Below are 56,907 nucleotides of genomic sequence, written 5' to 3'. Positions count from 1 at the left end.
CGCGCCGACCCACGCTTCCGAATAAGTGCGGCTGGCATCCACGGCCGTCAGCCAAAGAACGCGATTGTCGGCCAGTTCGACTTTAACTTCCTGCTGCAAGGGGCTTGCCTGCACGGTCTGTTGATAGTGGCGTTTGATCCTGACATTGCTGGCCGGGAACTCAGCCTCGTTGCTGCCGTAGTTCAGCACAAATCCAGTGTGGTCCTCTGTCACTGAGCAACTGCCACCACGCTCACACATAATTTTGGCAGCGGTCTTGCAGTCCCATTTCAGTGAAGCGGGCCACATAGGATTGTCCACGCTTGATCGCGGCTTGTCGCTCTGACCAGCCGCCGTCACCACTGCGCCTGTGTTCATAATCATAGTGGACAGCAGAAGCGCCTTGAACACTACAAACCTCCCTGAATTGTGGCCCTCATAGTCCTCGTCCTACGTGATGGCCTGGCTTATGGCATGTTGAGATTGAACCAGCTTTTCTGGTGTATGCCGTTCGCGTCGTCATACTCGATGAACCAGGGCTTTTCGCGCATCGGCCGAGAGATGGTATAGTATGTGGAGCCGTCACCCGCGAAAGACCTTCTATCGCTACTGGTAGTCTGGATTTTTGCCCGCACAAGTTTACCCTCGATCTCGATCTGGGCCTGTCGAGATCCGTTATCATGGTCTCGGCCGAAGCGGCTGTTCGTAAAAGTGACGGGCAGCGAGAGCCTGTCGGCGCTGATGCGGCAGATGTCCCGTTCTTGCCCCATTCCTGGCCGATCGGAATCGTAGCTGCCGACTGCTTGCCAGCCAGATGGACAATCCTCATACTTCTCGAATCTAGCGGCGCTGGAGTTGGCTTGCGGACAGGTCGGCCAGTTGAAACCCGGAGCTTTCATCGCCGCAATCAACTTGTAGATTGGCGGGTGGCAAGAAGGAGTGCCCTGCCACTCACCGGACAGACAGAGGAGCACCTGACAGCCCCATTCCGATGCCTGTGATTGGGATGGGAGAGCCCCGCCCGCGACGGCGGCGGCACTCACCAAAAAATATTTCAGCATGGTCATAGCCTTTTCCTCGTTGCGATTTTGACACTTTACTATGGATCACTCGCTCGAAAAAGGACAGATCAAGAAGGCAAGTTTGTGCGATTACATCGATTTATGAAACGAGACGATACGGGCGTAGTCGACAACCCATTGCGCGCCAACATTGCGACCGTGCTGGAGCGGGAGAGAGCCAAGCGAGGCCTATCCCATATGCACATGGCCGAGCTGTTCCGCAGCCTTGAAGGCGAAGGGCTCGCTTACCGAACCTACATCCAGACAGTGCGGCAGAAAAATAATGTCACATTGACGACGCTGCAGATCATGGCAAACGGCCTGCAAGTGTCTGTCGCGGAACTGCTCTCCGGCGGGAAAAAACTTCCCGAATGGGCGCATCAGCTGGACGAAACTGCTTTCCGCAAGCGCCTTGCGCACATCATCGACATGGAGCGGCAACGACGTACTTTGCACCGCTATGAGATGGCGAAGCTGATCGGAGTGGCGGAGGCGACATTCATGAAACTGGAGCGCGCGAGCGGCAACATCAGCGTGGACACAATTGCCGCGATCGCCAAGGCGTTGAAACTTGACCCACAGACGTTCCTATTTTGGGATAAGGTCCCGCCAACCTGATCTACGTGGAATTGATGCAGCCGGACGCGCAGGCACGCCTAACAGAGAATTTGCTGGTGAACTGATCGGCCAACGCCACATTCATGCTCGCCGGACCGACTTTTCAGCACACGACAGAAACCGCTTCAAGCTCAAACCGGCCCACAAAATGTAAGGCGGCATGGCGAGCGAATAGTGACCACAGTTTAATTCCAAAATATTTGGCCTAGCCCCGGCGTCCTTCAGCCTCTGCATGAACCTCTCCGATAGCTCTGGCAACACCACTTTGTCTCTCTTAGCCAACACAACATGGAGATCGAGATCAGGCCGTGCCAAACTATGCGCGTAATTCTCCAAGTTAAGTGGACCCCAGGCCCTTCTGAGATCGGTCAGCTCAATCTCAGGCTCAAGGCTATCGCGTATCGATCGTGTCGCGCGGCCCGTCCAAACCATATCCGCTAAACTCCCCGCCGTCAGAAACAACGAGGCTTTTGACACAGCCAAGTCGTGTGCCGCGACTATGGCCGCAACCCAGGAACCTAAGCTCATTCCGAGAACCGAAATCTCTCGATAGCCTTCGCTTTTCAACCAACGTATGAGTTTTCGCCCATCCAACACTGCCTGCCTTACAGATTGGATCGTCCGACCGAGATTAGGGCTAAGCATATAGTCGGCGTGCACGGAGCCGGGACGGCTGCGTTCGAAGTGATAAGGCATAGCAATCTCGACAACCGTGATGCCACGCTGCGAGAAAAAGTTGGCAATCTGACGATTCCGAGCGCTTGCGTTCCAATGGTGAAAAATCACCATCGCCTGATCGAACGGCCCGCTTTCTGTGATTTTCGCCGAGACGACATTGTTCTGTTCGATATCAGTAGAAATGTCCGATGGAAATTTGAGCCACCCATCTAGCCTTTCAAAACCCTGATCACTCACACTCGGCTCATCGAAAAAGGCTGGATCACCCTCGGCTTGGTCCGCAAGGACACAGAATTCCTCGATACTTGTTATCTTCTTCGCACCTGGAAAGGCGCGTTCCGCGTCAAGGACGAAATCCGTTGGTTTCTTCCCTTCCTCACCGCGAAGGGCCCGGCGTTCGTCCCAACGATCGAGCCAACTATGAAACACTCTGATTGTTTCCTAACTCGCTCGCTCGCCAGCGGCCTAATCCTGGATCGAACAGGCCGTATAGTGCGACTAGCACTGAAATGGCCAGAAGGATCGAAAAGCCGGCAAACGCGTCGATCAACAGGTAGCTGACAACAAGTAACGCCACGACCGCCGACATCTTCCACAAAGGCGCATGAAATCGACCTCCGACACCTAATCTTATGGAGCCATATAGAAATACAAAACAGGTCGCAATAACGATAAGAAGGCTGCTGTAATGCGTCGGCATACGATAGCGGAACCCGGTGCTCACATCATCGCGACCTTGGAACATCGAAGACATATCGCCGACCAACCACGACACAATATTCTCACCACTGGATGCCAGATAAGAGCTTTGGACCTTCATCCATATGGCGACCAGAACCCCCAAAACAGTGCACCGAAAAACCCCACGCATCACTGTGAGGCCGGCTTCATTGAGCTCTTGCTGATGATCAACATGCGACAGCTTCTTCAATCCGTCTCCAATTCTCCAAAGATCATGAACAACCGTATAGAGCAAAATGAGACCTGCGAAGAAAAGATAAAACACCAGGCACATGTATAGGTAAGCGATCCCCGTAAAAACGATTGTTTCGGGGACAGATATGACCTCAGGACGCACCAGAGCTATTTTTCCCCAATCCACAGCATAGTTGCCACCGCCCTTCATCAACGGGATCAAGGACACGCCGATCCATTGAAAAAGACCCGCAAACAGCAAGCAAATCAAAAAAACTGACCAATATGTGTAGGAGGAAGCGTCAACGTTGCGCAACCAGGCGTCTTCGCTGTCCACCTGATCGCCCTGCACTGCAAGCTTTCTGCGCCCCTCACTTTTCCAGAAGACCAGCAACTCTATAACGAAGAAGAAAAACAGCGGTAAGAACACCATGAAGTCGAGTGTCCAATTTGCGGCCCAAAGGAATCCAACCTGCTTAACGAGCCCGTCCGCTCGCTCGTAGGTGACGTTGTGGATACCAATGATGTACGACAAAAAGCCGAGGGCGGTCATGCCGGCAAACACCGACGCCGGTAAATTCAGGGGAGATCCGTGACTAAAAAACGCCTCCGATTTCCTCGCCAAATTAAAACGTCGCCTCGGCCCCTTGGCGTCAGTATCCCGTGTCAGCTCTGCCGGGAAGTCCGTCTCGAAGGTCGCAGTCAGTGCCGTATCTGGAATCTCCTGTGCAACGCTGCTTCCGGCTCTCTTCCATTCTCGTCTCTTGGCCGATAATCGCGATTGCGCCGCACTAAGCTCCATCTGCCATTCGCTAGTTGCGACCGGATCATCACATCCAAAAATCCTCGCCAGCCAACGAATGTTGGCAGTGCTAATTCCCTTCTCGTTCTCTTGAAACCAAAGCTGCACCGTCCGCAGATCGACCCCAACCTGGTTGGAATGAATCTGTGAAATCGCCTCTGCGAGAAGCTCGGGCGTCCATGGGCCTGCAGGAAACCCGTCTTTGCCCAAAGGCCGACCCGCACCCGCCGCCGCCAGTCGTTTGAATAATTCTTTGAAATCACTCCCGTCTCTCGGCGGAGGGAGAAATATTTTTCCGTTCCTAAACAATGACTTACAGGCTCTATTTTCGTCCCATTTCGCTAGGCTTCGTATTCTATCGTGCCTTCGTCTTCAATCAACGTTTTTGTCAACCCGATTTTGGTCGGTACGGGAGAAGATCGAATGACGGGCGACCCGCTGGAGAGGCTGAACACGGTTGTTGCGTGGGAGATGTTTCGCAAACCGCCGGCCAAGGCACTGAACTGCCCGGGTCGGGCGCAGGGCGGGCGCCCACGGCGCACCTTCGGGCAGTTCCATGGTCTTCTGGATGCCGGCGACAGGGTCGACGCGGGTTGCTGGCAAGCACCATGCCGAAGGCAGTAGCACGGCAACCGGACATGCTCCCGAACCCGCGCCCGTGTCGAGCATCCTTTCGCCGAGCAGAATGACCGCATGGGACTGTTCATCCGCACCATCGGCCGGTCGCGCCCGCGCCAGGGCCAAAATCGGCATGGGCAAATCTCGCCTACAATCTGAAACGTTTTGTCTGGAGGCAGGGGCGGAGTGTGCCCGCATGAGCGAAAAGCAGAGGAAGCCAGGGCTTCGGGAGCCTGAGAAGCAGAGGGATGAACCCATCCCCTATTTTTCTCGCCTCCCCAGGTATCATTTACGAATTGTCATGCGCGTGGAGCCGGTCGATGCCCATTCAAGTGGTCTGTAACAACGGAGTGATGGAAGAGCCCGATGCGGTCGCGAATCTGCTCGCGGCGCATCGTCATGCAGTCGCCATGGTTGAACGTCTCGGCAAGCGATGGCTGAGGGCCGAAGGGCCGGACGCGACTCTGATCGGCCGGCGATTGGATTCGGTCATGGCGGAGGAGGCTATCGCGCGTCGGCGCGCGGCCGCTGCGCCGGTGGCCGATGTCGTTGAGATGAAAATGAAGGCAGCTTATTTCCGGCGGTTGTTGGGGAACGACTGGTGCGAGGTTGATGTCGACGATTTTCGCGCGTTGCTCGGTTCTTTTGCGAAACTGCAGTCCTAGGAGAAGAGCGCTGAAATCCATGAGGCCACGGTATTCCAGGCCGCATAGATTCCTGCCGGCACCAAGATGATCGCGATGAGAGCGACAGCATCGCCGATGGCGCCGTCAGTGCGTCCTTCCACGGGATAGTAATATCTGTGCGCATCATCGTCGTGCTTCATTGTTGTCTCTCCGAACGCTTGTTTAGCAGCAGCTGCACAGGATGCTGAAACGTCGTGCCCCACAAACCCGCACGTTTCATCTTAGCGTTGATTTCCGCGACGAGGTAGTTCTCATTGACGGCTTTGCCCTTTGCTGTCGTTGCGGCAAACGCGTATCCGGTCGCTATGAGCGCTGTGCCGACGTCGATTGTTTCGCCATTCAGCTGCGCACCGCACACGACAAAAACCGCCTTGTCCAGCGCGTAGCCGATTGGCTGGCATGTAACCGCCGCGCTATCGAACAGCGCAGCAAGGTGCGCCAGCGAGGTGTTCCCGCAATCGATTTTGTTCCCATTTGGCTCTTCAGCTGACGTGCCTCGAAGACATGACTGGACGCCATAGAGGCGGAAAAGGTGATCTCCGTCACGCCAGGTATCTCCGGTCAGCAGTTGAGCCGATTTCGATACTACGAAGGGCGTTGGCACGGCAGACTCGGATGCATCCTGGGCCTGTGCCGATGCGCACAAACCAAATGCGGCCAGCACTGCGAAGCTCGCCTGTTTCATTCCTGGAACTGTCCACCGAGGTCGGCGGAATGCTCGAGATCGGGGCGCAGCGACTTGCCGTCCTTGTTACGTCCGATCGCCGCCATGTCGAAAAAAACCATTTCGTCATCGTCGTAGGCGACGTTGTACGGGTCGTTTGCGTTGCCCGCACCCACGAGAGAGAAACACGACACGGCGTCGGGTTCACCCTTCTTGCTTTGCAGCACAAGCGTTTTGCAAAGCACGACAGATGCACGATCGTTGTAGATTCGTTCTTCATAGTCCTGCGCGGCCTTCGTGCAGTCCCATTGCTGCGTCTTGTACGCAATCTTCGGTTTTGGGCAGGCCGCAAGGCCGCGCAGTCGATACGTCACGTCGTTAATGACGCGCTCGGTCGCCGACGGCACCTTGACCGGCAAGACGAGGGTCGCCGCATCGCGCTGAAAGAGCGCGCCTTTCGCATCGTAGCGCTCATAGACGAACACCTTTTCGCCCGGCTTCGCAAACTGGAGCAGGTAGTGCTCCGAGGGTTGCGCGAAGGCGCTCGGGGCGTCGGCGCCGGAAGCATAAGCCGCGGTGCCCTGGAGCAGCAATACCGTGCAAAGGGCCGTCTGTTTCATCGAAATCCGTCCTCGCGGTGCATATCGTGTTGACACTTTACTAGGGATACGTGTAGCCATAGTAAAGTGTCAAATTTTGGCGACAGTATGAACACTCGATTCGCTCTCCTGCTAACCCTGTGTGGCGCCACGATCCCGTTCAATGCCCTCGGCCAGGACATGGCATCAGACCGCGTGGCAGTCGCCTTTGCAACGCCGGCGCAAGCCCTTGCCGCGGTCGGGGCGCAAACGCCGGGAGCGTGTAAGACCGTAAATCGTGCTGAGGTCTCTCAACTTGTGCGTTCAATCGCGCAAGAGGAAGGGTTCGACGCCGATCTGGCCGAGGCAATTGCATGGGCCGAAAGCGATCTCGGCGCCAGTCAGGGTCCCTCGAAGGCCGGAGCCCTGGGGATCATGCAGTTGATGCCGGGCACGGCGGCCGATCTCGGCGTGAGCGACCGTTGCGATACAAAGGCAAATGTCCGTGCTGGCTTGCGCTATCTGAAGTCACTCTATGGCGAGTTCCGGGATCCGCTCCTGATGCTGGCGGCTTATAACGCCGGGCCAAACAGCGTCTACAAGGCGCAGGGCATTCCGGTGAATCCGGAGACGGCCGAATACATCGTGAAAATACTCAACCGCTGGAAGTTCGGCGGTGTCCTGAAGAAGTCCGCCCTGACCAAATCCGAAACGCTCGCGGCCGCAACGGCAGCAAACGAGGAAGCTTGGCAGGATGGTCATGTCATGGATTTCGGCAACTGAAGGGAGCCAAGGGTGGAATACAGGAAAGCGGGCAAATTTGCCCTGAAACTGGCCTTGGCCTCGGCGGTCGGAATAGCTCTCGCGCCAGCCACTGCATATGCGCAGTCGGCGGCACCAGTCGAAAATGTGCTGGAGTGGTTCGTCGGAGTTCTGCAGGGTAACATAGCGCGCTCATTCGCCATCATCGCGGTCTGTTTTCTCGGCTTCCTCGCTATGACGGGCCGGCTGGCGTGGATGATGGCTTTCTCCATCATCATCGGCATCGCTCTGATCTTCGGCGCAGCCCAGCTTGTGGATGCCGTTCGCGCGACCGCCGGAGGCAGCTGAGACATGGACGACGAGGAGGTCTATGTCGAGCCGGTCAGCCTGCCACTGACACGCCCCCCGATGAAATGGGGGGTGCGCTATGAAGTTTTTGCCCTGAACGGCATCCTGGCGGTGATCGGTTTTATCGCCACTAGCAGCTTCATGCTCGGTCTTGGCGTGTTCGGGGTGGTGCATCTGGTCAGCGCATATCTGTGCCAGCGCGACCCCTACATGTTTCATATTTTCGAGCGGCGCGTCTCCAAGCGCGGAGCGGTGGCGAACCTTACTTTCTGGGGGGCGAGGAGCTATTCGCCATGAGCCTCGATGCCGACCTGAAATTTGGCCGTGAGCGCCGGCGTGAAAAGCCCGCCGCGATGCACATCCCTTACCTTCGCCATGTCGATGACAATCTGATCGTGACGAAGAGCGGCTTTCTTGTCGGCGTCATCCAGCTCAGTGGCCTGCCGTTCCAGACGATGGACCAGGCCGAGCTGAACAGCCGCATGTTCAACCGCAACACGACGTTCCGCAATCTCTCGACCTCTCGCTTTGCGGTCTACACAACGATCATCCGCCGCCATGTGACGCCGGAGATCGAAGGCGACTTTGACAATCCTTTCGTGGCCGAGCTCGACGCCCGCTACATGGATGAGCTTGGGGCGAAAAACCTTTTCGTCAACGAGGCGTATCTGGCGGTCATACGCCGACCGATGGTCGGCCGCGTCGGCTGGGTGGACAAGGCGCTCAATGCGTTCCGCATCAGTACCGCGGGCGAAGAAACCCGCGAAGAGGCGATGGCCGAACTGCGTGACGTTCTCGACGGCGTCGTCAAGGATTTCACGGCTTATGGAGCGCGGCTCCTCGGTGTCGTGAAGCGCCGCGACAGCTTCTTTTCCGAGCCCGCGGAGTTTCTGGCGAAGATCCTCGCCGGCGGCGTCGACGTGGAAATGCCTTTGCCGCGCATGAGCCTTGGCGATGTGCTGGCGACACGACAGCTATTTTTCGGCAAATCCGCGCTGGAACTTCGCGGACCGGACGCTGGCAAGCTCGGCGCCATGGTGTCGATCAAGGAATACCCACCGTTCACCGCTCCGGGCTCATTGGATGGTCTCTTGCGCCTGCCACATGAGTTTGTCCTGACGCAGAGTTTCGCGATCGAAGACCGGGTAACCGCGATGCGCAGGATCAACACCATCGCGAACCAGGTTGAGGGTTCCGACGAGGCGGGCACGACGGTCGAGGAGTCAGTCCACGATGGCGCCGACAAGCTGGCCGGCGGCGAAGTCGTCTTCGGACAACATCACATGAGCGTCATGGCCTTGGCACCGGACATGACTGGGCTCAACCGTGCGCTATCCGACATCACGGCCGAGCTTTCGCGCATGTCGATCGTGCCGGTTCGCGAGACACTGAACACGGAACTGGCCTTCTGGGCGCAATTGCCGGGAAATTTCAGCTACATCGCGCGACGCGCGTTGATCTCGTCGCTTAACTTCGCCGGTCTTTTCTCGGGACACAATTTCCCGTCCGGCCAACGTGAGCGGCTGCATTGGAGCCGGCCCATCGCCTTGCTCGAAACGACCAGCCAGACGGCCTACTATTTCAATTTCCACGTTCACGATGTCGGGCACTTCACTGTGTTCGGCCCGACCGGCTCGGGCAAGACCGTGGTGCTGTCATTCCTGATGGCGCAGGCCATGCGCATCATGCCGCGTCCCCGATGTGTTTATTTCGACTACATGCGCGGTGCTGAAATTTTTGTTCGGGCGCTCGGCGGTCGATACGAGGTGATGGAGCCTGCTCAGCCGACCGGCTTAGCGCCATTGCAGCTGGAGGACACGGCAGAAAACCGTTCTTTCCTGGAAGATCTGCTCATCTATATCTTGACGCCGGAAGGTGGCGCGCTGGACGTCGCGGAGATGCGCGTCATCAACGCCGCCGTCGACATGATCTACAAGATTCCGCGCGAGCAGCGGACCTTCGACCTGCTGCCGGAAGTGCTGCGGGGCTCGCTCATGCCCGGCATGAACGATCTGGCCGCGCGGATACAGCCTTGGCTCGACCCGAAGGACAAGGGCTGGCTTTTCAACAATCCCGTCGATCTCGTGGATCTCTCGAAACCCGTTGTCGGCTTCGACATGACCAAGATCCTGGGTGACAGAAAGCTGCGCTCGGCGGCCTTGCTCTACATCTTCCATCGTCTTGAGGACGTCATCGACGGCTCGCCGATCATGCTCTTCCTCGATGAAGGCTGGAAGCTGCTGGATGACGAGGTTTTCGCCGCTTTCATCAACGAGACGCTGAAGACCATTCGTCGCCGCAACGGCGTTGTCGGTTTCGGCACGCAGACAGCGGAAGACGTCGTCAATTCCTCCATCTCGTCGTCGCTGATCGAGCAAACGAAGACCAACATTTTCTTCCCCAACCCGAAGGCGAGCAAGGAGTCCTACATGGAGCGCTTCTCGCTGACAGCGAAGGAATTCGAGTTCGTACGCCGGACCGCCAAGGAAACACGCACCTTCCTCGTCAAGCACGACAGCGACTCGATCGTAGCCAAGCTCGATTTGTCGGCGATGCCCGATCTCATCAAGGTCTTGTCCTCGAACGAAGCCAACAGCAAGGAATGCGCACAGCTCCGGGAGACCTTCGGCGACGAGCCGGAGATGTGGCTGCCATACTTCTGCGGATGGGAGAACGAGCATGACGAAGCGGCTTAGCAGCGCTTGTCTCGCCGTGGCTCTCGCGACGGCGGAAAGCATGAGCGTGGCTATCGCTCAGATCGCGGTGATCGACGATTCTAACCTCGACAAGCGGCAAGAGGACGAGCAGCACAGCAAGACGTCGGATGAAGCGAAGAAGGACGAAACCGACAAGAAGAAAAGCGTCGTCTGCACCTATTCGAACAAATACCGCTCACAGATGTTTCGCCGGTCGCCGGCCGACGCGATGCAGCGCGACGCGGGCAACGTAAAGCTAATCCGCTACTATGCGCAAAAGTACGGCGTGCCCGAAGGCCTGGCGCTCTCCGTCGCCTATCAGGAATCGCGCTTCGACACATGCGCCGGGAGCCACACCGGCGTCAAAGGCGTCATGCAGCTGACCAAAGGCACCGGCAAGTCCATGGGACTGGACCGGGACGTGAACGAGCAGAATGTCGAAGGCGGCGTCAAATATCTCGGAATGGGCGTGAAGCAATGCGGGGCGACGAATTATGGCTGTCTCGCCTCCTTCTACAACGGATCGAACGCAGGCGAGCAAAACCAGTGGGCCGGCGGCGTCGGCCGTTGGAACAACTACTTCAACGAATACGTGTCGAGCGGCCAGGCTCCGGCCGCGGCGCCGCCACCATTCTCGATCGTAACGGCCGACGGCGCAGGCGGCACGGCCCAGAACGCGGCCATGGGCACGGTCAGGAAGGCGGCTGGCGGCCTTGATGCAAGCTCATCGCAGATGGGCGCCAACGATGCGGCGATCGACGCGCTGGCGGGCAACGTTGGCCAAGTCACCGAATACAAGGACGCTTGGGAGCTGAACTCGTCGGCTCGTGGGATCAACGCCGATGTCACCAACCAGTACCTCGCCCAGGCGGGCGACTTCACGGCGTTGCTGGCTCAACTTCTGTCGATGCAGAACGTTCAGGCATCGCAGTCGGCCAATCTGGTGCAACAACCGAAGAGCGGTTCTCCAAACCCGTTCCCTTGTGATCCCGCGGAACTGGAACGGCTTAAGATTGATCGCGGCCAGTGGCTACCATGCGCACTTGAGAACGCGGGGGCAAGCTCGGCCGACAGCCGCTCGATGATCATTACCACCGACCCTGCTGGCGCTGCCGGCGTCATCGATTCTCTACAGCAATAGGAGGCTCACATGAAGAAATTCGCGATTGCGGCCAGTCTGGCGCTTTGGGCAAGCACGGCCCATGCACAGATTGCCGTCATTGATGGCGCCAATCTCGATGTAGCCCGCAAGAATGCGGACAACACCAACTCCATCATGGACTCCAACAAGGATATTCTGAAAAAGAGCGAGGAGATCCTGCAGGCTCTCAGCGGCAGTCGTGACGGTTCGCTCGGCATCGGACAGATGGGCCTGGGCGGCAACATGTCGATTGCCCAGGCTCCGTCGTTCGGATCGATCCTGAACGGCGGTGCTCTCTCGTTTGGTGGCCTGTCACCCGAAATCCAGAAAATCGCCGGCGCCGTCATCAACGGGCTTCAGCTGGTGAAGCAGCTCCAGCAGATTGCCGGCAAAGAGACGAGCGCCGTCAACACAGCCTATGGCGGCAGCGTCAACGTGGCGTCACTGCTAAGCGCGTTGACTTCGCAGGCCTCGCAGGGCGTCACCCAGCGCCAACAGTCATTGCAGTCCGCGAGCGGGCAGATCGGGCAGTCGCAGGACGTCAAGGGTTCCGTGGACCAGAACACACGAATGCAGCTGGAAAACGCGCGCGCGGTCAACGAACTGATCGGCGTCCAGAACGGTGCGGTAGCGGCCCTGAATGAGAAGCTGAAGGGAGATCTTCTTCGCCAGAGCCAGGTGCAGAAGATGATGACACCGCGCAACGTCAATCCGTTGGCGGAATTTGGCAAGAGCGGAGGCTAAAACTTGTCGAGGCGGATGGTGCGCATGTGCCTTGTGGTTGGGCTCAGCGCAGGGCTTTTCGGTTGCGCAAAACGTGAACTGAAAGCGCCGTGCGGGCCTTTGGCGTATGCCCACGCCGACGAATGCGGCGCGCTAAAGCCGGTCAATTCAACGCCGTTCGCCAGCATCATTGATGAGGATCCATGAACGGTCTCGCCGCAAGCATCCTCGGTGGCATTGACAACATCGGCGAGGACTTCGTCCGCACCGTCTATATGCAGTTGGGCAATGCGATGGGCAACGTCTTCACCCTCATGCTCACCCTCTATATCGTGTGGTGGGGCTATTCGATTTTGAGCGGGCGAGAGTCGATTTCGCCGCTCGAAGCGGCCTATCGCCTCGGCCGCGCCGTCATCATCTATCTGCTGCTGACCGGATGGGGCACATTTTCCGCAACGATTTACCAGCTTGTTCAAAGCATTCCAGATGAGGTCGGTAAGGTGATCGTTGGCGCCGTGTCGCGAGCCACCGGCAATCAGCTTAGCGACCAGGCGGCAATTCCAGCGCTGATCGACAACCTCTACCAAGGGGCCCAGGACGTCGCCAATCAGGTCTACAGCGGATCCTTCTATGACATTTTTGGTGCGCTCTTGTCGCTGCTCGTCCTGCTGTCTGCCATCATCTTCGCAGCGCTTGCCATTGCCGCGATCATCGCCGCCAAAGTGATGTTGTTCATCACGCTGGCCTTGGCGCCGATTTGGGTCGTTCTCTGGCTTTACCGATGGTCATCGCGGATGAGCGAAGGCTTCCTTTCGCTGACCACCTTCCTGATGATCCAGCAAGTCCTAATCTACGGCTTTCTCGGTTTCTACTTCTCGCTCGTCAATGCGGCGCTGAACACCGCGACGTCCAGCGGAGCGACCATGGACAGCAAAATGTCGCTGGTGTTGCCCTTGGTGCTGGTGACGATCATCGGCATCTACGTTCTCATGCAGATACCCTCGATTGCTTCGATCCTGAATGGCGGCGGGTATCTCAGCACCATGGGCGCTCGCTACTCATATGGGACGTTCGGCAGGAATGCCGTGCGCTACTCCGGCGCGCGATGGGCCGCAGGCCGCGCCGCTCGGGGCGCCCGGCAGCTCGCGACAAACAGTTTTCGATCTTCGCGAGCAGCCAGGGCGGATGCCGCAACCCGGACCGCTATCCAGCAAGGTGCGCGCGATAACTCCAGGCCTCTGGCCTAGACCACACAATGATCACCGATCGCGGTGCTGGATCAGATGCGTCGCGAAAACGAGGCAATAGTAAAGTGGCAATTCCAATGGAAACAGCTGCTAACAGCAGCAGCGAACTCGTCGACAAGCGCTATTACAGGGCGGGCGCGACCTGGGAAGACGACACGCACAGGTCAATGCGTCGATCGCGTACATTGGCCTGGATCGTCAGCGGCGTTTCCGGACTGGTGGCGGTGCTGTCGCTGCTGGCGCTCGTGCTGATCCTGCCGCTCCGGCAGTTCGAACCATATGTTGTGGAGGTCGACAAATCGACGGGCTACCTCGAGATCATGCGCGCGCTGAAGCCTGGAGATTTGTCCCAGAACGAGGCCGTCACGGCCGCCAATCTGGTGCGCTACATTCGTGCCCGGGAAACCTATGATTCGCGTGAACTGAAACAGAATTACGACCTGGCGCAGCTCTACTCCATCGACGCCGCGTCCAAGGATTTGACATGGCTGTACACGCCTGCAAATCCGCAATCGCTGGACAAGACCTATGGCCGCAATGTCACCATCGCGGTCGAGATCAAGTCGGTTTCCCTGCTCAATCGCAACACAGCCTCGGTGCGCTTTGCCACGACGACGCGACGGGACAATTCGTCCACGGTCGACAATTGGGTGGCGGTGATAAAATTCCGCTACACCTCAACGCCGCTCAAGAACGAATGGCGTTTCGACAACCCGTTGGGTTTTCAGGTTACGGATTACCGCCGCGACCAGGAATCGGCGCCGGCGGCGGGGAGCCTGCAATGAGATGGCGCGCGGGCCTCGCCCTGTCAGCCGCCCTTCTGCTCGGCGCGATGCACAGCGCGGCCGCACGCGACGGCCGCATCCGATATGTCACCTTCAACAATGACGACGTGACGTCGGTGCGCGCCGCTCTTGGGATTTCCACGATGGTCGAACTCAGTCCGACCGAAGTCATCGAAACCGTGTCGGCTGGCGACACGAAAGGCTGGTCAATCATCCCCAAGCGCGGATCGCGGTTTCTGTTCGTCAAGCCCCTGGAACGCGATGCGTGGACCAACGTCAACGTCGTCACCAACCGGCGCGTCTATTCCTTGTTGCTGCAGGCGACCGACAATAGCCGTGACCGGGCATCCTTCCAGGTCCGGTTCAAATACCCGGACGAGGATATCAACGCGCGCCTGCTCTCACAGGCCAAGGAGAGCGCGGCCGATCCGGATTTGAAAGATCTGAATTATGCCGATCTCAATTATGACTACGCTTACAAGGGCGACGACAGCCTGAAGCCGCGCACCGTGTTCGACGACGGCACCAAGGTGTTTCTGGAGTTCAAGGGCGACATTCCGGCGATCTTCGTTGTCGACGGCAAGCGTCAGGAGTCGCTGGTCAACGTTCGCACGCAGGGCAAATACGCCGTCATCGACAAGGTCGCACGGCAATTCACCTTGCGGGCCGATGGCAAGACGCTCTGCCTCTACAACCGGGCGCTACCCAACGCCATCGATCCCGTCGAGCAAGTCTACGGTCCAACGAAACTGACAGGCGGTTCCACCCTGTTCGGATCCAGCGGAGGGCGGTGATGACCCAGATCGATTATAACCAACTGGACGGCAGCCCGACGGTCGCGCGCCGTGGTGCGGGCGTGGGTACCAGGATCGCCCTGGTCAGCCTCGGCGTAGTGCTGGTAGGCGCGCTGATATGGCTCAACTGGCCTCGAGAGCCAGTATCGCGCGATGTTCGCAGCGATGGCGAGGAAAACTTCAACCCGCCCGAGTTCCGCCCGCCGGCGTTGAACGAACCGCCGCAACCTGCCGACGGCACGATCGACCAGATCGTGGTGCCGCCACCGGCTGACGACCAAAAGGGCACGCAACAAGCCGATAATGTCGATCAGACCGTGCAGGAGGGCGCGGATCTCGATGCGCAGCGACGCGCGCTGGAGGCGCAAATGGCGGCCGAGGAGGCTCGCCGCAAGGCCGAGGAGGACGAAGTCCGCCGCAAGGCCGCGGCTGAGGAAGAGGCTCGTCGTAAGGCGGAGGCCGCCGAGCGCGAAAAGGCGGTGTGGGAACGCCTGCGGTCGAACCAGATGGTGACGAATGATCAAACCGGCTCGACGGATAGCGGCGCCCAGACGGCACAGGTCGAAATCGCGCCCGACGGTCAGATCATCCCGGTCCCCGGCGCCGACAGTGATCCCAACAAGGCCTTCCTGGCGCAGTCTGAGGCAAGTTCTTCCGGCATCGTCAAAGCCAGGGTCTTCCGGCGTACGGATGCGTTGATCGCCGAAGGAACGATCATTCGCGGCTATTTGGAAACCGGGATCAACACCGACCTTCCCGGCGCCGTGCGCGCAGTCGTGCGTGAGGATGTCTTCTCGCTCGACGGCAGGCGAATCCTCATTCCGAAGGGCTCGCGCCTGACCGGAGAATACCGCTCGGGGCTTGCGCGCGGTCAAAAGCGTGTTTTCATCGTCTGGAGCAGGGTCATTCGCTCGGACGGCATTTCCGTTGATATCAAGTCGCCTGGGGCAGACGCGCTCGGCCGCGGCGGCATGGGCGGCCGTGTCGATACGCACTGGGTTGAACGCTACGGCAACGCCATCATGCTTTCCGTCGTTGGCGGTGTCTCTGAATATCTGTCCTCGCTTTCCGATAGCAGCCAGAATGGACAACAGCGCCAGGTGTCGACGGTCGATCCCGTGACCGGCGAGACCACGACCGTAACTTATGGCGGCAATGGCTCGCAGCGCGACGCGCGTAGCATCGCCTTCGACAAATCATCGACCGCCCTGCAGCAACTCGCGCAAGAGGCGTTTCGTGATACGCAGAACATTGGCCCGACGGTCTACGTCGACCAGGGCACATCGGTCGTCGTGCTGGTGCGGCGAGATCTCGATTTCTCGGATTTGTACGCCGATCCCGTTCAGGAAGAAGTTGCACGCCTGAAGGCAGGCGGGCGGCCGAAGACGGCGATCGATCCGACGCCTCTCTACGGCACGCCGAAGGATCATTTCTATCCCGGCTATGGGAGCCCGGTGAAATGAATGCCGTGCATCCCCTTCCCGACCCTTGGACGAGAGCCCCGGTCCTGCGCGCTCATCTGGAACCGATATGGTCCTATTTGAACGAAGATGCAGTATCCGAGATTGCGATCAACAGGCCGGGTGAATTGTTCATCGAACGCCTCGGCGCGAAGGAAATGGAGCACGTCGTCAAGCGCGAGGTCACACCCGGCTGGATCCGCAATATCTCGACGGGCGTCGCCTCGGCGACCAATCAGGTTATCAACGAAGAAAAACCGGTCCTATCGGCCGCGCTACCTTCGGGTGAGCGAATCCAATGCATCTTGCCGCCGGCGGCTCCCGAAGGCGGGGCGATCTCGATCCGTAAACAGGTCATCATGGACATGAGCCTTGCTGCCTACAAGGATCTCGGCGCATTCGAAAACACGGCAATGGGCAGCGGCCTGGCGCTTTCAAACGAAGAAAAGCGACTTGTCGAGATGTTGCACGACACATCGCCGATGGAGTTCCTGCAATACGCGGTGCGCAACCGCGTTTCGATCGTCGTTTCTGGCGGCACGTCGACCGGCAAGACGACGTTCTTGAATGCACTCTTGAAGGAGATCCCGGCCCATGAACGGATCATCACGATCGAAGACACCCGCGAACTGAGGCTGCCGGCTTCCAACAACGTCACCCTGATAGCCTCGAAGGGCGACCAGGGCCTTGCAAAGGTCTCCGCGCAACAGCTGCTCGAGGCCTCGCTTCGCATGCGACCCGACCGTCTGTTGCTGGGCGAGTTGCGCGGCGCTGAAACCTTCGCGTTCCTCCAGGCGATCAACACCGGCCATCCGGGTTCGCTCACCACCGTTCACGCCAATTCCGCCCGGTCCGCCTATGAGCGCCTGGCGCTCATGGTCCTGCAGGGCAGTACCGGCCTCTCACGAAGCGAAATCCTCGACTACTTGCGCGAGGTCATTCCGGTGGTCGTCCAGATGGTCCGCGCCGAAGGCGGACGACGCGGCATCAGCGAGATCAAGTTCACCAAGGCGGAGACGATCTAGCGAGGCCCATCCATGCAGAAAATCGCAACAGCAATTTTCATGGTGCTCATGGCGATGGCCCTGGGCGCCCTCGTCTTCACCGTCGCCTATGCCGCGACGGATTGGTACCGGACTGGCTCCCACGTCCTGTTCGACCAGCTGAACGCCAATCCGTTGCCGGTCGTTCGTCAGGCCTGGGCGGACACGATGGCGAGGAATTTTGGCCGGATACAATACGCCGTTGCGGCAGGAGCATTGGGGTTTCTCTTGCCACTAGTCAGCCTGTTTCTCATGCGTCCGAGAAAGCGCCATGACTCTCGCTTCATGACGATCAGCGACGTGTCGAAAACCGGCCTGACGAAAGTGGGCGGCGTCTTCGTCGGCCGAGCTGGCGGCAGGCTTGCCGAAATTCTGTCGCCCGGCCGCGATCAGCGCACCGGCAAGATCCGCTTGACGCAGCGCAAGCTGATCGGCGGCAAGAAACTGTGGATTGATGGCGATGATGTCGGCGGCTTCGTCATAGGGCCGCCGCGCTCCGGTAAAGGCACGTCTCTCATCATACCGAACGCCTTGACCTGGCCGCATTCGCTCGTGGTTCTCGACCTGCGCGGCGAGACCTATGCGGCGACCGCAGGCTACCGCTCGACCATGAGCCGCGTGGTGCGTTTTGCGCCGGCTGATCCGGACGGCAATACCGCATGCTACAATCCCATGGACTTCATCTCGCTGGATTCGGCCCAGCGCGACATCGACCTTCGCAATATCGCTGCGGCGCTGTTTCCGCGTCCGCCCTCAAATGCAGACCCTTATTGGGTCAACGATGCCCGCCTCCTTTTTACCGGCATTGCGTCCTTCGTCATGGAATCGCCTGCAATCCCAAACGAGAAGAAAACCTTCGCCACAATCCTCGAGATCATGAACGGTGCCGAGCAGCCGCTCCTCGAATTCATCGCCTCGCTGCGAGAGGAACGCCGCCGCGAATGTTCGCATTTCACGCTGCAAACCCTGTTGCCGTATTTTGAGATGTCTGAGCGGCAGTTTTCCGGGATATACGCCGGCGTACGCACCGGCATGGCCCCTTTCCTCAACGAGCGCCTGATGCGAGCTACGTCGCGTAGCACGTTCGATATTCGCAGGCTCAAGTGCGACCGGATTTCTCTTTATCTCGACCTGCGGCGCGAGCAGATTACGTCCCTCGGGCCTTTGTTCAACGTCCTGATTACGCAAATGATGAACTTCATGTCGGAAAGTATGCCGCGTCCGGACGAGCATCCTGTGCTTGTGCTGCTCGACGAGTTCCAGAACCTCGGCAAGCTCGAGAACGTCACCGAAATGGCGAGCGTGCTCGGCGGTAACGGCGTTTCGATGTGGTTTTTCGTACAGTCGCTGAAGGCGGTGGACGAGATTTATCGCCAGGAGGGGCGCAAGACCCTCATTAACGCTGCTCGCGTACAGATCTTTTTCGGTGCGCAGGACGCTGACGATCTGCGCTACGTCTCCGAGCAGCTCGGCGAAACGTCGGACGTGCAAAAGGACGTGACGCGCACCAAGGCAACGTTGTTCGACACTTATTACACGCGCTCGGAGCACCGCAAGGAAGTGCGGCGGCCCCTCATGCGGCCGGATGAAATTCGAACGCTCGACAAGAACAAGGTCATCATATTGCCGCGTGGCGAGTTGCCGATCCTTGGCACGCGCAATTTCTATTTCGCCGACGGCCAACTCGCCAAACGCGCGTTCATGCCCCTGCCCCCCTCTACCGACGCTTCGCGCACGAAAAGCCCTGCATTGGAGGCTTCCGCGGTCGTTCCATCTCCTGCGCTCCCGACGATTGTGCCGACAGCACCGGCGTACCGCTCAGGCCTCTTGCAGACCCGCCTGCGGCGCGGCGCGACATTTGCCGCAAAAGCAGGCCGTATAGCACCGCCTCCAAGCCGGCGCGCAATCGTGAAAGACCGGCTGAAAGTAACAGACGCTGCAGCCGCACCAGCTTATGCCGCTATAGATTTTTCCGCTTTGGCGGCCAAAGCGGTGACAACAAGCATAGCGCCCGACAAGGAAGCGGCGGTTGCGGCGATCCTGAACAAGGTGCGGTCTCTCCGAGCCAACGCGTCCGACACCGAGACTTTCGATCGAAATCTGAGCATCGTCGAAGATACTTTGCCTGATCTAGTCGATTAGCCGAGCAATCTACGGCGCCGACAACGAGCTTAGCGGGCAGCTATTCGCGTATTTCGAAAATGAGACTAGCAAGTATTTCGGTGTGCCTGCCGCAGAAGCACGCCGATGCCCAGCCCCCAAATACAGCGAACGACACGAGGTTATTTCCGGAAAGCGAGTTGAGATGGTAGAGGCCTGCGGCGAATGTGCCGTTCTGCCAGACCATGACCGCTCTCGACTGACATGACGCCGGGCCACCCACCAGCGTTGCGCGACCCCGGCCAGCGCCGCACCTTTTGGGGCAGATCAAATACGATCGAGGCTAGCCAGGCATTGCCCGACACACATGGGACAAAAACAAGCGCGGTGCCGAGCGTCAGCGCTTCGGACGGCCCTCTACCTTACAGAGTGGGGGAATATTTCGGCGGCCTTTTGTTGCGACCGACGCGGTGGTTCCGCCCGACGTCTAAACCGATGATTTCTTCAGGATGGAGCCGATGGCCAATGATATGATCCGCCCCGCAGTCAATGCGGAATTGCCGTCCGGATCTTTCGACGGAACAAATTCCACGGCCGCGATGCTGCATATCGTTGCTTTCGCCGCGACACCTTTTACGAGATCCACGACCTCCCAGTACAACAGCCCGCCCGGCGCCGGAAAAAATACAGCAGGCATGATTGTCGGGTCGAGCCCGTCGAAGTCGAGGTTTATGTGGACATTAGACTCGGAAGGAATGGCATCCAGGATCGGCTGAATGCCTTTTTGACGGACGGCCTGTGCCGGAAAGAACCTGACGCCCCAAGCTTTTGCATCGGCGACTTCCTGGGGGCCGGCCGAACTTAAGCCGCGCGCGCCAACCTGCACCATATTGGTGACATGGGGTTCTTCAGACGCGCGCCGCATTACGCTGGAGAGGCCATGGCGCTCCCCTGCGACCTCATCGCGCCAGTCGATGTGGGCATCGATCTGTAGAATGGTCACGTTGGCTTTAGCCGACAGCGCCTTGATGACGGGAACCGGAACCGAATCATCGCCGCCCAGCACGATCGGTATGGCGCCCTTTTCGACGATCCTGGCTATAGTGTCGTGGATGAGCTTCCGATTTTCCTCAGGCATGTCAACGCGGGTTGGCAGATCGCCGTAGTCACACACACGATCTTCCTCACTGCAAAACGGCAGTCCCTCCAGATCCCAGTCGTATCGATCTTTTGTTGCCGACCAGATAGCCAGCCCGTCTCGTATTGCGCGCGGTGCATCCAGATTTGCCTGGGTGTATTCGACGGCGCCCGGATACGGCGTAGCGCATGGGATTCCGAGAACAACAATCGCGGCATCAAGGTCGTCGAGATTGTTACACGCCGCGACGCCCATGAAAGTATCGGAACTGGCGGTCCCCAACATCGGCATGACGCTACGGGGCTTCAGTGCATTGTCCATCTCGGCAAATCTCTCTGGCCCTCTGAAGGGCTGCCTGGCTACTGTGCGCTGTTGAGTTTTGCAGCGACGGTTTTCTGGAAGTTGTGGAGGGCGACTTCCCAGTGCGGAGAGAAACGGCTCGGCAGGTTGAGTTCCTCGCGGATGGGCGCCATGGCCTGGACCTGGGTCCAGGGGCCGTCGTCCTCGTCGAGAACCTGCTTCCAGTAGATGGTGTTCTCGTCGCGCAACTTCTTGTATTCCGGTGCGGTGGCCGCATCGCCGATGAAGTAGGTGCGGGAAGTGTAGTGGGTCAAAGTGGGCCCGCGCGGCAGTTGTAGAGACGCGGAGACGTAGCTCGGCGTGCAGGTCAGGATCGTGGCCGGGAAGATGAACAGGATGACCGCGTGCGCGACCCCGGTCTCCTCCATGACAGGGAAGAAGGGCAGCGCATTGCCGTCCGAGGCCTTGGTTGCGTAGCGCTTCTGGGCGTCGGCAAGCGAGCGCCGCGACGAGAAGCCCGAATAGACCTCGCCGCCGATTTCGGAAGTGTAGTCCTTGCTGTGGTCGAAGGCCTTGTGGACGAACGGCAGATGGTAGTCTTCGATTCCTCCCTCCAGGACGATCTTCCAGTTGACCGCGAAGTCTCGGCTGCCACGGCCCGCCGCCGGATCCGCTGGCCTGACGATGGATAAATCGAAGATCCCTTCGACGCGGTCACGTACCGGCTTCAGGAAGGTCTCGAGCTCGACCGCCTTGCCGTCGATGTTGGCGAAGATGATGTCGAAGTACTGGCCGCTGCGCACCTCGATCAGGGACAGTTCGGAAAGGTCGAAGTTCTCGGCGTTGTTCTGATTGACGCCGGCGATGGCGGGCGTGGCCAGAAGATTGCCTTCCAGGCCGTAGGTCCAGCAATGATAGGAGCAGCGGATCGTCCTGACGTTACCCTTGTCCTTGACGAGCTTCATGCCGCGGTGACGGCAGATGTTATGATAGCATTTGATGCTGCCGTCCTTCAGCCGCACCAGGATAAGCTCGTACCCGGCCACGCTGACGGGAACGACGTCGCCAGGATTGGGGATGTCGCTGGCGAAACCGATGCCCACCCAGCCGGCGGCGAAGACATGCTTCCGCTCGGCCTCGTAGAAGGACGGATCATAGTAGGCCCGCCCCGGCAGGCCCTCGGCAAGGTTGGTGCTGCGGTCGAGCCTCTCGAGCTCGTGGCTGGAGAGTGGGTTCTTATTCAAACCCGACCTGTCATGAGCATTCATCGTCGCAGCCTCCATTCAACTTCGTGACGAGCGAGCTTGCCAACCAGGCCGGCTCGCGCAATCCACAGTCCGACCCGCCATCATCTCCGCCTGCCGATACTGCGCTCCACCCAACTGCCTGACTATTGTCGATTAGCGAACCAAACTTCGGCTCCAAATCAGAGCGGCGGATCATGCGGTTTACACTGTTCAAGTAGCGCCGTCGGACCACCTACATTTAACTTCCGGCCGCCGTCGCAAGCTCTTGGACGACGCGTTGCGCCTCAGTCCATCACCTGCCGCAAACGGACCTTCCTCACCACGCCAGAAGAGCCTCTCTCGACAGCTCAGTTGAGGCGCCCTTCAAGGGCGCGATCGAATATCTCCAGTGCCAGCTCCCGTGTCAGTTCAACGGGGTTTTCAGGCGCGCACGAATCGATGATCGCCATCTCTGCAATTTCGTCGCGGCGCTCGCCGTTCACGTTCAATCCGACCAGCGTGTGCGGTACGCCGAGCCGCGTTCGAAGCGAAATAAGAGCTTCAAGGAACGCATCAAAGGTTCTTGGAAGACCGAGATACGAGGCCAAGCGTGCGATCTTGTCTTCAATCGCTGAGCGGTTTGCGATCATCACATAGGGCAGGAAAACGCCATTGGTCATACCGTGATGTGTGTCGTAGAGCGCACCGACCGGATGCGAGAGTGCGTGGACGGCGCCCATCCCTTTCTGAAAGGCGACAGCACCCATCGCAGCAGCGCTCATCAGATGACCACGGGCCTCGACGTCATTCGGATTCGAATACGCCTTCGGAAGGTTTTCGAAGATCAAGCGCACACCTTCGATGGCGATCGCGTCGCACATCGGATGATAGTAGGCGCTTGACAACGACTCGATGCAGTGCGCGAGCGCGTCCATCCCAGTTCCGACAGTGACGAGCCGAGGCATGCCTACGGTCAGTTCGGGGTCCGCGATGACAACCTTGGCCCTCATCAGCGGATGGAACACCACCTTCTTGGTGTGCGTGGCCTCATCGGTGATCATCGCACCGCGTCCCACATCGGAGCCCGTTCCGGCCGTGGTCGGGACAGTGACGAACGGCGCCATCGCGGATGGATCGGCGCGATCCCAATATCCGTTGAGGAAGTCGTAATCCCACAATGTGCCCTTCTGATGCGCCATGAAGGCGATCGTCTTGCCGGTGTCCAGCGCCGACCCGCCGCCGAACGCGACTACACCGTCATGCTTCCCATCTCGAAACATGCGCACACCGTCCTCCACGCCCTTCTGGACCGGGTTGGCTCGTACGTCGGAAAACACCGCCGCCTCCATGCCTGCATCCCGGAGGATATCGAGCGTGGATGTTGTAATCGGCAGTGACGCGAGGCCCCGGTCGGTCACGAACAGCGGATTTCGGATGCCCGCGTCGCGAAGGGCCTGCGGCAGCTCGCGAATTCTGCCTGCACCAAATCGAACGTCAGTGGGGAAACTCCAATTGGATTGCATGGACATGAAACTCTCTCCCAGCTAGACGCGTTCGTGTTTCAGGTCGGCTAGCCGAACGACGGACGCCAACAGAATGTTGGCGCCCTGGATCATATCCGGCGCGCTGGCATGTTCCCGATCGCTATGGCTGATGCCATCCCGGCAGGGAATGAATATCATGCCTGACGGGCAAAGTTCCGCCATATGCTTGGCATCGTGGGTTGCTCCAGATGGCAGCGTCATCGTCTCGATGCCGGCTTTTGCGCACGAATCCGCTATGAGCGCCGTCACCGCCGCGTCGAACTGGACAGGTGGAGAATTAAGGACCTGCCTGCATTGTACGCCACAGATGCGCCGCGGACTGGAACACATTGCCAAGACGACTTGGATCAGGCGTGCAAGTTCTTCACTGTTGGGATGTCGAAGATCCAGTGTGAAGACCACCTTGGCGGGGACGGTGTTTATCGCCCCCGGCGCGACCTCGAACTTCCCGACCGTAAAGCGCACATCATCGTCGTGCTCGATTGCCGAGGCCAACTCTTCGACGAGATTGATCGCCTCGCGCAGCGCATCCTTGCGCTTGTCCCGGGGGGTCGTCCCTGCATGCGCCTCCTCGCCCTCAACTTCGAATACGAATTGCGCGATGCCCTGGATACCGCTGACAACACCGACCGAAAGACCGAGTGCCTCAAGTACTGGGCCCTGCTCAATGTGCGCTTCGATATAGCCGCTGCAGGGTGATCCGAGGTCGACTGGCGTCAGCGATCCAAGAGCCGGAAGGCTTCGTTCCAAAGCCTGGCCAACGTTGATGCCCTCTCTGTCGACGGCAGACAGCGCCTGGTCCAGGGACAGGGAGCCACCATGAACCGCCGATCCCATGGTCGTAGGGGGAAAGCGACACCCCTCTTCGTTGTTCCAGATGACCAACTCTAGCGGGGCATCGACTGCGAATGCGTTGTCCTCCAGCGTCTCAAGCACCTCGAAGGCGGCGAGAACCCCGTACACCCCGTCATAGTTGCCGCCAGGCATCTGGCTGTCCAGATGAGAGCCCATTCGAATGGGCAGGGCATTCGCCGAGCTCCCTTGGCGCCGGACAAAAAGGTTGCCGATCGGGTCCACGCAGCACACAAAGTCGCGTTTCCTTGCCCAGTCGAGAAGTTCTCGTCTTGCCCCCGTCTCATCGGCACTCAGGGCCGGACGATTGACGCCTCCTTTGCCAGTCGCCCCCCACTTTGCCAGCGACTCGTGCCGCGCCATGAATCGCTGCGCATCGATAGTAAGCATTCGTGACAATCCCTCAATTCGGAGCTAGATCTTGATAACGATCTTTCCGACATGCTTCTTTGAAACGAATTCGGTGTGCGCCTCTCTGAGTTCGCTCAGGGCAAACGTCTTTGCGACGAGCGGCTTGATCTCACCGCGCTCGATATAGCCGACCAGCGCAGCGAAGGTGCTCGCCTGCGGATTTCCCACCCCCCACATCTGTAGATCCTTGTAGATGAGGTCACGCAGGTCGATCTCGGGGCATGGGCCCGCAATCGCGCCCGCCGACACGTACCGGCCAGCGCGGCGAAGAACGCGCAACATCTGCGAGAAGGTGGGGCCGCCGGTCACATCGGCAACGGCATCGATCTCACGCAACCCCACAATCTCAGTGACCGCTTCAAACAGATCGCCTCGTTCTCGGGGAATGAAGTCGTCAGCACCGAGGGCTCGAATGGACTGTTCCTTGGATTTTCCGCCGACGGCGATAACCCGCGCGCCACGACGTTTGGCCAGCTGCACGAGTGCTGATCCAACGCCTCCCGACGCCCCGGTTATCAGCACCGTTTCCCCGGCCTGAAGGTTGACGCGCACCAGCATTTCCTCGCCCGTGGAGTAAGAGCAGGCAAAGCTCGCAAGATCCTCATCAGAAAGCGTGCTGGTGATTTTTACGGCATTGCCACTGGGGATTTTGGTATACTCGGCGTAGCCCCCGTCACATTCGCTTCCGAAATACAGGACGCCTTGGGACAAAGGCGGAAGGCGCGCGTCCCGAATGCAGGGATCGGTTATGACCCGCTCGCCGATCCGGGATCTCGGAACGTCGGTGCCAACCTCCACGATCGTTCCTGTCGCATCTGCCCCTTGTATGCGGGGAAACTGCAGCGACGCGCGATCCCAACTCCCAAGATCTTGCGCCTCGGCGGAAACGCCTCGCAGGCCGATTTCTTCCGTCAAGGCAGTCTTCACGCTGGGAGCATACCAGCCCGTTCGCGTATTGATGTCCGTGTTGTTTACGCCGCAGGCCGCGACTTTTATCAGGACGTCTCCAGCGGCCACAACGGGCACGGGAACGTCCCTGTACTCAAGCTTTTCCAGCCCGCCATGTCCTGTCAGGACCATCGCTTTCATTTGCATGGGAAGGTGCATTCCGCTCTCCTGTTGGGAAGCGCTCATGGCGGCCCGACACGTTGAAATCAGTTTTCCCGGCGGCATCGTCATGCGCGCCACGGGTTAGGCGGGGACCAATCAGATCTTCCGGGCTTGGTCCTTCCAGTGGCTGGACCGGAGTTCACGCTTGAGGACTTTTCCGAAGGCGCTCTTGGGCAGTCCGTCCACGAAATCGATGGATTTGGGCTTCTTGTATGAGGCGATCCGCGCGCGGCAGAATTCGATAAGTTCCGGGCCTGTCGCTGTCCGACCCTCCCGCAAGACGACCAGAGCCTTGACCGACTCTCCCCATTGGTCGTCGGGAACGCCGATAACCGCGACCTCTCCGACCGCATCGTGCTGCAGCAAGATTTCCTCGATTTCGCGAGGAAAGATGTTGGCTCCTCCCGAAATGATCATGTCCTTGATACGGTCGGTCACAAACAAAAACCCGTCCTTGTCGAGATAGCCGATATCCCCGGTATGGAGCCATCCGTTGCGAAGGGTTTCCGCGGTCGCATCGGGACGGTTCCAATAGCCTTTCATGACCAGATCCGACCGGACGGTGATCTCGCCGTGGACGTCCGCACCTAGCGGGTTGCCGTCGGCGTCGACAATGCGGATCATCACGCCCGGCATTTCGCGACCTGCCGATCCTAGCCGGGCAGCCGATTCGGTAGCCACATGCTCGGATTTGTGAAGTCCCGCGCAGGTCATCGGTGCCTCGCCCTGGCCATAGATTTGGCTGAACACGCAGCCGAACGTTTCGATCGCCTGCTTGAGCACTTCGACGTACATCGGTCCGCCGCCGTAGATCACATTCTTGAGGCTGCGAAGGTTGTAGTTTCCGGCGTTGGGAGACTTTAGAAGCAGCTGCACCATGGTGGGGGCGAGAAAACTTGCGGTAACACCGTAGCGCTCGATAGCTTCGAAGACCTTGTCCGGTTCGAAGCTGCGGGAGAGCGGGAAGGCCTGCGCGGCGCCGACGGCAAGGTGAGCCAGCCCGACGCTCGCCGTGCCGTGCGCGATTGGCGCAAGGTGAAGCATGACGTCGTGTTCGTCGGCATCGGCGAGCAGGACCTGCCTGAACTGCTGAACCATCGTGACGAGGTTGCGATGGGTCTCCATCGCTCCCTTGGGCACGCCAGTGGTTCCCGAAGTATAAAACAACCAGGCCAGGTCATCGGGCTCGATTGTTACGGCGGGTGGTGAACAGTCGGCATATTCGCTCAGGGTGAGATAGGGGATGATTTCGGGCTCGGTTCCATCGATCCCGATCCAATGCTCGACCTGTTGCACCCCCTGCCGAATGGACGCGGCCACGGGTGCAAACTCGGGAGAAAAGACCATGAAGCGGGCCTGGGAATCGGACACCGCAAACAGTTGTTCACTCGGGTGCTGCTTGGGGTTCAGCGGCACCGCCGCCATGCCTGCATTCATCGCCGCGAGGTAGACTTCAAAGGCCTCGAAGCGATTGGAGGACAGGATGGCGACCCTGTCGCCCTGTTTTCCCCGCGCAAGCAGCGCGTTGGAAACGCGATTGAGCCGCGCAGAGCCTTCGGCATAGCTGATCGTGAAATCATCGCCCAACCACAATGGTCTCTGCGGGTAGCGAACCGCTGATCGATGGACGAAATGAGCGACATGCATCGAGTTTCACCGCGTCGAGGGAAAATTTGGTTGACGTTTCTGCAGGAAAGCTTCCAGCCCTTCCTTTGCGTCGGGCTCCATGAAATTGAGGCCCTCATAAGCAACCGACAGGTCGAGTATCGGCGCTGCCTGGCGCAGCCAGTGGTTGAGGCAACGCTTTGTCCATTGCACGGCCCTCTGCGGCTTGCGCGCAATTCGGTCGGCAAGGTCCATGGCCGTGTCCATGAGCTCGCTCAGCGGCTTGCACATCGAGACCAGGCCAATGCGCTCAGCTTCGCGACCGTCCAGAAGGTCTGCTGTCAAAAGGTATAGCTTCGCCTTGGGAAGACCGCAGTAGAGCGGCCAGTGCATGACGGCGTGGTCGCCGGAGGCGACGCCAATGTTCACATGTGCATCCGTGATCCGGGCATCTTCAGCGATGATGGAGATATCAGCAGTTAGCGCCACCGCGAGCCCGGCTCCAGCAGCAGGGCCGTTGATGGCTGAAATGATCGGCTTATCGAGATGAAGCATGTTGTAGACGATGCGCAGCGCCAGTTCTCCCATCTCGATGACAGGATCAATGTTGCCGAGTTTGGCCACTTCGTCGTTCAGATCGCCGCCTACGCAGAAGGCTCGACCCGCGCCGGTGATGACGATGACCCGAACCTCCGGGTCGGTCTTTACCGTCAGCCAAACCTCTGCAAGCTCGTGATGCAGCACGTTGTTGGCGGCATTCAGCTTTTCGGGGCGATTTATGGTTACCAGAAGGACCCCGTTCGGCCGGCGATCGAATTTCAGAAACTGGTATTCCTCGTACCGCATCACAGCACACCCGCCCTTGTCATTTCGTCGGCAAAGACTTCAAGCGTGCGTTCCAGGCGGTCCGCCAGATCGTCTATCTGCTCTTCGGTAATGATCAGTGGCGGGCAGACGACAGACCACTCACCATAGCGGCCGCCATTTTGCCGGCGCGAATAGAGCATCAGGCCGTGATCGACGCCGATCTGGCGAATGCGGTCGCTCGCATAAATTTCCTCGGAGAAGACCTCTTTGGTCTGTTTGTCGCGAACATATTCGATGGCCAGCATCAGGCCTTGGCCGCGAACGTCGCCCACCACCGGTGAGTTTTCCTTGATGCTCTCCAACCGGGCGCGCAACTTCGCACCCAGATGGGATGCGTTGGCAATCAGATTGCGTTCCGTCATTTCATCCAGCACGGCGGCCGCGCCTGCACAGGTGATGGGATTGGCATTGTATGTGTGCGAGAGATTGAAGCCTGTGAGAGCGGCAAGCTCGTCTACCATCTCCGCCGACGCCATCATCGCGCCGATCGGCGTATAGGTTGCGCCAAGTCCCTTTGCCGTAATGACGACGTCCGGTTTGAAAGCCGGATAGTGATGTGCCGCGAGGAATTTTCCTGAGCGACAAGCGCTGACGATCTCGTCAAAAACCAGGAACACGCCGTATTTCCGGCAGATCCGGTGGACCTCTGAGAAGAAGATCGGATGGGGTACATTGGCGCCCGTCGATTGACCGCCGATCGGCTCCATCATGAATGCGAGCACGTTTTCCGCGCCGAGTTCCACGATCTTGGCTTCAAGTGCGGCCGAAACGCCAAGCGCCCCCTCTTCGGAAGTGAACCCGAACGGCGGGCGATAAGAAAGCGGAGCGGGGATTTTCTCGCCGAACACGGCCATCGGCCCCCAGACGGCTGCGGCATCCTCGTCCCCGGTCCAGCCGATCGTCGCCAGCGTGCCGCCATGGTAGGAGGGCATGAGGGTTATGACTTTCGTCTTCGACCTATCGCCCTTGGCGTAGCTGTACTGGCGAAGGAACTTTATCGCCATCTCAACCGATTCCGACCCTCCCGACGACAGATGGACGCGCTCGAAACCCGGTCCGGCGAGCGCGGCCACCTTCTCGGTAAGGACGGCATTCGGCAAATGTCGGCTGACCCTGACGTAGGAGAAGGTGTGCTTCATCCCCTGGTCGTACATTGCCTTGAGAACGCGTTCGTTGCCTTGCCCCAAGGAAGCGGCCATGGCTCCCGAAATTACGTCCAGGAACCGGTTTCCCTTGTCGTCGAAGATGTAGACTCCATCGCCACGGACGATGGTGGGAAGCCCCTTGGTGTTGGCTTGCGAGTAGAAGAGGTCCTGCGCGCCGCCTCGTGCCGGGCGCTTCAAATCCGTCGAGAGCATGTAAGATCCTCAGCGCTTGGCTAAACGTTTCGAGACGGCCGGAGCGACTATGCACAACAGCTCGAACAGGATGTTGGCTCCGTTGAGAGCCGTGATGCCTTGTGGATCAAGTGGTGGCGATACCTCGCACATGTCGGCTCCTATGAGATCCAGTCCTTCGAGGCCACGAAGCACCACTTGGGCGTCGCGCATGCTCAGACCGCCCGGCTCGGGCGACCCGGTTCCCGGCACGTGGGCGGAATCGAGTACGTCGATATCGAATGTCAGATAGGTGGGGCCGGTCCCGACGATGCGCTTGATCTCGTTGATGACAGCCGCGCGGCCCATCGCCTCAAACTCATCGAAATCTATGATACGCATGCCGTGCTTTTCATTGAATGCACGGTCCTCACGGCTAAAGCGCGAGCCTCGAAGCCCTACCGTCACGGCGCGCTTCGGGTCTATCAGGCCTTCCTCGACACCTCGCGCCAGCAATGTGCCGTGGTTGTAGCGATCTCCGTAAAGCTCGTCGTTGGTGTCTGGGTGGGCGTCGAACTGGATAAAGCCGACCGGACTCGTCGTGACCGTTCCGCGCAGTACGAAATAGGTCACTCCATGATCGCCACCGCAGACCACAGGGGTAATGCCTTTCTCGGCCAGTACGCTGAAGTATGCTGAAATGCCTTCAACGGCGCTCTGGGCATCCAGAGGATTGAACGGAGCATCGCCGAGATCTGCAATGGTACAAATGTCGTATGGCGACTCCCCGCCTCCCGCTGGAAAGCGTCGTATGAGGCGCGACATTTCGCGAACCTGGGACGGGCCGTGCCTCGTTCCACCGCGGTTCGTCGGAAAATCGAAGGGCACCCCGACGATGCCGATATCCACATCAGCGCCATCTGGCAGGTGCGGTAGCCGCATAAACGTAGATATGCCGGCAAAACGAGGAACTTGGAGTGAATCTAGTGGCCCGACGGAGGGACGTTTCTGGAGCACGGCTGTATCCTCTTCTTTCGAAGGGGAATGATGCGCCGAGAACAGCGCACTCACTATACGCAACGGACGAACTTTGTTTCGCCCTTATGAGGACAGGCCGACCCTATTTCGTCTGCTTGCCGTGAACCCTTTCAAGCACTCGGACCAACTGCTCAATCGGCTTCAAACCAGCGTTTTTGGACCTCACGGCAGCGACTACGTCATTCTCCGAACCCACCTCGCCAATTTGCTTCAACTTCCCCGAAACGACGTATGAAGCAGCGATGTAATCCGGTACATATCCCACGTTGCGCCCGGACAGGATCAGTGCAAGCTGAGCCTGCGCTCCCAATCCGATGTCTTCGGTGTCTCCCGCCTTCAGCGTGCCAGCGAAATTCTCCGGCTCAAGGTGACCTCGACTAGAATAATGATATTCACGAATTTTCTGCTGCGCCAGAGGGCTATTGTCGGAGTACAACTCGTGACCTTCGGCACAGTATAAACGCAGGGTCTCTTTGAAAAGGGGAATTGATTGGATTCCCCGAAGCCGAGTTCTGTCTACCGCGACGGTTATGCCGATCTGTGCGGTGCCGTCGGCAACTTTGCTCAAGACCTGGAAACCGGCCATTATCTCGATTTTGAGCTTTATCCGGCGTCCGTATGAGTTTACGTATTCCTTCAAGGCCTCCGGAATTCGCGATGCCGGATTGACGATAACGTCATCCTCCAGCGCCAGGACTAACTCGCCTGAAAGTCCGTCCCCCACACTCGCCAAGTCGAACTTGAAATCGTCCACAGCCAAAAAGAGGCGTTTTGCTGCGGCATAGACATCCTTGCCTTCCGGCAGGACTCGAAAGCCGCCTGGCCCACGATCGCATAACCGGATGCCCAATCTGATCTCAAGTGACTTGAGATTTTCGCTCAATACCGACTGGGAGATATTGAGTTGCCCTTGAGCCGCGGCAAAGCTGCCCTGTTCAACAATTACGACAAAGACCCGAAGGAGCTTGAGATCAAGGTCGCTCAATTGCTTCAGCTTCGACATGCGGGTGCTCCTTGTCGTCCTTGTCGCCGAAATTAGTGGAAGTCGGAGCAAATGGCTATTGAGACCTAGCCGATCGAGATGAGCGAAGCTCTTTCCGAAATCGATATGCGACATTCCCAATATCGTTTCTCATAGAGACGAAATGGCTTCCTGCGCAACAGGAAGGACCGCCGACTATGGGCTGCACAGGGGCGCAACGGGCCGCTTACGTCGAGTTCCTCGCAGCGGCTTGCGCGTGACGGATGGACGGCATGGATGGGCGCCAAGCTAAAATCGCGCAGCCTAACGATTTCTGCCCGGCCTCCCGCAGTCACCGATTCAAGGATCGCTGTCGCCCTTTCGGGATTCGGGCACTTCCGACACAGGCACATTACGGCTCCCAACAGCTCGACACGACCCGAGTGCCCCAAGTGAGCGTCTGAAGACAATCTGCATCTTACAATCTCGAACCCATCACTCTCACGTGATCCGACGGTCACCCGATGCAATGAGCTGATCTTGCGTAACAACAATCGCTTCCCGCATGAGCCGCGCAAACTCGTCGATTTGGCTGTGGCTAAGCACCAAGGGGGGCGAGATGATGTTCATGCTTCCCAGGGGTCTGACGATGAGGCCAAGTTGTCCGGCATTCCTGGCGATGAGATCGCCTACTCCAACAGAAGGACTGAACGGCTCCTTTGTAGACCGATCTTGCACGCTCTCGACGCAGATCATGAAATGGCTGCCTCTGATATCACCAACCAAGGGCAGGTCTGCGAGCTCGCGCATCTTCTTTTCAAAGTATAAGCCCTCGCTGCGTACGTGAGTGCAAATGTCTTCCCTTTCCATTAAAGCGATATTCGCAAGGGCGGCCGCGCACGCGGCCGGATGGCCGGTGTAGGTGTAGCCGTTCACGAAAGGCGCCTGAGGCTCCGCTTCGACCAGCACCTTGTGGATGCTGTCCGAAAAAACGAACCCGCCAAGGGGCTGGTACCCGGACGTGATGCCCTTGGCAAATGTGATGATATCGGGCTCAATACCGAACATGTCTTTCGATGCGAAGAAATGCCCGAGCCGGCCGAAGGCGGTGATCACCTCGTCGGCAACGTAGAGGATGTCGTATTCCTTGCAGAGCTGCCAAGTTCTGAAATTGTAGCCATCCGGAGGTACGATCACACCTCCCGATCCCAGGATCAGCTCGGCAAACAATGCGGCGACATTCTCGGGGCCTAATTCCAAAATCGTCGCACGCAACTCGTCGACGAGGAAATCGCAAAACTCCGACTCGCTCATTCCGTCGGGACGGCGATATGGATAGGGGCATGAGACCTGCCGGATGATGTCAGTTACGTATCGCAGGTGCGGACTGCGCTCGCGCGGGTTGCCCCCCATCGATGCCGTCATGATGGTGCTGCCGTGGTAGGCTCGCAGGCGCGTGATTATGAATCGCTTATCGGGTTTCCCACGAACGCTCTGATAGAACTGGACCAGCCTGACGGCAGAGTCGTTTGCGGTCGAGCCACCACAGGTGAAGAAAACGTGATTGAGCTCGCCCGGTGCCAGGGATGCTATCTTTTCCGCAAGGCGCACTGCCGGCACATTCGCCAACCCATCGGTGGGATTGTAATAAGGTAGGCGTCGCATCTGCTCGGCCACCGCATCGCAGATCTCATCGCGACCATACCCCATATTCACGCACCAGAGCCCGCCCATGCCGTCCAGATAGCGCCGGCCTGCGGCATCGAACACGTACGCGCCCTCCCCGCCGGTTACCACCAGGGATTCGGTTTGCGCGGCAGAGCGAAAGGACGGCCAAGCATGCGTATAATGATCCCGGTCTGCCCGCGAAACTTCGGCCGTTTCCTCGTCATTGAGCGCGAATCTGTTGTGCGAACGAACGACTGTATCAATCTGCATTTGACTATTCCGTGTATTGAATTTTGCGCACTTGTCTGCCGCGGGTGCGTCCCAGGCGGCAGGTCGGTCGCGCCAAATACCGAAGCAGGGCCTAGAGGGCCCTGCAGTCCTCAGGCTTCCACCCGAAACGCACACGATCGCCGATAGAAAGGTTGGCTGCCCGTCTGTGCGTCAGTTTGATCGAGAGATCGTCGATCCCGCCGAAACCTAGAATGACGCGCACGTGATCTCCGAGATAGACGATCTCGCGCACCTTGCTTTCGTAGCTGTTCGCCAGATCATGCGCATCGGGACCCACGACGATCATTTCGGGCCGCACGGACAAAACGCGAGCCTCTCCTGCCTCAGCTTTGCGAGGCGAGTTTGCCAGCACGATTGCGCCGTCCTTCAGGACAAGCTGGCACTGGTCTCCGCTCACCTGCTTTACGATAGCCTCAACTCGGTTGTTCTCGCCGATGAACTGGGCGACGAAATCCGTTTCCGGGTTTTGATAGATTTCCGCTGGCGCCGCGATCTGCTGAATACGGCCTTCATTGAAGACGGCGATGCGGTCAGACATGACCAAAGCTTCGGTCTGATCGTGGGTTACATAGACCACCGTTACCCCGATACGGTCATGCAGATGCTTGATTTCAAGCTGCATATGGTCCCGCAGCTGTTTGTCCAGCGCGCCAAGTGGTTCGTCCATCAGCACGAGCTCGGGCTCGAACACAAGCGCTCGTGCCAAGGCAACCCGTTGCTGTTGGCCACCAGAAAGCTGACCCGGGCGCCGGTCCGCGAAAGAGCCGAGCTTCACCATGTCGAGCGCGGTTCGGATACGCGTCGTCTGCTCGGCTTTTCCCATGCCGCGCGCCTGCAACGGGAAAGCAAGGTTCTCCCCCACGGTCATATGGGGGAACAGCGAGTAGTTCTGAAACACCATACCCACGCCGCGTTTGTGCGGGGGAATGCCATTCATCGAACGCCCCTGGAGCCTTATTTCACCGCTCGTCGGCTCCTCGAACCCTGCCAGCATCATCAGCGTCGTGGTCTTGCCCGAACCGGAGGGGCCGAGAAGCGTCAGAAATTCGCCATTGGCAACGTTCAGGTTAAGCGATTTCACCACCATGGTGGTGCTGTCGTATGCCTTCTGCACATCGATAAATTGAAGGAAGGGATCGAATTGGCTGCTCATCTATCTGTCCTCGTTATGCGCTGCCAAGAAGCCGTTCGTTTCGCCTGCGGAGATATTCCGTCGCGAAGAGAAGGCCGAGCGTGATGATGAAAAGGATCGTGGAGGCTGCGATGACGACGGGGCTAAGCTGTTCGTTTACACCCGCCCAGAGCCTGCGTGGAACCGTATGCTGTTCCGGATAGGCCAGGAAAAGCGTAACGATGATCTCGTCCCACGAGACCACAAATGCAAAGACTGCGCCTGATGCTACTCCCGGCGCGATCAGCGGCAAGACGACTTTGCGGAAGACCGAAAGCGGTGTCGCGCCAAGGCTGACCCCGGCCCTGTAAAGATTGTTGTCAAAGCCGCTCAGCGCGGCTGTGACCGTGATGACGACATAGGGTACCCCGAGCAGCGCGTGGGCGATGATGAGGCCGGTGTAGGTTCCGACCAGGGACAATCGCGCAAAAAAGTAGACAGAGCCGGTAGCGAACACGACCACTGGAACAACCAGGGGAGACAGCAGCAAGCCCTGAACCAGGCCGCGGAAAGGCACATCCTCGCGATTGAGGCCGAAGCTCGCCATGGTGCCCAACACCGTGGCCACGACACACGCGCACAAGCCGATAAATAGGCTGTTGGCGAACGCCACATGCCATGCGACGCCGTTGGCACTGTTGCCAAATATTTCGGCATACCACCTCAGTGAATAGCCGGGCATTGGGTAGGTGAAATAAGGCTCGAGATTGAACGAGAGCGGGATCGCGACCAACAACGGAACGATCAGGAACAACAACACCAGCAGACTGACGGCGGCCACTGCCAGATTGGATGCCTTTTCCAGGGAGGTATTGGTCATTTCGTTCCTCAACGCGTGAAGGCCGTTGACGAAAACCGTCTAAGAACAAAGAGCGTGACGATGACGATTACGACCAGAATGATGCTCAATGCCGCGGCCATACCCCAGTTCAATTCTCGGCTGATGGCGGCAGCAATGAAATAGCTGAGCATTTGGTCGCGCGGTCCACCAACAAGCGCCGGCGTCACATAGAAGCCAAGCCCCATTATGAAAACGAGGAGAGCGCCTGCCGCCACTCCGGGGAAAACCAGGGGGAGATAGATTTTGAAAAAGACGCGCAGTGGTGAGGCGCCTAGGGATGCTGCGGCACGGGTATAGGACTTAGGAACCGACTTCATAACGCTATAGAGCGGCAGGACCATGAATGGCAGACAGATGTGGACCATCGCCACGTACACGCCGAACCGGTTGTGGATCAACGGAAGACGCGTAGCCGAAAGGCCAAGTTTCACGATGATGTCATTGAGAAGACCCTCGCCCTGGAGTAGGACGACCCACGCCGTGGTTCGAACCAGAATCGACGTCCACAGCGGCACCAGGACCAGAAACATGAATAGGTTGGCTCGGCTCGGAGGCTGAGTGCTGATAAACCGTGCGACGGGAAAGCCAAGCGCAATCGAAATCAGCGTGACGATGGCACTGACAAAGAACGTCCTTCCAATCAGAGTGAGGTAGATCTGGCGGTCTGGAGATGCCCATTCGATGGAGCCGTCGTCAGCCGTGCGCAAATCCAACGCCGCCAGAACATAGAGGGGAGTAACCGCCCACGTGCCACGCTTAAGGGCAGCCCAATAACGCGTCTCCTCCCAGCGGGGGTCAATGGCTATGAGTTGCTGCTTCGGCGTTCCAAGGCTTGCGCCTGCTTGCGAACTGTCTTCCGCGGTAGCGTTGCCGAAGATGGAAAACCCGTCGGGTACGCTCTCCTCTTGTGCTGGCTTGGACGTCGCATCTGCCGCTTGGCGCAACCCGGACGCCGTGGACAATATCAGCGAGCGGAAGCCGATGACATCGAAGTTCAGGCGTGCAGCAGCGATCGTAACTGCTTCCGGCCTCGAGCTGTCACGCAGGTCTTGGGCCAGCGCTTCAAATACCTGTTCAGACGGGGTCCCAATGCCGTCCCAACCTTGGATGGCTTGCGACGTCAATGGGAAGCCCGTCCTCACCTCGTCATTGTGAAAAGCCAACGTCATGAAGGACAGGATCGGGAACATGAAAAAGACGAGAACGAAGGCCAATAACGGGCCGAACAGCGCAAGAGACACTAACCTGCGCTTTCGGCCCGACTTTTTCACCGCGCGATGAAGCTGTGCGGGCTGCAAAACCTGCTCGGCCTCCGCGGGATGAAATGAGGTGACTGACATCGGATCAATCCTCGGCTTTCGCGGCTCAATGATTGCTTCTCGGCGCAACACCATGTGGCGCTACGGCGCCGATAAGCTGCTGGAAGCGTCGCCGACAACCGGCGAGACACCCGAGTGAGGCGGCAATCTCGTGTCAAATCAAAAAGGGCCACGCCCGTTCAGAGGACAGTGGCCCTGGAAGATGGCTATTTCTGGAGCCAATTGGTCAGCCGAACAGTAAGGTCTTCCTGGTTGTCGGCATAGAACTCGGAGTTGAACGCGAAGGCGTTTTTGCTGTTTTTCGGGCTGGTCGGCAAGCTGTCGACATACTCATTGCCGACAAGGGGGATGGCAGCCTTTAGAACAGGCCCGAATGGCGCAACTTCGCTCAGCTTGGCGGCGTTCTTCGGTTCCGTGATGAACTTGAGGAACTTCGAGGCGTTCGCAGCGTCCGGAGACCCCTTGGGCATGATGAACCAGTCGTAGTCAAGCCCCGGAAAGTCCCAGACTATCTGCAGGTTCTTGCCTTCTTTCTGAGCCGCGACGATCCGGTTGCCCCAGACAGTCGACATTGTCACCTCGCCATCGGCCAGAAGCTGTGGCGGTTGCGAGCCCGATTCCCACCAGACGACCTGGTCCTTGATTGTATCCAGCTTTTTAAACGCGCGATCGATCCCTTCACGCGTGCGCATGACTTTGTAAAGATCTTTGAGGGTGACCCCGTCCGCCAGGAGCGCTAGCTCCATTGCATAGACCGGGTCGCGACGGATCCCGCGCTTACCGGGATATTTCTTGAGATCGAAGAAGTCCTTGATTGACGTCGGGGGATTATCCTTCAGCTTATCTGCATTGTAGGCGATATTGGTCGAAAACGTTGCATAGGCCAGACCGCAGGGCTGGAATGCCCCGGGGAGATAGTCCTTGGCGGTTCCGACTAATGCGGGATCGAATTTTTCAAGAATGCCCTGTTCGCAGCCGCGCTTGACGAGCGCCGTCTCTGCCCTGACGAGAGACCATTTGTAGGATTTCGTCTGCACCTGGCTAAGGATCGTCGACAGGTCTCCCTGCCAAACGTCGTCGACGACCTTGATGCCGGAGTCCTTGGTGAACGGCTCGAAGAACGCTGCTCTGTCAGCGGCTTGAGATGCGCCGCCCCATTCCGCAACCGTGATGCTGTCAGCGGCGGCGGCCTGAAACGCCTGACCGGCCAGCGCGATCGCAGCAACGAAACCCAATTTCAACTTGTACGACATTTTATGTTCCCATTGGTTGTTGTTGTTGGGAAAACAATCTGCGCAAGTTCGGGCACATTCAATCGGATTTGGGCGAACCTTGGTTCGGATGTCGTCGGGCGGAACCAAGCTGTCAGCATCCCAGCGCGAGCCTCCGCCATAGATCAAGGCAAGCGCCAAAAGACGAGGCGCCTGCGCCGCATGCTTGCTCTTGCGGCCGGACACCGAAGACCTTCCGCGTCAAAATCCGCCCGTAATGAAATCGCTGCTCCCATCGCAAACCTCCCGTTTGCTATAGAGGTTCCGATCCATCGTCATTTGGGAAGCTCAAGTGTCTCACTCAGCAAAGGGCGTATTAATCCCTGTCAACTTGCCGGATTGCGCGCGGTGACGATCCACGCCGCGCCGTTGATCATCACCGACCGCTCACCGGGGCAGCCCGCAAAGACGGCGCGAACCGCAGCCGAGGCGCGGGCGCGGATATCGTCTGGCTGATCAGCGAGAGAGCGCGCCAGCGGGCCGACCTCGAGTGTCATCTTCACCGCGTCGTCGAGCGCCGCGTCCCGCGTCTCCCCCTTACCGAACGGGATGGAGGCATCGAAGGGCGCGATAGCGACATCGGTGAAGCCAGCCACCGTTAGAATACGCGCCACCCGCCCCTGGTCGCCAAACGAGAACGGGCCGGCTTCGGGACCGGGCGGCGTCATCGGCGGGAGGATGCCCTTCATCGCGCCCATCGGCAAGCGCACCCAATCGTTCTCGGCCATGCCGCGCCAGCAGACGAAAGCGACCCGCGCGCCCGGCTTGAGCGCACGCCGCATATGAGCGAACGCCGCCGTAGGATCGTCAAAGAACATCACCCCGAAGCGCGAAAACAGGATGTCGAACGCGCCCTGGGGCAACTCGGTGCTGCTGGCGTCGGCCACCTGGAACAGGGCCGGCGTATCCTGCGGCGCTAGCGCGCGCGCTCTGCCGATCAGCGGTTCGGATATGTCCACGCCTAGCACATGGCCCCCCACGCCGACGCGGGCGGCCAGATCCAGACTAGACGCCCCCGCGCCGCAGCCGACGTCCAGCACGCGTTCGCCCGTGGCGGGCGCGGCGGCTTCGATCGCGGCCTGGCCGAACACCGCCATCATGGCATCGAGCCGGGCCTGGTAAGCGACCCAGCGTTCCCCGCTTTGGCCATTCCAGCCGGCTACCTGATAAACATCTTTCTCTGTCATGCCATTGTCCTTGTTCTGATCCGTAATTCTTTACCGGCTATCCGCCCGCGTGGTTGTTGCCATCGTGCGCGGCGATGAACATGGCGACCGCCGACCGGCAATAGGATTCGATTTCGTTATCGTCCTCTGCTCTCGCCTCATCGAAGCGTGCGATCATCAGGAGATCGGATCCTTTGAAAAGCGCGGCAAACAAGCGGGCGGACCGGAGAGGATCGGGCACGTTCAGAACCGCCTTCGCGTGCAACTGACGCAACAAGGCCTCGATCTGGGCGATGACATAGGCGGGGCCGGCTTCGTAATGGAGCTTGCTTAACGACTTTGGATTCGTCTTGTCGGCCATTACCATGGCTTCGACACTGCGGACGTCTGATCTCAACAGCGTGCGAAGCAGGGATGATCCCACCGCCATGAGCTGATCTTCGATCGAACCGTCGACGCCTTCAAGAAGAGCCTGTGGTGCAAACTGATGGCAGTGGGCCGCGAGGGCCGCGCTGAACAGCGCCTCCTTGTTCTCGAAGTGCCGATAGATGCTGAGCTTGGATATCTTCGCCCGCTGGGCGACCTTGTCCAAGGTCGTCGCTTGAAAACCCAATTCCACAAAGAGTTCGCCCGCGGCGTCGACTATCGTTTGGCCAAGCGCCTCGTTGGCGGGCCGGCCGCGCCTGCCCTGGCTGGTTTTTTCGGTCACAACAATTGCAGTCCTTGACAGTATCCTTATTCCTGAATTACGATACCATTCAGTGTCGGAAATATGCAAGCCAGAGATTGGATTTTTACCCTGTCCTCCAAACCGAAGCCGCCCGGCGATATCGAATGCGGCATCGTCCGGCCGTTCAACACAGTGATGGGCGACTGTCCGGGCGATGCCGGTGCCCTGCTCTCTGCCCGTCTCGAGCGCGTATCGCTGGACGCTATTTCGCGCCAGGCCCAACCCAAACCCCTCCATCCACAACACGGAGCCCATCACCATGGATGACGTCATCATCATCGGCGGCAGCTTTGCCGGTCTCGCCGCCGCCCTGCAGCTCGGCCGTGCCCGCCGCAAGGTCACCGTTCTCGATACCGGCCTGCCGCGCAATCGCTTCGCCGGCCACTCACATGGTCTGCTTGGCCACGATCACAAGCCACCGCTGGACATCCTGGCCGAGGCGCGGCAGCAACTGGCGCGTTATCCCACGGTCAAGCTGGTCAATTCGCGGGCCGACAGCATCTCCGGCGCCATCGACGATTTCTCCGTCCTCACGGGCGATGGCGAAAGCCTAGGCGCGCGTCGCCTGATCCTGAGCTATGGCGTTGTCGACCAGATGCCTGATGTTCCGGGCTTTGCCGAAAGCTGGGGCACATCCATCGTGCCCTGCCCCTATTGCGATGGCTTTGAGGTCGCTGGCCAGCATTGGGGTCTCGTCTGGTCCGGCCCACAGTCGATGAATCAGGTCAGGCTGTTCCACGATTGGACCGACAGGTTGACGGTCTTGCCCGATGGTCACGACATTGCACCCGATATCCGGGCCGATCTGGCGCGCCGCAACATACCTGTCGTTGATGGCCGGATCACCGTGATCGCCCAACACGGGGCCCATAACGCCACCGTCAAGCTCGATACAGGCCCCAATGTCGCGGTCGACATCCTGTTCGCGCATCCGCGCATCAAGCCATCCGCAAGCCTGCATGAATCATTGGGCCTCGCCACAGTCGATACTCCTCTCGGCATCGTCCTCAAGGTCGACGAGCGTCGCGAAACCAGCATGCCCGGCATCTATGCCGCCGGCGATCTCGCCACCCCCGGAATGCCCTCGGTCACCACGGCATCATGGCAGGGCGCAACGGCCGGCATCTCCGCTCAGCAGTCGATGCTGGCTTGAGAGCAAGCAGCATCGATCACGCCAGTTTCGATTTCACATAGACAGGAGCGCCACCGTGACTGCCGTAAAACCATTTAAACCTCTAGACGAGAAATTTCCGTTTGAGCGCCAACTCGGCATCGCGGCCGCGCCAGTCGTGCTCATCAACCTCTTCATGGTCGATCCCGCCGACGAAGCGGGCTTCCTGGACGCTTTCAAGGCGGCTGGCGAGATCATAACGAAGAAACCGGGCTTCATTTCCCTGCAACTGCACCGAGCGATCGGCGATAGCCCGACTTACCTGAACTATGTGGTGTGGGAATCCACCGAGACGGTCCACGCCGCCTTCACTGATCCCGAGTTCCTCGCGAAACTTCCGGCATATCCGTACATCGGTCGTAGCCAGCCCCCACCTGTTCCAAAAGGTCGCCGTCCCCGGCTTTTGCACGGCCTGACTCCGGAAATATCGCACGGCGCGCTGGCGGGTATCTCTGCCCAACAGTCGATGCTGGTTTGAGAGCACGGACTGGAGGATGAGCATGGCCGACGAACCCGACAGCGCGGGTGTGCGCTTCCCTCCGCCCTTCCTCTATCTGGGAGCGCTGCTGTTGGGGCTGGCGGCGGAGCGGTTCGTCACCCTGCGCTCTTTCGGCATCGACTGGTGGTTGCTGGTCGCGACGGGCGCGCTGCTGTTCATTGCCGGCGCGGCGATGATGCTTGCGGCGGCGGGGCTGTTCCGGCGGCTGGGCACCAACGTTCCCCCGTCGCAGCCAACGACGCTCATCGCAACGACCGGTCCCTATCGGTGGACCCGCAATCCCATGTATCTCGGAATGGCGCTTATCTATGCCGGCCTTGCGATCGGCTTCGACGGTCCGATCGCCTTCGCCTTGCTCCCGTTGGTGCTGGTCGCGATCCAGACGCAGGTGATCGCCCGCGAGGAGCGCTATCTCGAAGCGAAGTTCGGCGACGACTACCGCCGCTACAAGGCCGAGGTTCGCCGATGGCTCTGACCATTCCGCCGCTGCCGCCTGCGGGGGCCCGAAACCAGCATTGGCTGGGAAGAAAAAGGAAGAATCGAATGAAACTCTACGACAGCGACCGGGCGCCCAATCCGCGGCGGGTTCGCGTTTTCCTTGCTGAGAAGGGGATCGCGGTTCCTTTGGTGTCGGTCGACATGGGCGCGCTTGAGCAAAAGAGCCAGACGGTCAGCTCACGCAATCCGTTGCAACGCCTGCCAGTGCTGGAGCTTGACGACGGCACCATCATCACCGAATCCGTCGCCATCTGCCGCTATTTCGAGGGGTTGCACCCCGAGCCCGCCCTGTTCGGGCGTGGCGCGCTCGGCAAGGCGCAGGTCGAGATGTGGCAGAGGCGGATGGAGTTCAACCTGCTCAGTTCCGTCGTGCAGGCCTTTCGCCATATCCATCCGGCCATGAAGGAATTGGAAATTCCGCAGATCCCCGAATGGGGCGAGGCCAACAAACCGAAGGCGGTCGCATTCCTGAAAATCCTCGACGACGAGCTGGCGTGCCGGGAATTCGTCGCCGGCGACAGCTATTCGATTGCCGATATCACCGGTCTGATCGCGGTCGATTTCATGCAGCCGGCGCGCATCAAGGTGCCGGATGAATATAACAATGTGTTGCGCTGGCATCAGGCGGTCTCCAGCCGGCCGAGTGCCGCCGCTTGAGCGTGGAACTGGACGGTTTTGCAGCGACGGTTCGGGCCTGCCGCATCTGCGTCGAAAATCCCGTCGGCAAACCGCTGCCGCATGAGCCGCGGCCAGTGCTGCGGCCATCATCCAGCCCCCCATCCTGATCGCCAGCCAGGCGCCGGGATCCAAGGTGCACCTGTCGGGCATGCCTTTCACCGATGCCTCGGGCGACCGCCTGCGCAGCCGGCTTGAGGTGACCGGCGACGAATTCTACGACATTGAGAAATTCGTCATCGTGCCGATGGGCTTCAGGCAGTCTCGGATTTGGCGAAAATCGCGACCGACGTGGACATCGTTGTCAACAACGCCGGCACCCTGGTGCCGGAGCCCCTGTTGACCGTTGGCTTCGACGGTGTCGCCGAGATGTTCGACGTCAACGTCTATGGCCGGCTTCGCTTCGCGTCGCGAAGGCGTTCGCACCGATCCTGCCGACGCCTACTCCGCTGCAGGGGTCGCGGGGGGCAGCGGCAAGTCCCAGGACGAGGCCAAGCGACGCAAGGGCGACAACTTTCGATCGAAACATGGGTGCACTCCAATTTTGTGAATGGACCCTCAATTGCTCTGGACGCGCTGATCAGTCATCGCATCAATTCCTACGACGCTGGCCGATATTAGGCGCGAAGCTGCCGTTCGCGTCCCGAAAAACCTTCGTCGGTTTCGGTCAGACTTTCGCGTTCCATACCGTTCTTGCAGCACCAAGACAGCTCCGTCACGCCAACATCGCAGAAAATACCGCAAGTCTTTTGAGTGGGAGGAAAGGCGGTAGCGCTCTCCCGCCCCGACGGGGAGAGAGTGTTTCCCATTTTCAGGTCGCAGCCGCAGATTACCGTCTGAGCCGAACGCAGGCCTTCACTGTACCAAGAGAGCCTTGCAGACAGGCGAAGCCGTGAGGCGATACTCGCCCACGCCTCGACCAGTCACAGCACAGCGGATTTGAGCGAGCGCTCGACCGCGTCGCCGAGCTCATCGTGGCGCGAGGCGACCATGGCGAGGCATGGCTCCCGCCATACGACCATTTGGAGCGCGCCCTGCAGGATCATCGAGCAAAGGAGGAACGCCTCGCCGCAGTGCGCCAGCGTGTCATACGATCCCAGGATCGAACGGCAACACGATCTTCCAGGCCGAAGTCAGCGACCGTCCGTGATACGTACTTAGGGGATTTGGGGAATAATAACAGCAGGACCGGATAGCTCGCGCGCTTCGACGGCCCGATGCAGGTCTTGAACCTGGGTCCACTCGAACCGGGAGTAGGAATTGGTATCGAACATTCCGTCCGACATGGCCTTAAATAGGTTGGCGGCGTTCTCCCGAAATTGTGCAGCTGCCGCGTTGTGCGGAAAAATGGAAGGCCTGGTCAGGAAGAGACAGCCTTTGCGGTTCAAGAGTTCCGGATCGATCGCCGGAGCCGGTCCGGATGCCATGCCAAAGACAATGACAGTTCCGAAAGGGGTGGTCAGATCCAGCGAAGACAGGAATGTGTCTTTGCCTATTGAATCGAAAACTGCGTCGACCTTGGTACCTCCGGTCCATTCGAGAATTTCGTCCTCCCAGCCTTTTCTCGAATAGTTGACAGCGAACGCACATCCGTTGGCTTTCGCCAACGAACATTTCTCGTCCGATCCGACCGTCCCAATGACGGTTGCCCCAAGCTTACTTGCCCAACTCGCCAGTATGGAGCCGACACCGCCGGCAGCGGCGTGCAGGAGCACCAGATGCCCATTCCGCACGGGGAACGTTTTTTGTATCAGATACTGCGCCGTCAGACCTTTGAAGAAGTGGGCGGCGATCACCTCGTCCGAAAGGCCATCGGGAACGGCAACCAGCTTCTCGGCGTTGACGGTCCTGAATGTCGCGTAGGCTCCTGGGCCCGCGCCCATATATGCGACCCGATCGCCGATCTTGAACTCCTCTACTGAGGAATCCAGATCCTCAACCACTCCCACTGCCTCATGTCCCAGGCCAGTAGGCAAGAGAAGCGGCGCTATGCCTTTGCGTTGCGATATATCGATAAAATTGAAGCCTATGGCAGTCTGCCGAATGGTCACTTCTCCACGGCCGGGTGGCCCCAACTCCAAGTCAGCAAAGTGCATGACCTCCGGGGGGCCATGGTGCTCTATCTGAACAACTTGAGCGTTGGGCATTTGGAAATTCTCCTGTCGTCATCGACCGAGATGGGCATCCGGCCTTTTGCCGGGTCATCGCGGACGTATACGAATGTCGCGACCTCTTGCCGGCAGGCCATCATGATTGTGCGAACCAATATTTGGTTTCGGCACTGAAGGGCTGGGCCACGTCGCTCCTTGAAAGACCCGAGTACCGGCAGGCCGACAGCTTGATCAAGTTCGGGCAAACAGTCCTGTCACGTGTTGCGACCGCTCAGTCATCTGCTCCGGCGCAAGCCTGCATCGGTTAAAGCGAAACCTTGCTTCGCATTGTTCAAATTGCGTTCAGTCGCGACGTCGGCTCTTGCTCGGCAGGGGCGCAGAGTTTGTTGCGCGTCCCTGCGAATTGAATCTGCCTGCCAATATTGGATCGTGGAGATGTCCTACAAACTGATCGTGCAGCAATTTGCCGACGAGATCGCCGTACTAGACGGCGAAACAATTCTCGAAGCGGCGATGCGCACCGGGCACGACTATCCTTCGGACTGCAGAAACGGAGTTTGCGGCGAGTGCAAATGCGCTCTCATCTCGGGTTCCGTGGACATGAAGCAGTATCTGGATGTCGCCCTCGACGAGGACGAGAAGCAACAGGGTTATATTCTCGGCTGCCGCTCGATGCTGCGAAGCGATTGCGAAATTGCCCTGCTTGAGCGGGAAGAAGCGCCTGCTGCGGCCTTACGTTCGGTGCAGGCAACGGTGCGATCCGTCGAGCGGGTCACCCATGACATTGCTTTAGTGCAAATGGTTACGAAGGACGGCCGGCCCTTCGACTTTGCTCCGGGCCAGTATGCCAATGTGCAATTCTCCCAGCATCCGCCGCGAAGTTATTCCTTCGCCAACACGCCGACCTCAAACCTCTTGGAATTTCACATAAGGGCGGTTCCCGGCGGCAGAGTCAGCCCACACCTCTATGCCGACCTTAAGCGAGGCGACGAAGCCATCATCGCCGGCCCAAAAGGCATGGCATATCTGCGCAAACAGCATGTTGGGCCAATAGTATTCTGTGCTGGAGGTTCAGGGCTGGCACCTATTCTGTCGATGATCCGCTGGCTCAGCCGTGAGCAGGTTGCAAGAACCGCTTATGTCTTTTTCGGCGTTCGGTCAGAAAGAGATGTCTATTGCGAAGCAGAGATAACCCATCTTTGCAAGAATCTGGCGTGGGTTCCGCCACAGATCGTGCTGTCAAGCGCGAGCGGCGAAACAGCTAGCCGCAAAGGTTTTCTCGCGGACGCTATCAGGCAGGATTTGACCAGTTGTGAGGGGATGAAGGCCTATCTCTGCGGTCCACCCATCATGATCGAGACCTGCCGCAAGTCGCTATTGGACCTTGGTCTCGCCCGACAGGACTGCCACGCGGACGTCTTCTGGACGCCGGCGTCCTAGCCGCGTCCAGCAATGATGAAAGCGTTCGTTGTCGAGCATGATCCTTTCCGACAACCGCGTTCCCTGTCGAGATCATACTCCCGATTTGCCAGTTCTCACATGATCACAACAGTCGGACCGAGCTGCTGCTTGGGAATGATTTCGCTGGCGTCTTGCAATATGCTGCAAAACTCCACGACTTTGGCCGGCTTCGGCGCCAGCTTACCCTGTTCGGTCATATGAGCCAGGTGTTCCAAGGTTTCCATGGTGAAGATGTCTGGCTCGTCAAGGGCCGAGATGGCCGGCGCTGAGTTGCGGACAATGTCGCCTTTCGACGAGACGTAGATCCCATCTTCCTCAAGCAAGGCCGAGCAATCCCACCAGGCGCCCTCGGTGCGGAAGTCGGCTATCACGTTGGCCTTGAAGTGCCCCAGTTCAGCCAATGACCTTTCTACCTGTTTCGCACCGAGCGCCGCCAAGGCATTGTGAGCCCAATCCTCAGCTACGGCGTGTACGGTCGCCTGCCTCGCAACTGCGAGTTCGACAGCAGCGGGACCTGCTCCCTCATTTGCGCCGAGTACGAGAATTGTCTCTGCGGAATAGAGACGCGCCCAGGTGAGTACGCGTTCGCCCAGGCTGTAGTGCGACGATAGAAGTGGCAGGATGTTGATCGGCAGTTCGGCCGGCACCGCGCATGCATCGAGCGCAGAGGCGACCAGGTACTCCGCGCCCCCACCGTCGCGGTCGATTCCCAAGAGACCGCCACCTTCGCGGCGACCGAGACCGGGATCGATGATCACTATATCGCCAAGGCGCCAGGCGGGCACATCTTCGCCCACCGCCACAATCCTACCAGCTACTCCGCTGCCGACGATGCGCCCCTTGTCACCCCCGGTGAAATCGCCGCTTAGCTCTTGCCGGCTTAGCGAGAATGCCATCACCTTGACGAGCACCTCGCCAGCACGCGGTCGCGGAACGGTACAGTCTTCGCGCACCTCCAGCGCGTCCGTCATTCTTACAAGTGCCCTCATCGTGATCTCCCGGAGCTCAATAGTTCGTGACCTGACGCAAAGGAACACGCTGGCAGACCTAGAATAGGGCAGCACCCCTCCTTGTAGGGCCTTTTCGACTTTTCTGCGCGGGTTTGGAGCCGAAGTTTGGTTCTTGAAATGGCTATGGTCACGTTGGAGAAGCGGGGTGCAGTATCACGTAGGTGAGATGCTGACGGGCCGAACGATTTTGATTGGCGGGCGGGCTTAGTCGGTGGGAACTATCTCGCGCCGCCAGTCATCTTTCTGGTTCGAGGATCATCAACCGCAGTAGTCGCCGAGGGCGCCGCCATTCACTACGCTGCGATGTCTCAGTCCCGGTTCCTGCGCTCCTGGTCCTGCGCGCCTATGCGTTTCGGCGCTTGCCTTCCAAGAGATCCAAGACGGCGCTCGCGGCGTCCAACACACTAGTGCCGGGACCGAACACCGCCGCCACGCCGTGGTCGATCAGGAACTGGTAGTCCTGGCGCGGAACGACGCCTCCGCAAATGACGATGATGTTTTCCTCGCCTTTAACCTTCAGCGCGTCGATCAATTGCGGCAGCAGCGTCTTATGGCCAGCTGCGAGCGAGGACACGCCCACGACATTGACCTTAGCGGCGATGGCCAGATCGGCCGCCTCGCCCGGCGTCTGAAACAACGGTCCGGCGACGACTTCGAAGCCGATATCGCCAAAGGCAGAAGCGATGATCTTGGCGCCGCGATCATGGCCATCCTGGCCGAGTTTGGCGACCATGATCTTCGGGATGGCCCCGCGCGAAGCCGTGAAGTCTTTGAGGCGCGAGACCAGCGTCTTGAACTCCGGCTCCTGGTCAAAGGCTTTGCCATAGACGTTGCTGACCACCTCGGGTACCGCCGTATGATCGCCGAACGCCTCACGCATGGCATTTGAAATCTCCCCCACGGTCGCGCGGGCCCGTGCCGCCTCGATCGCCGCTGCGAGGATGTTGCCTTCGCCGCTAGCTGCGACCTGGCTAAGTGCGACAAGCGTATCGCCGACGCGCTGGGGATCGCGCTGGCGCCTGGTCTTTTCGATGCGGGCAATCTGCGACTGGCGCACGGCTCCATTGTCAATGTCCAGGATATCGATCTGGTCCTCGGTCTCGAGCCGGAACTTGTTAACGCCGACTATGACCTCTTCGCCCTTATCGACGGCAGCCTGACGGCGTGTGGCCGCCTCCTCGATCAGCCGCTTGGGCAGTCCGGAGGCCACGGCTTTGGTCATGCCGCCCATCGCCTCGATCTCTTCGATTAGCGCCCAGGCTTTTTCGGCGAGCTCATTGGTCAGGGTTTCTACGTAGTATGAGCCCGCAAGAGGGTCGATCACCTTGGTGACGCCGGTCTCATGCTGAAGAATGAGTTGCGTGTTGCGGGCGATGCGTGCCGAAAACTCAGTCGGCAACGCGATCGCCTCGTCAAAGGAGTTGGTATGCAGGGATTGTGTGCCGCCAAGCGCCGCGGCCAACGCTTCATAAGCAGTTCGCACGATGTTGTTGTAGGGATCCTGTTCCTGCAGAGACACACCCGAGGTCTGGCAATGAGTGCGCAGCATCAGGGATGAGGGCTTCTTCGGTTCAAACTCATCCATGATCCGCGACCAGAGCAGCCGGGCGGCGCGCAGCTTGGACGCTTCCATGAAGAAATTCATGCCGATGGCGAAGAAGAACGAAAGCCGGCCGGCGAACTCATCGACGTTCAGGCCCTTGGCGATCGCCGCCCGGACGTATTCGCGGCCGTCGGCCAGAGTGAAGGCCAATTCCTGGACCAGCGTCGCGCCGGCTTCCTGCATGTGATAGCCGGAAATCGAGATCGAATTGAATTTCGGCATCTCCCTTGCCGTGTATTCGATGATGTCGGCGATGATCCGCATCGAGGGTCCGGGCGGATAGATGTAGGTGTTGCGGACCATGAACTCCTTGAGGATGTCGTTCTGAATGGTTCCGGAGAGTTTTTCGCGCGCGACGCCCTGTTCTTCTCCCGCGACGATGAAGTTCGCCAGGATCGGGATCACCGCGCCGTTCATGGTCATCGAAACCGACATCTCGTCGAGCGGAATGCTATCGAACAGGATCTTCATGTCCTCGACAGAATCGATCGCAACGCCAGCTTTGCCGACGTCGCCCTCGACGCGGGGATGGTCTGAATCGTAGCCGCGATGCGTGGCAAGATCGAAAGCCACCGACAGGCCCTTCTGTCCGGCGGCGAGCGTCTTGCGATAGAAGGCGTTGGATTCCTCGGCTGTCGAGAAGCCGGCATACTGACGGATGGTCCAGGGCCGCCCAGCATACATTGTAGCGCGCGGCCCGCGGAGGAACGGCCTCAGGCCCGGCAACGAATTGAGGTGGGCGATCTCGGCGAGTGATAGAAAGCAAATGAGGCCAGTGTCCTGGGGTGCCCCTGTCGGAGAAAACATTCACCCTTCCCTGCCCCCACAAGTGCTGCGCCGATTTCGCCTCTGCACCTTTGACGAACCTGCTGGACGTCGGAGACATCAGCAATCGCCGCTAGATCCAATGAGATATTGCCCAGGGACGGCCCGGGAGCGCGTAAAGAGGCCGTGTCGACACCCGGTACCTGCCAGCGCATCGCGCTGAAGGTCGTGTGCATGGCCTACAACGGACTGCGCCCGATCCGCCACTGATATGGCGGTGGCGTTCCGTTGACTGCGTAGTCGCCAACGATGCGGTCCTTGTAGATGCGTGGGTTGTGCGAAGACAGAGTACGGGCATTGCGCCAATGACGATCGAGGCCGATCGGCTTCCTGGTCGAGGACGCACCCAGCGCATCGAAAATAATCGTCGACGCTTCAAGAACAAGATCCGTGACGACCGTCACCGCTTGCGACGTCTCGAGTTCGGCGATGGCGTTGGCCTTTTCCTCGGCATCGGCATCGCCAGCAAAGTGTGCCTGATAAGCGCGTTCGATCGCTTGCGCGACCTGCAAAACGATGGCGCCAGCCGCGTAGGCGTTGCTGCGAATTCGGCCGACGACCTGAAGCACTTGCGGATCCTGGCTTGAGCGCGGGCCGGCGGCATTGGAGTATGAGCGATTGCGCGCGGCAACGGCGGCAGCAGTCTCGTTGGCTATCGCCCGGCCGATACCGGCGAGCGTGGCAAGATGCACCAGCTGGTAGAAGGCAGCGCCATAGCGGAACTTGTCATCGTCGACCACGACATCATCCGGGTCGACTGTAGCGTCAGTAAAGATCGTAGTGCCGCTGGCCGTAAGGGTTTGGCCAAAACCGTCCCAGTCGTCGACGACATCGACGCCCGGATCGTCTCGGCGCACTTGCACGACGATGCCTTCACCCTCGAGCCCCGTCGCACCGACATCGATCCAGTCGGCGAACAGCGAGCCGGTGGTGTAGTACTTGGTGCCGTTGAGCACCAGCCTGTCGCCCTTGTTCGAGATGCGGGTCGAGAAAACGTCCTGTCTGGCATCGCCGATCTCGGTCCAGGCATTGCCGGCGATCTCGCCGCGAGCAATCCGCTCTGTCCAGCGCTTGCGGCTCCAGCCAGCTGTCTTGTTGACGACATCCTCGACAAAACCAAAATGACCGCGCAGCGCCTGCGTGATATTGGAATCCGCTGCCGACAGCTCGATCAGGATGTTGGCGAGTTCGGGCAGGGTCGCGCCAAGACCACCTTCGGCTTCGGGTATGCGCAGCGCGCCCAGGCCCGCCTGTTTTAACTTCGCAATCTCCGCTACCGGCAGTTTGCGGCTAAGCTCCCGCTCGATCGCGCCGCCAGCGATCTGTGCAAATATCGGCCGGAACCGTTCGGCCAGTGTCTCATAGCGAGCGCTGGGGCCTGCGCCCCAGGCGCTATCGATCTGTGTCATTTTTGCATTGTCCTGAAATTAGCCGCCCCAATCGGTGCGGGCGAGGCGGTCAGTGAGATTTGGCGACATTGGCACCGCCCAGGTAGAAGTCCTGGACATCCTCACGGGCTCGCAGTTCCTCTGCCGTTCCCGCCAGAACAACGCGACCGTTTTCAAGGATGTAGCCGTGGTCGGCATAGCGAAGCGCGAGATTGGCGTTCTGTTCGGCAAGCAGGAAGCTGACGCCCTGCTCCCTGTTCAGAATGCGGATGATATCGAAGATTTCCTGCACGATGATCGGCGCGAGACCCATTGACGGCTCGTCCAGCAGCACAAGGCTCGGCTTGGTCATCAGCGCACGACCGATGGCCAACATCTGCTGTTCGCCTCCGGAGGTCAGGCCGGCCTTGACCTTGCGCTTCTCCTTGAGGCGAGGAAACCATGTGTAGATCCGTTCGACGTCGCGCTGCAGGTCTGCCCTGCTCGGCTTACGGACGAAGCCGCCGGAGAGGATATTTTCTTCGACCGTCAATTGCGCAAAGCAATGACGACCTTCCAGCACCTGCACGACACCTCTGGCGACGAGCCGGGAAGCCGAGAGGCCACTGACCGGTTCGCCCTGCCAGAGGATACTGCCGCGGCTGACCTTGCCGCGCTCAGGTCCGAGCAGATTGGAGACCGCCTTCAGCGTCGTCGTCTTGCCCGCGCCATTGGCGCCTAGCAGGGCAACGATCTTGCCCTGCTCGACCTTGAGCGACACGTTGCGCACCGCCAGGATCGCCTGACCATAGAGCGCTTCCATATTCTGGATCTCAAGGAAGCTTTTTGCTGCAATGGTCATGGGTCGATCCTGTCAGTGGGGTTGGTGTCAGTTCGTTGCTACACGGGGCTCGATGCCCTTTTCCTTGGCGTAGGCGGCCGCCTTTGCCTTGATGACATCTGCAAACAGCGAGGCGTCGGCCTTGATCCAGTCGGTCCTGGTGTCCCAGGACTGACCGTTCCATTGGATGATCTTGGCAGCGATGGTTTCGCCCTTGTGGTTGTCAATGGAAGTCTTCAGCGGACTGATGAGGCCTTCCGCGCCAAGCTCGGCGATCCGCTTCTGATCGATGTCGAGGTGTTCGAGCGCCCACTGGCCTTCAGCAGCGGTCAATGGCCTTTTTCCGAATTTCTTGTGGCCGGTGCGCAGCGCTTCGACGAAGGTGATGGCTTCGATCACGCCGTAATTGTAGTAAACCGTGCCGAACTTCGAATTGTCCTTCAGGTCGGACTTGCCCTTGTCGAGGATATCCGCCTTGAGCGTCTTCAAGATGCCGTAGTTGGTGCCCGGCGGAAAGACCGAGACGGCGAGGTAACCATTGGCGGCGGCGCCCGCCGGACGGGCGTCGTCTTCCGAACCGCTCCAGATATCGCCGATGATGCGATCGGCGGGGAAGCCGACGCGGGCCGCTGTCTTGATCGCCACCGGCGTCATGACGCCCCAGCCGCGCAGGAAGACCCAGTCGGCGCTTCCACGGCGGATCTGCTGCCACTGTGTCTGCTGCTGTTCGCCGGGATGCGGAACGGGGATCTGGATGTCTTCGAAGCCATATCTCTTGGCAAGGATGCCGAGCGGCTCGATCGTATCGCGGCCATAACCGCTATCGTGATAGAGCGTCGCGATTTTCAGCCCCTTGAGCTTGTCATAGCCGCCCGCCTGTTGGGCGATGTAATCGACGACGATCTGGGCTTCGCTCCAATAATCGAACACCAACGGATACTGGTAGGGGAACACGCGACCATCGGTGGCGATGTTCTGGCCACCGCCAGGGCTGACGATCGGGATCTTGTCGATGCGAGCCTTGTCGGTGAGTGCCACGTCGAGACCGCTCGAATGCGGATAGATTGCCGCCGTCAGCGCGCCGTTGTAGCCGTTTTTGTAGCGTTCGTAGCATTCGATGCCGCGCTCGATCGTGTAAGCCGTCTCGCATTCCTGGATCAGGATCTTGACGCCATCGACGCCGCCCTCGACCTCATTGATGTAACGGAGATAATCGATGTTGCCGGCACCGAACGGAATGAACGATGGAGCATAGGGCCCGGTGCGGTAGGTAAACAGCGGATAGAGCTGTTGGCCGGTGCCGTCTTCGGCGAAGGATGCGCTGCTCAGAAGCGTGACGGCCATTGCGGCAGCGGCCGCCAGCGACATGGTCTTGGTTAACAATGACATTGTGCAACCCTTGTTTGAGTGGTTTTGGGAAAGTGACGACTGATGCTTGGGAGGAGGCGAAAGACCCGGCGCCGAGGTGTTTCGTCTGTCTGAGTTCAGTTGGATGATCGTGCTCGCGAGCGAAGGGCTTCCACGCCGCGCCTTCCGAGACTCGACAATCCATCCGGCTCCTTGATCAGCAGCACGATGATGATCGTACCGAAGATGATGTGTTGCAGGTTTGCCAGCGCGCCCTGATCGCCCAGGAATGACAAATCGATGATCAGCGACAGCCGGTCGAGCAGGATCGGCGTCAGCACGATGAAGGCGGCGCCTAGAAAGTTGCCGAATATGGTTGCAACACCGCCGATGATGACGATGAACAGGATCTGGAACGATTTGTCGAGATTGAACGCATGCGCGTCCGAGGTGCCAAGATATCCGAATGCCCAGAGCGATCCGGCGATGCCAAGGAAGAACGAGCTTATGGCGAAGGACAGCAGTTTGCGGCGCGCAACGCGGATGCCTATGACCGAGGCAGCCACATCCATGTCGCGGATCGCCATCCATTCACGGCCGACCCGGCTCTTGACGATGGCGAACGCCAGCGCGATGAGCAGCGCCGTGGTTGCAATCACGAGATAGTAGCGGTCGGTGGCCGACTGGAGGTCATAGTCGAGGATCTGCAGTCGAGGCGCCGAGATGGTCAGCGACTGGCTGTCATTCGAAAACCAGCTGAAATTGGTGAACAGCCATTCGAAGGAGAACTGTGCGCCGAGGGTCGAGGCGCCAAGATAGAAGCCCTTGATGCGCAGCGACGGCAATCCGAAGATGACGCCGGCAATCGCTGCGATCAGGCCGGCAAAGATCAGAACCACCGGCAGCGGCAAGAACGGCGCGCGCAGCAGCAAATTGTAGGTCGAGAAGGCGCCGATCGACATGAAGGCGGCCGAACCAATCGACACCAGCCCGGTGTAACCCATCAGCAGGTTCAGGCCGATGCCGGCAAGCCCCATGATCACCGTCGGGATGATGATCGAGCTCAGCCAGTAGTCGTCGGCAATGGCCGGCACCGCAAAGGCGGCGATCAGGCCAGTGACGACGGCAATGGTGCCAACCCCAAATGCAGGCCGGCGCAGCGGCTTGGACGGAGCGGATTCCTGCAGCGTGGTCATCATCAGACCCTTTCGATTTCGCGGTCGCCAAACAGGCCGGCCGGACGTATGAGCAGGAAGCCGACAGCGAGGATGTAGGCAAACCAGGTGGAAACGCTGCCATTGACCAGCGGGCCGACATAGATGTCGGCCAATGCCTCGGTCGCGCCGACGAGCAGGCCGCCGGCGATGGCGCCCGGGATGGAGGAGAAGCCGCCGATGATCAGCACCGGCAGCGCCTTGAGCGTGACTAGCGACAGCGAATATTGCACGCCCTGGCGCGATCCCCAGACAAGGCCCGCAACCAGGGCCACGATGCCGGCGACGCTCCAGACGATGCGCCAGATGACAGGTAGGCGGATGCCGATCGACTGCGCCGCAAGCGTGTCGGCAGCCACCGCGCGAAGCGAGATGCCCATGCGTGTCTTGTTGAAGGCGACGGCCAGTGTGGCGACCAGCGTCAGCGCGATCAACGACGCAACAATGTCGAACTGGCTGACATAGATGCCGCCGACCTGTACGGCAACATCGGGGATGCCGAGATCGAGCATGTGAACATCCATGCCCATCAGCAGTTGGGCAAAGCCCTCGATGACATAGCTCAATCCCAAAGTGGCCATGAACAGGGTCAACGGATCGCGGTTTCGCAGCGGCCGCAGCACCAGCCACTCGATCAGTATCGCCATCACCACCATGACAAGCGATGTCACGATGAAGGCCACGGCGAATGGCATGCCTTTCTCGGTCAAGGTGACGAAGGTCAGCGCCGAGAAAAGCAGCATCGCCCCTTGCGCAAAATTGAAGACGCCGGATGCCTTGTAGATGAGCACGAAGCCGATCGCGACGAGTGAGTACATCACCCCGGCAAACAGGCCACTGACCAATGTTTCAAAGAAATAGGACATGAATTCCTCAGTGAACCGTGCCGAGATAGGCGGCAATCACATCGGGGTTCTTGCGCACCTCGTCAGGTGCCCCGTCCGCGAGCTTGCGACCGTAGTCGAGCACCACCACATGGCTGGCGAGGTTGAGCACGATGCCGACATCGTGTTCGATCAGCACCACGGTCGAGCCGACGACGCGATTGACCTCGCGGATCACGCGGCTCATCTCTTCCTTCTCTTCCTGGTTCATGCCGGCCATCGGTTCGTCGAGCAGCAGCAGCTTGGGGCCGGAGACCAGTGCGCGGGCGAGATCAACGCGTTTCTGCAGTCCGTAAGGAAGTGTCGAAACTATGCTTTCGGCATGACGGTCGAGCCCGAGGAAAGACATGGTGCGCTCGGCGTGGGCAAGGAAGCCGCGGCGCTCGGCACCGTCCCTGCCCAGCCGGAAGATATTTTCGAAAAAGCTGGCGGTGCCATGACGAGAAAGGCCGGCCAGCACGTTCTCGCGCACCGACAGGCGGCGGAACAACGCATTGTGCTGGAAGGTCCGGCCGATGCCGAGATCGGCTGCCTTCTGCGGATGGATCGCCTCGAAGCGCAACCCATCGAAGACAATGTCGCCGGCGTCGGCGCGATAGACGCCATTGATCACATTGAGAAGCGAGCTCTTGCCGGCGCCATTCGGCCCGATCAAGGCACAGATTTCACCCTTGGCGACACTGAAGCTCAGCGCATTGAGGGCTCGTACCCCCTTGAAGGACAGCGACACGTCGTGGAGTTCCAGCAGGCCGCTCATCACGCATTCACGGATTTGAGTCGGGCCGCCGCACCACGGTCGGCTTCGCGACGCTTGAAGGCTTCGATGTCACGGTACCCGTCGGCCGGATGCGTCGTAGGAAGATAGGGCCCTTCGCCGA

54 protein-coding genes and 3 pseudogenes (2 of these 57 running past the window's edge) are annotated in these 56,907 nt (G+C 59.3%); 21 read left to right on the top strand and 36 right to left on the bottom strand.

Translation table 11 applies throughout. The annotated features are described in order from the left end of the window. Positions 1 to 390 carry the 5' portion of a hypothetical protein gene (locus NKG95_RS12580; RefSeq protein ID WP_353040866.1) on the bottom strand. 69 nt of this gene lie to the left of the window's left edge, so the window shows 390 of its 459 coding nt (coding positions 1-390); the start codon lies at positions 388 to 390; its stop codon lies off the left edge, out of view. A gap of 56 nt (positions 391 to 446) precedes the next feature. After that, entirely contained in the window at positions 447 to 1,046 is a 600-nt protein-coding gene (locus NKG95_RS12575) for a hypothetical protein (RefSeq protein ID WP_353040864.1), read from the bottom strand. Between the two features lie 96 nt (positions 1,047 to 1,142). Between NKG95_RS12575 and NKG95_RS12570 the strand changes: the two genes are divergently transcribed. Continuing rightward, a complete protein-coding gene (locus tag NKG95_RS12570; RefSeq protein ID WP_353040862.1) occupies positions 1,143 to 1,658 on the top strand; it encodes a helix-turn-helix domain-containing protein in 516 nt (171 codons plus the stop codon). 81 nt (positions 1,659 to 1,739) lie between these two features. Here the strand turns inward: NKG95_RS12570 and NKG95_RS12565 are convergent, their stop codons facing one another. The 3 genes from NKG95_RS12565 to NKG95_RS12555 all read right to left on the bottom strand — a co-directional run bounded on the left by NKG95_RS12565 (position 1,740) and on the right by NKG95_RS12555 (position 4,806). Further along, positions 1,740 to 2,765: an RcgR family putative quorum lactone hydrolase gene (locus NKG95_RS12565; protein WP_353040860.1), complete on the bottom strand. Its 1,026-nt coding sequence runs from the start codon at positions 2,763 to 2,765 to the stop codon at positions 1,740 to 1,742. Continuing rightward, positions 2,755 to 4,362: an RcgA family putative transporter gene (locus tag NKG95_RS12560; RefSeq protein WP_353040859.1), complete on the bottom strand. Its 1,608-nt coding sequence runs from the start codon at positions 4,360 to 4,362 to the stop codon at positions 2,755 to 2,757. Before NKG95_RS12560 ends, NKG95_RS12565 begins: the two co-directional genes overlap by 11 nt. A gap of 63 nt (positions 4,363 to 4,425) precedes the next feature. Continuing rightward, positions 4,426 to 4,806 carry a hypothetical protein gene (locus tag NKG95_RS12555; protein ID WP_353040857.1) on the bottom strand — a complete coding sequence of 127 codons (381 nt, stop codon included), beginning with the start codon at positions 4,804 to 4,806 and terminating at the stop codon, positions 4,426 to 4,428. A 185-nt stretch (positions 4,807 to 4,991) separates the two neighbouring features. On the opposite strand from NKG95_RS12555, the gene NKG95_RS12550 reads away from it, so the two are divergent. After that, on the top strand, positions 4,992 to 5,336 hold the full coding sequence (locus tag NKG95_RS12550) for a hypothetical protein (RefSeq protein WP_353040855.1): 345 nt from the start codon (positions 4,992 to 4,994) through the stop codon (positions 5,334 to 5,336). On the opposite strand, the gene NKG95_RS12545 is transcribed toward NKG95_RS12550, so the two are convergent. The 3 genes from NKG95_RS12545 to NKG95_RS12535 are packed head-to-tail and all read right to left on the bottom strand — an operon-like array spanning position 5,333 to position 6,641. After that, entirely contained in the window at positions 5,333 to 5,497 is a 165-nt protein-coding gene (locus NKG95_RS12545) for a hypothetical protein (RefSeq protein ID WP_023774993.1), read from the bottom strand. The two genes, NKG95_RS12550 and NKG95_RS12545, sit on opposite strands and share 4 nt — an antisense overlap. Then, a complete protein-coding gene (locus tag NKG95_RS12540; RefSeq protein ID WP_353040853.1) occupies positions 5,494 to 6,042 on the bottom strand; it encodes a thermonuclease family protein in 549 nt (182 codons plus the stop codon). The genes NKG95_RS12545 and NKG95_RS12540 overlap by 4 nt, the downstream gene beginning before the upstream one ends. After that, on the bottom strand, positions 6,039 to 6,641 hold the full coding sequence (locus tag NKG95_RS12535; protein WP_353040851.1) for a hypothetical protein: 603 nt from the start codon (positions 6,639 to 6,641) through the stop codon (positions 6,039 to 6,041). The genes NKG95_RS12540 and NKG95_RS12535 overlap by 4 nt, the downstream gene beginning before the upstream one ends. A 66-nt stretch (positions 6,642 to 6,707) precedes the next feature. On the opposite strand from NKG95_RS12535, the gene NKG95_RS12530 reads away from it, so the two are divergent. Genes NKG95_RS12530 through NKG95_RS12505 form a run of 6 tightly spaced genes read left to right on the top strand, consistent with a single transcriptional unit; the run spans position 6,708 to position 12,290 of the window. Beyond that, a complete protein-coding gene (locus NKG95_RS12530) occupies positions 6,708 to 7,382 on the top strand; it encodes a lytic transglycosylase domain-containing protein (protein ID WP_353040849.1) in 675 nt (224 codons plus the stop codon). Positions 7,383 to 7,394: 12 nt separating this feature from the next. Further along, on the top strand, positions 7,395 to 7,709 hold the full coding sequence (locus NKG95_RS12525; protein WP_023720448.1) for a TrbC/VirB2 family type IV secretion system protein: 315 nt from the start codon (positions 7,395 to 7,397) through the stop codon (positions 7,707 to 7,709). Positions 7,710 to 7,712: 3 nt separating this feature from the next. After that, on the top strand, positions 7,713 to 8,006 hold the full coding sequence (locus tag NKG95_RS12520) for a VirB3 family type IV secretion system protein (protein ID WP_023720449.1): 294 nt from the start codon (positions 7,713 to 7,715) through the stop codon (positions 8,004 to 8,006). Further along, entirely contained in the window at positions 8,003 to 10,405 is a 2,403-nt protein-coding gene (locus NKG95_RS12515) for a VirB4 family type IV secretion/conjugal transfer ATPase (protein WP_353040848.1), read from the top strand. Before NKG95_RS12520 ends, NKG95_RS12515 begins: the two co-directional genes overlap by 4 nt. After that, entirely contained in the window at positions 10,389 to 11,546 is a 1,158-nt protein-coding gene (locus NKG95_RS12510) for a transglycosylase SLT domain-containing protein (RefSeq protein ID WP_353040846.1), read from the top strand. Before NKG95_RS12515 ends, NKG95_RS12510 begins: the two co-directional genes overlap by 17 nt. Positions 11,547 to 11,555: 9 nt before the next feature. Then, positions 11,556 to 12,290 (top strand): type IV secretion system protein, encoded by a 735-nt coding sequence (locus NKG95_RS12505; protein WP_353040844.1) that lies wholly within the window; start codon positions 11,556 to 11,558, stop codon positions 12,288 to 12,290. Here NKG95_RS12505 and NKG95_RS12500 read toward each other — a convergent pair. Continuing rightward, positions 12,287 to 12,460: a hypothetical protein gene (locus tag NKG95_RS12500; RefSeq protein ID WP_353040842.1), complete on the bottom strand. Its 174-nt coding sequence runs from the start codon at positions 12,458 to 12,460 to the stop codon at positions 12,287 to 12,289. The two genes, NKG95_RS12505 and NKG95_RS12500, sit on opposite strands and share 4 nt — an antisense overlap. A gap of 12 nt (positions 12,461 to 12,472) precedes the next feature. Between NKG95_RS12500 and NKG95_RS12495 the strand changes: the two genes are divergently transcribed. From NKG95_RS12495 to NKG95_RS12470, 6 genes are all read left to right on the top strand, one after another. Beyond that, positions 12,473 to 13,516, top strand: a complete 1,044-nt coding sequence (locus NKG95_RS12495; protein WP_353040840.1) for a TrbL/VirB6 family protein — start codon at positions 12,473 to 12,475, stop codon at positions 13,514 to 13,516. A 77-nt stretch (positions 13,517 to 13,593) separates the two neighbouring features. Further along, positions 13,594 to 14,301, top strand: a complete 708-nt coding sequence (locus NKG95_RS12490; RefSeq protein ID WP_353040838.1) for a VirB8 family type IV secretion system protein — start codon at positions 13,594 to 13,596, stop codon at positions 14,299 to 14,301. Then, positions 14,298 to 15,095 (top strand): TrbG/VirB9 family P-type conjugative transfer protein, encoded by a 798-nt coding sequence (locus NKG95_RS12485; protein ID WP_353040836.1) that lies wholly within the window; start codon positions 14,298 to 14,300, stop codon positions 15,093 to 15,095. The genes NKG95_RS12490 and NKG95_RS12485 overlap by 4 nt, the downstream gene beginning before the upstream one ends. Next, complete coding sequence (virB10, locus tag NKG95_RS12480; RefSeq protein WP_353040835.1) at positions 15,095 to 16,558, top strand: type IV secretion system protein VirB10; 1,464 nt, start codon at positions 15,095 to 15,097, stop codon at positions 16,556 to 16,558. The genes NKG95_RS12485 and virB10 overlap by 1 nt, the downstream gene beginning before the upstream one ends. Next, positions 16,555 to 17,580 (top strand): P-type DNA transfer ATPase VirB11, encoded by a 1,026-nt coding sequence (virB11, locus tag NKG95_RS12475; RefSeq protein ID WP_353040834.1) that lies wholly within the window; start codon positions 16,555 to 16,557, stop codon positions 17,578 to 17,580. Before virB10 ends, virB11 begins: the two co-directional genes overlap by 4 nt. A gap of 429 nt (positions 17,581 to 18,009) precedes the next feature. Continuing rightward, a complete protein-coding gene (locus tag NKG95_RS12470) occupies positions 18,010 to 19,740 on the top strand; it encodes a type IV secretory system conjugative DNA transfer family protein (RefSeq protein ID WP_353040833.1) in 1,731 nt (576 codons plus the stop codon). 445 nt (positions 19,741 to 20,185) lie between these two features. On the opposite strand, the gene NKG95_RS12465 is transcribed toward NKG95_RS12470, so the two are convergent. The 14 genes from NKG95_RS12465 to NKG95_RS12400 form a co-directional block, all read right to left on the bottom strand. Beyond that, a complete protein-coding gene (locus tag NKG95_RS12465; RefSeq protein WP_353040832.1) occupies positions 20,186 to 21,157 on the bottom strand; it encodes an arginase family protein in 972 nt (323 codons plus the stop codon). A gap of 38 nt (positions 21,158 to 21,195) precedes the next feature. Further along, complete coding sequence (locus NKG95_RS12460) at positions 21,196 to 22,404, bottom strand: aromatic ring-hydroxylating oxygenase subunit alpha (protein WP_353040831.1); 1,209 nt, start codon at positions 22,402 to 22,404, stop codon at positions 21,196 to 21,198. Positions 22,405 to 22,730: 326 nt separating this feature from the next. After that, on the bottom strand, positions 22,731 to 23,891 hold the full coding sequence (locus tag NKG95_RS12455) for an iron-containing alcohol dehydrogenase (protein WP_353040829.1): 1,161 nt from the start codon (positions 23,889 to 23,891) through the stop codon (positions 22,731 to 22,733). A gap of 15 nt (positions 23,892 to 23,906) precedes the next feature. Further along, positions 23,907 to 25,148 carry a M20 family metallo-hydrolase gene (locus NKG95_RS12450; RefSeq protein WP_353040827.1) on the bottom strand — a complete coding sequence of 414 codons (1,242 nt, stop codon included), beginning with the start codon at positions 25,146 to 25,148 and terminating at the stop codon, positions 23,907 to 23,909. Between the two features lie 24 nt (positions 25,149 to 25,172). Further along, on the bottom strand, positions 25,173 to 26,276 hold the full coding sequence (locus NKG95_RS12445) for an alcohol dehydrogenase family protein (RefSeq protein ID WP_353040825.1): 1,104 nt from the start codon (positions 26,274 to 26,276) through the stop codon (positions 25,173 to 25,175). A gap of 99 nt (positions 26,277 to 26,375) precedes the next feature. Further along, entirely contained in the window at positions 26,376 to 27,926 is a 1,551-nt protein-coding gene (locus tag NKG95_RS12440; RefSeq protein ID WP_353040823.1) for an acyl-CoA synthetase, read from the bottom strand. Between the two features lie 6 nt (positions 27,927 to 27,932). Further along, positions 27,933 to 28,730: an enoyl-CoA hydratase/isomerase family protein gene (locus NKG95_RS12435; RefSeq protein WP_353040821.1), complete on the bottom strand. Its 798-nt coding sequence runs from the start codon at positions 28,728 to 28,730 to the stop codon at positions 27,933 to 27,935. After that, entirely contained in the window at positions 28,730 to 30,109 is a 1,380-nt protein-coding gene (locus tag NKG95_RS12430) for an aminotransferase family protein (protein WP_353040819.1), read from the bottom strand. The genes NKG95_RS12435 and NKG95_RS12430 overlap by 1 nt, the downstream gene beginning before the upstream one ends. 9 nt (positions 30,110 to 30,118) lie before the next feature. Continuing rightward, positions 30,119 to 31,084, bottom strand: coding sequence for an agmatinase (locus tag NKG95_RS12425; protein WP_353040817.1), 966 nt, complete (start codon positions 31,082 to 31,084; stop codon positions 30,119 to 30,121). Positions 31,085 to 31,187: 103 nt separating this feature from the next. Then, on the bottom strand, positions 31,188 to 32,108 hold the full coding sequence (locus tag NKG95_RS12420; RefSeq protein WP_353040816.1) for a LysR family transcriptional regulator: 921 nt from the start codon (positions 32,106 to 32,108) through the stop codon (positions 31,188 to 31,190). A 459-nt stretch (positions 32,109 to 32,567) separates the two neighbouring features. After that, positions 32,568 to 34,004 carry an aminotransferase gene (locus NKG95_RS12415; protein WP_353040814.1) on the bottom strand — a complete coding sequence of 479 codons (1,437 nt, stop codon included), beginning with the start codon at positions 34,002 to 34,004 and terminating at the stop codon, positions 32,568 to 32,570. Between the two features lie 91 nt (positions 34,005 to 34,095). Beyond that, a complete protein-coding gene (locus NKG95_RS12410) occupies positions 34,096 to 35,178 on the bottom strand; it encodes an ABC transporter ATP-binding protein (RefSeq protein WP_352882113.1) in 1,083 nt (360 codons plus the stop codon). Positions 35,179 to 35,191: 13 nt separating this feature from the next. Further along, positions 35,192 to 36,016: an ABC transporter permease gene (locus NKG95_RS12405; protein WP_353040812.1), complete on the bottom strand. Its 825-nt coding sequence runs from the start codon at positions 36,014 to 36,016 to the stop codon at positions 35,192 to 35,194. Positions 36,017 to 36,024: 8 nt separating this feature from the next. Further along, positions 36,025 to 37,377, bottom strand: a complete 1,353-nt coding sequence (locus NKG95_RS12400; RefSeq protein WP_353040811.1) for an ABC transporter permease — start codon at positions 37,375 to 37,377, stop codon at positions 36,025 to 36,027. On the opposite strand from NKG95_RS12400, the gene NKG95_RS12395 reads away from it, so the two are divergent. After that, complete coding sequence (locus NKG95_RS12395) at positions 37,367 to 37,495, top strand: hypothetical protein (protein ID WP_353040809.1); 129 nt, start codon at positions 37,367 to 37,369, stop codon at positions 37,493 to 37,495. The genes NKG95_RS12400 and NKG95_RS12395 overlap by 11 nt on opposite strands. Before the next feature lie 67 nt (positions 37,496 to 37,562). Here the strand turns inward: NKG95_RS12395 and NKG95_RS12390 are convergent, their stop codons facing one another. From NKG95_RS12390 to NKG95_RS12380, 3 genes are all read right to left on the bottom strand, one after another. Further along, the gene (locus NKG95_RS12390; RefSeq protein ID WP_353040807.1) at positions 37,563 to 38,813 is read right to left on the bottom strand and encodes an ABC transporter substrate-binding protein; all 1,251 of its coding nucleotides are present in this window, start codon (positions 38,811 to 38,813) and stop codon (positions 37,563 to 37,565) included. Positions 38,814 to 38,953: 140 nt separating this feature from the next. Beyond that, positions 38,954 to 39,814, bottom strand: coding sequence for a class I SAM-dependent methyltransferase (locus NKG95_RS12385; RefSeq protein ID WP_353040805.1), 861 nt, complete (start codon positions 39,812 to 39,814; stop codon positions 38,954 to 38,956). Positions 39,815 to 39,851: 37 nt separating this feature from the next. Next, a complete protein-coding gene (locus tag NKG95_RS12380) occupies positions 39,852 to 40,508 on the bottom strand; it encodes a TetR/AcrR family transcriptional regulator (RefSeq protein WP_502913946.1) in 657 nt (218 codons plus the stop codon). Between the two features lie 274 nt (positions 40,509 to 40,782). Here NKG95_RS12380 and NKG95_RS12375 point away from each other — a divergent pair, with 274 nt between their 5' ends. The 5 genes and pseudogenes from NKG95_RS12375 to NKG95_RS12355 form a co-directional block, all read left to right on the top strand. After that, entirely contained in the window at positions 40,783 to 41,676 is an 894-nt protein-coding gene (locus tag NKG95_RS12375; protein WP_353040803.1) for an NAD(P)/FAD-dependent oxidoreductase, read from the top strand. A 55-nt stretch (positions 41,677 to 41,731) separates the two neighbouring features. Further along, positions 41,732 to 42,110: pseudogene (locus NKG95_RS12370) on the top strand (antibiotic biosynthesis monooxygenase family protein). 84 nt (positions 42,111 to 42,194) lie between these two features. Next, positions 42,195 to 42,668 carry a methyltransferase family protein gene (locus NKG95_RS12365; RefSeq protein WP_353040802.1) on the top strand — a complete coding sequence of 158 codons (474 nt, stop codon included), beginning with the start codon at positions 42,195 to 42,197 and terminating at the stop codon, positions 42,666 to 42,668. Positions 42,669 to 42,736: 68 nt separating this feature from the next. Continuing rightward, positions 42,737 to 43,348: a glutathione S-transferase gene (locus tag NKG95_RS12360; RefSeq protein ID WP_353040800.1), complete on the top strand. Its 612-nt coding sequence runs from the start codon at positions 42,737 to 42,739 to the stop codon at positions 43,346 to 43,348. Continuing rightward, positions 43,345 to 43,622 (top strand): annotated as a pseudogene (locus NKG95_RS12355) (uracil-DNA glycosylase family protein); the annotation flags it as partial. The gene NKG95_RS12360 and the pseudogene NKG95_RS12355, both read left to right, overlap by 4 nt. Positions 43,623 to 44,523: 901 nt before the next feature. On the opposite strand, the gene NKG95_RS12350 reads toward NKG95_RS12355, so the two are convergent. Continuing rightward, on the bottom strand, positions 44,524 to 45,513 hold the full coding sequence (locus tag NKG95_RS12350) for a quinone oxidoreductase family protein (protein ID WP_353040798.1): 990 nt from the start codon (positions 45,511 to 45,513) through the stop codon (positions 44,524 to 44,526). A 399-nt stretch (positions 45,514 to 45,912) separates the two neighbouring features. On the opposite strand from NKG95_RS12350, the gene NKG95_RS12345 reads away from it, so the two are divergent. Further along, positions 45,913 to 46,917 carry a 2Fe-2S iron-sulfur cluster-binding protein gene (locus tag NKG95_RS12345; RefSeq protein WP_353040796.1) on the top strand — a complete coding sequence of 335 codons (1,005 nt, stop codon included), beginning with the start codon at positions 45,913 to 45,915 and terminating at the stop codon, positions 46,915 to 46,917. A 95-nt stretch (positions 46,918 to 47,012) separates the two neighbouring features. On the opposite strand, the gene NKG95_RS12340 is transcribed toward NKG95_RS12345, so the two are convergent. The 9 genes and pseudogenes from NKG95_RS12340 to NKG95_RS12300 form a co-directional block, all read right to left on the bottom strand. Next, positions 47,013 to 47,909, bottom strand: coding sequence for an alcohol dehydrogenase catalytic domain-containing protein (locus tag NKG95_RS12340; RefSeq protein WP_353040794.1), 897 nt, complete (start codon positions 47,907 to 47,909; stop codon positions 47,013 to 47,015). A gap of 382 nt (positions 47,910 to 48,291) precedes the next feature. Then, a pseudogene (scpA, locus tag NKG95_RS12335) lies at positions 48,292 to 50,304 on the bottom strand (methylmalonyl-CoA mutase); the annotation flags it as partial. A gap of 251 nt (positions 50,305 to 50,555) precedes the next feature. Continuing rightward, entirely contained in the window at positions 50,556 to 51,785 is a 1,230-nt protein-coding gene (locus tag NKG95_RS12330; protein WP_353040792.1) for an acyl-CoA dehydrogenase family protein, read from the bottom strand. Between the two features lie 49 nt (positions 51,786 to 51,834). Further along, positions 51,835 to 52,605, bottom strand: coding sequence for an ABC transporter ATP-binding protein (locus NKG95_RS12325; RefSeq protein ID WP_353040790.1), 771 nt, complete (start codon positions 52,603 to 52,605; stop codon positions 51,835 to 51,837). Positions 52,606 to 52,632: 27 nt separating this feature from the next. Further along, on the bottom strand, positions 52,633 to 53,973 hold the full coding sequence (locus tag NKG95_RS12320; RefSeq protein WP_353040789.1) for an ABC transporter substrate-binding protein: 1,341 nt from the start codon (positions 53,971 to 53,973) through the stop codon (positions 52,633 to 52,635). A gap of 95 nt (positions 53,974 to 54,068) precedes the next feature. Next, entirely contained in the window at positions 54,069 to 55,127 is a 1,059-nt protein-coding gene (locus NKG95_RS12315) for a branched-chain amino acid ABC transporter permease (protein ID WP_502913945.1), read from the bottom strand. A gap of 2 nt (positions 55,128 to 55,129) precedes the next feature. Continuing rightward, positions 55,130 to 56,011 (bottom strand): branched-chain amino acid ABC transporter permease, encoded by an 882-nt coding sequence (locus tag NKG95_RS12310; protein WP_353040785.1) that lies wholly within the window; start codon positions 56,009 to 56,011, stop codon positions 55,130 to 55,132. Positions 56,012 to 56,018: 7 nt separating this feature from the next. Next, positions 56,019 to 56,786, bottom strand: a complete 768-nt coding sequence (locus NKG95_RS12305) for an ABC transporter ATP-binding protein (RefSeq protein ID WP_353040783.1) — start codon at positions 56,784 to 56,786, stop codon at positions 56,019 to 56,021. Next, on the bottom strand, positions 56,786 to 56,907 hold the final stretch of the coding sequence (locus NKG95_RS12300; protein WP_353040782.1) for an LLM class flavin-dependent oxidoreductase. It continues 1,300 nt past the right edge of the window; only the last 122 of its 1,422 coding nucleotides appear in the window; the start codon falls outside the window, past its right edge; the stop codon is at positions 56,786 to 56,788. The genes NKG95_RS12305 and NKG95_RS12300 overlap by 1 nt, the downstream gene beginning before the upstream one ends.

The sequence above is a fragment of the Mesorhizobium sp. M1423 genome, assembly GCF_040317575.1.
Lineage (GTDB): Bacteria > Pseudomonadota > Alphaproteobacteria > Rhizobiales > Rhizobiaceae > Mesorhizobium.
Note: the sequence above shows the minus strand (reverse complement) of the source record. Positions and strands in the feature narration are given on the sequence as shown.

Excerpts from the sequence above, each read along its gene's own strand:
- NKG95_RS12430 (WP_353040819.1), bottom strand. The coding sequence starts at position 30,109 with ATGCTCTCGACGGATTTGAAGCGCCCGGCACGAGGCGGCGCGCAGGAC.
- NKG95_RS12385 (WP_353040805.1), bottom strand. The coding sequence starts at position 39,814 with ATGACAGAGAAAGATGTTTATCAGGTAGCCGGCTGGAATGGCCAAAGC.
- NKG95_RS12455 (WP_353040829.1), bottom strand. The coding sequence starts at position 23,891 with ATGTCCATGCAATCCAATTGGAGTTTCCCCACTGACGTTCGATTTGGT.
- NKG95_RS12420 (WP_353040816.1), bottom strand. The coding sequence starts at position 32,108 with ATGTCGAAGCTGAAGCAATTGAGCGACCTTGATCTCAAGCTCCTTCGG.
- NKG95_RS12400 (WP_353040811.1), bottom strand. The coding sequence starts at position 37,377 with ATGTCAGTCACCTCATTTCATCCCGCGGAGGCCGAGCAGGTTTTGCAG.
- NKG95_RS12520 (WP_023720449.1), top strand. The coding sequence starts at position 7,713 with ATGGACGACGAGGAGGTCTATGTCGAGCCGGTCAGCCTGCCACTGACA.
- NKG95_RS12350 (WP_353040798.1), bottom strand. The coding sequence starts at position 45,513 with ATGCCCAACGCTCAAGTTGTTCAGATAGAGCACCATGGCCCCCCGGAG.
- NKG95_RS12330 (WP_353040792.1), bottom strand. The coding sequence starts at position 51,785 with ATGACACAGATCGATAGCGCCTGGGGCGCAGGCCCCAGCGCTCGCTAT.
- NKG95_RS12570 (WP_353040862.1), top strand. The coding sequence starts at position 1,143 with ATGAAACGAGACGATACGGGCGTAGTCGACAACCCATTGCGCGCCAAC.
- NKG95_RS12450 (WP_353040827.1), bottom strand. The coding sequence starts at position 25,148 with ATGCTTACTATCGATGCGCAGCGATTCATGGCGCGGCACGAGTCGCTG.
- virB11 (WP_353040834.1), top strand. The coding sequence starts at position 16,555 with ATGAATGCCGTGCATCCCCTTCCCGACCCTTGGACGAGAGCCCCGGTC.
- NKG95_RS12315 (WP_502913945.1), bottom strand. The coding sequence starts at position 55,127 with ATGACCACGCTGCAGGAATCCGCTCCGTCCAAGCCGCTGCGCCGGCCT.
- NKG95_RS12310 (WP_353040785.1), bottom strand. The coding sequence starts at position 56,011 with ATGTCCTATTTCTTTGAAACATTGGTCAGTGGCCTGTTTGCCGGGGTG.
- NKG95_RS12365 (WP_353040802.1), top strand. The coding sequence starts at position 42,195 with ATGGCCGACGAACCCGACAGCGCGGGTGTGCGCTTCCCTCCGCCCTTC.
- NKG95_RS12435 (WP_353040821.1), bottom strand. The coding sequence starts at position 28,730 with ATGCGGTACGAGGAATACCAGTTTCTGAAATTCGATCGCCGGCCGAAC.
- NKG95_RS12465 (WP_353040832.1), bottom strand. The coding sequence starts at position 21,157 with ATGGACAATGCACTGAAGCCCCGTAGCGTCATGCCGATGTTGGGGACC.
- NKG95_RS12490 (WP_353040838.1), top strand. The coding sequence starts at position 13,594 with ATGGAAACAGCTGCTAACAGCAGCAGCGAACTCGTCGACAAGCGCTAT.
- NKG95_RS12495 (WP_353040840.1), top strand. The coding sequence starts at position 12,473 with ATGAACGGTCTCGCCGCAAGCATCCTCGGTGGCATTGACAACATCGGC.
- NKG95_RS12505 (WP_353040844.1), top strand. The coding sequence starts at position 11,556 with ATGAAGAAATTCGCGATTGCGGCCAGTCTGGCGCTTTGGGCAAGCACG.
- NKG95_RS12460 (WP_353040831.1), bottom strand. The coding sequence starts at position 22,404 with ATGAATGCTCATGACAGGTCGGGTTTGAATAAGAACCCACTCTCCAGC.
- NKG95_RS12360 (WP_353040800.1), top strand. The coding sequence starts at position 42,737 with ATGAAACTCTACGACAGCGACCGGGCGCCCAATCCGCGGCGGGTTCGC.
- NKG95_RS12375 (WP_353040803.1), top strand. The coding sequence starts at position 40,783 with ATGGATGACGTCATCATCATCGGCGGCAGCTTTGCCGGTCTCGCCGCC.
- NKG95_RS12485 (WP_353040836.1), top strand. The coding sequence starts at position 14,298 with ATGAGATGGCGCGCGGGCCTCGCCCTGTCAGCCGCCCTTCTGCTCGGC.
- NKG95_RS12325 (WP_353040790.1), bottom strand. The coding sequence starts at position 52,605 with ATGACCATTGCAGCAAAAAGCTTCCTTGAGATCCAGAATATGGAAGCG.
- NKG95_RS12405 (WP_353040812.1), bottom strand. The coding sequence starts at position 36,016 with ATGACCAATACCTCCCTGGAAAAGGCATCCAATCTGGCAGTGGCCGCC.
- NKG95_RS12575 (WP_353040864.1), bottom strand. The coding sequence starts at position 1,046 with ATGACCATGCTGAAATATTTTTTGGTGAGTGCCGCCGCCGTCGCGGGC.
- NKG95_RS12445 (WP_353040825.1), bottom strand. The coding sequence starts at position 26,276 with ATGCACCTTCCCATGCAAATGAAAGCGATGGTCCTGACAGGACATGGC.
- NKG95_RS12320 (WP_353040789.1), bottom strand. The coding sequence starts at position 53,973 with ATGTCATTGTTAACCAAGACCATGTCGCTGGCGGCCGCTGCCGCAATG.
- NKG95_RS12555 (WP_353040857.1), bottom strand. The coding sequence starts at position 4,806 with ATGCCGATTTTGGCCCTGGCGCGGGCGCGACCGGCCGATGGTGCGGAT.
- NKG95_RS12510 (WP_353040846.1), top strand. The coding sequence starts at position 10,389 with ATGACGAAGCGGCTTAGCAGCGCTTGTCTCGCCGTGGCTCTCGCGACG.
- NKG95_RS12340 (WP_353040794.1), bottom strand. The coding sequence starts at position 47,909 with ATGACGGACGCGCTGGAGGTGCGCGAAGACTGTACCGTTCCGCGACCG.
- virB10 (WP_353040835.1), top strand. The coding sequence starts at position 15,095 with ATGACCCAGATCGATTATAACCAACTGGACGGCAGCCCGACGGTCGCG.
- NKG95_RS12305 (WP_353040783.1), bottom strand. The coding sequence starts at position 56,786 with ATGAGCGGCCTGCTGGAACTCCACGACGTGTCGCTGTCCTTCAAGGGG.
- NKG95_RS12500 (WP_353040842.1), bottom strand. The coding sequence starts at position 12,460 with ATGATGCTGGCGAACGGCGTTGAATTGACCGGCTTTAGCGCGCCGCAT.
- NKG95_RS12515 (WP_353040848.1), top strand. The coding sequence starts at position 8,003 with ATGAGCCTCGATGCCGACCTGAAATTTGGCCGTGAGCGCCGGCGTGAA.
- NKG95_RS12440 (WP_353040823.1), bottom strand. The coding sequence starts at position 27,926 with ATGCATGTCGCTCATTTCGTCCATCGATCAGCGGTTCGCTACCCGCAG.
- NKG95_RS12410 (WP_352882113.1), bottom strand. The coding sequence starts at position 35,178 with ATGAGCAGCCAATTCGATCCCTTCCTTCAATTTATCGATGTGCAGAAG.
- NKG95_RS12345 (WP_353040796.1), top strand. The coding sequence starts at position 45,913 with ATGTCCTACAAACTGATCGTGCAGCAATTTGCCGACGAGATCGCCGTA.
- NKG95_RS12540 (WP_353040853.1), bottom strand. The coding sequence starts at position 6,042 with ATGAAACAGGCGAGCTTCGCAGTGCTGGCCGCATTTGGTTTGTGCGCA.
- NKG95_RS12545 (WP_023774993.1), bottom strand. The coding sequence starts at position 5,497 with ATGAAGCACGACGATGATGCGCACAGATATTACTATCCCGTGGAAGGA.
- NKG95_RS12415 (WP_353040814.1), bottom strand. The coding sequence starts at position 34,004 with ATGCAGATTGATACAGTCGTTCGTTCGCACAACAGATTCGCGCTCAAT.
- NKG95_RS12535 (WP_353040851.1), bottom strand. The coding sequence starts at position 6,641 with ATGAAACAGACGGCCCTTTGCACGGTATTGCTGCTCCAGGGCACCGCG.
- NKG95_RS12550 (WP_353040855.1), top strand. The coding sequence starts at position 4,992 with ATGCCCATTCAAGTGGTCTGTAACAACGGAGTGATGGAAGAGCCCGAT.